This is a genomic window from Pseudomonas sp. GL93, assembly GCF_003408955.1.
Lineage (GTDB): Bacteria > Pseudomonadota > Gammaproteobacteria > Pseudomonadales > Pseudomonadaceae > Aquipseudomonas > Aquipseudomonas paracarnis.
In genome coordinates this window covers 1-48,254 of sequence record NZ_NKRF01000096.1, presented here as the reverse complement: position 1 = coordinate 48,254, position 48,254 = coordinate 1, and the positions used below count along the sequence as shown (strand labels likewise).

The following is a 48,254-nucleotide window of genomic DNA, read 5'->3' as shown; positions in this document are numbered from 1 at the left end:
TTCGTATCAAGGCCGATGATGTGGCCACGGTGCGTAAGGAAAAATGATCATCTAGCAAAACCCTTCAAATGTGGGAGCTGGCTTGCCTGCGATAGCGATTTGTCAGTCACCGCATGGCTGTCTCGACCGCCGCCATCGCAGGCAAGCCAGCTCCCACACCGAATACGTTAGCTGATGACTATCCCCTCCCCCGACAGACTGCTCACACCCACCAGCGTCACCGAGTCCACACCAAAGCTAATGACTGTATCCCCGCCCACCACCTTGACGTGATCGCGGTAATCGGTGCTGCCCGCCACGTCGTTGAACACCAGCTTGTCCGTCGCCTGGTAGCCAATCAGCCGGTCATTGCCAAACTGCCCGCTGAACAAAAACGTGTTATGCCCGCTGCTGTCGCGGATCGTGTCGTTGCCCTTGCCGCCTTCGATAAAGTCCGCGCCTCTGCCGCCTTTGATCAAGTCGTCACCGTCGCTGCCGATGATGAAGGTATTGCCCTTGTGCGCCTCGGCATTGCGGTTGAGGTCTTGCACCCAGGTGGTGGCCCGTGCCGGATCGGACAGGTTAGCGACGATCACCGTCGAGTCGCGGGTCATCTGTTCGTAGAAGCCTGAGTCGAGGATGCGGGTCATGCCGTCGCCGTAGCCGGTGGGCAAGTGCGAGACCCAGGTGGGCAGGTTGAGGATGGAAAATGGCAGCAGGTTCCACAGGGATGAGGCGTAGTGGTCGTTGAAGCTGACGATGTTGTCGGTGCTCGACTCGTGGGGTTTGTCGTGCACGCCCAGGGACGACAGGTTGAATGACGAGCCATCCAGGGCACGGAACACCGGGTCGTTTTCATAGCCGACGTTAAGCACCTTGTCGCCGGCGCTCTGGGTGGGCGACGCGTAGGCCACGTAGTTGGAGTCCTTATAGAACCCCGACCAGCTGTTGTCGCTCAAGTCGGCCATGCTATTGACCGCGAGGCCCCCAAGGCTGTGGCCGCTGACCACCACGTCATTGCCGCCCAGGCCCTGGGCGCTGGCATAGTCCGCCACGTTCTTGAGCAAGCCGCCGAAGGCTTCGCCCGCGTAGTTCTTGGCATAATCCTTGGGCCCGAAGGCGGCGAGCAGGTCGCTGATCACATCGCCGATGGAGTCGGTGATCACGCTTTCCCGAGGCCCCGAAGTGCCGCGAAAACTGATGCCGATTTCCTGCAGCTTGCCCGCGTCATCGTACTTACCCAGCACCTCGGCCTGCGCCGTGCCGTAGCCGAACTTTTCGCCAAAGAAGGTGCCGCGTTCATCGACCTTGCCGCTGTAGCCCAGGGTGCTGGCGCTGATGGGCGTCCAGCCGGCTTTTTGCACCGCGTCGAGGGCGGCTTTTTCCGAGTCGGGGTTCCAAGGGATCCCGGGGATCACCCCTTGGGCATTGCTGCCGCCAATCAGCGCGCTGACCAGGGTGGCAGGCAAGCCCAGGCCGAGGCCATTGTTCTGGTAGCCGACGGCAAAGCCGTTATCCAGGTTGTGGTAGGAATACAGCGTGATCGCCATGGCATCGGCGAACAACGCCTTGGAGTCCTCGGTACCGAGGTTTTTATAGTCAAAGATACCCATTGGTCGTGCCTCTCTGTTGTTGGATTTGTAGAGAAAGCCAAAACACCTGTTATCCGTTACCACCTGTAGGAGCGAGCTTGCTCGCGAAGGTCGTCAACGATGACGCGTTCTACCTGAAGGAACGCGGCGCACTTGAGTTTTTCGCGAGCAAGCTCGCTCCTACAGTGGTTTTTTCAAAACTTTAGAACGCCCAGTCCAGGCTCAAGCCGACGCCGTGCACCTTCTCCTTGCTGGCCAGCAGGCCGTTGTAATCGAAGTTCACCCGCGCATCCTTGCTCAAGGCCAGGCTGACCCGTGCCCCGACCAACGCGGCATCGCGCACCATTGGCGCACTTTCCACCGTGAACGAAGGGCCGCCCGAGGCAAACGCCAGGTGCTGCTCCGAATCGGTGCTGCTCAGGTTGTGCTGCCAGCCCAGGCTGCCGGAGACTTCCAGTTGCTGATGGTCGTTGATATTGAAGGTCTTCAAGGCCCGCATACCCAGGGTGCTGAGCACCAGGTCACGGCTGTCGTCGCCACTTCTCAGCGCGGCGGCGTCGCCCTTCTCTTTGAAGCTGTCAGTTGCCAGGTGCACGTAGGCCAGGTTGGCGAACGGCTCCAGGGTCAGCGGTTGCAGGTTGATGCGGTACGCAGCTTCCGTGAACACCTGGGTGCTGTGGGCATCGACCTTGGCCTTTTGCTTGCCGCTGACGTCGCCGTATTGCAGGTCGCGTTTGACATCGGCGCGGTGCCAGCTGTAGGTCGCGCCACCGCTCAGGCGCCAGGCGCCGATTTCATGCCCGGCATAGGCGCCGAAATGGTAGCTGTCGACCGAGGCGCGGCTGTGGGTGCCGCTGCCCATGTTCAGCGACGTGTCGCTGTAGCCGGCCACCAGGCCAATGCGCGTGGCCTCATCGAGGGCGCCGTCCACACCGGCGAGCATGCCGCCGATAGAGGTGGTGTAGCCCGCCGTGTCGTTGCGGCTGTCGGTCTTGCCCCATGCACCCAACGCCTTGACCCACACGTTGCCACGGCTGTCGATGGCTTGGCTGGAAGCGCCCATTTCGCCATTGCGCAGGCGCCCGCCCACGGCTTCGCGTACGTAGCGGCTGTCATTGACCAGTGCGGTTTCCAGCGCCGGGTAGACTTCCCCACTCAGTTGCTGGAACGCGCCCTGGGCCGAAGCGGCCGTGGGTGCCAGCAGCAGGCTTTCATACACACCATTGCCCGCGCCCAACTGCTCGGCGGCGGCGGCCACGGCGCGCTGGTTCGGCGTGGCGGCCACACTGGCGAAGCTGTTGGTGCGTGCCACATCCAGCTGCACACCGTTGGCGGCGTAGTTCAAGGTCCCGCCGACAAACAGGTAATCAGGCAGCACCGCAGCAAAACTGCCGGTGACGCCGCCTGCCGCTTGCAGGATGTTGTACTGACGGCCGATCAGGCTTTGAGCCTGGGGCGCGCTCAACAAAGTCGGGCTGTTTTCCAGGGCCAGGGTCACGGTGCCGCCGTTGAGGGTGGCCGTGCCACCCGCGACGATGCGATCGCTGCTGGTGGGCGACAGTTCTACCGCATAGGTCGAGCCCGGTTCAAAGTTGACGTTACCCGCCACGTTCAAGGTGCCGATGGAATTACCCGGCGCCACGGTGCCGCCGCTTTTCGCGCTCAGCGAACCAATACGCCCCGAACCACCGACCACGCCGCTCTGGCTGACGGTAACGTCGGAGGTGACCGAACCATTGATTGCCAGCAAGCCCTGGTTGACCAGCGTCGGCCCGCTGTAGGTGTTGGCGCCAGTGAGCACCAAGGTACCGATGCCTTGCTTGGTCAAGCCGCCATGGCCCGAGATGTCGTTGCTCCACACATCCCGCCCGCAGTGCAGGTCATCGCACACACGCTGGGTGGGTTTGCCGGCATCCACCACCGCGCCGACACCCGGCAGGTCCGCAACGAACTGGCCGCTGCCGTAGGCGCCGTCGATACGGAACTCGGCCGGGATATCCTCAGCGGTGATAAACATCCCTGGGCCGTTGACCGCCTTGCCCAGGTTGATCATGCCCCAGCCGTACAACGAGTCGATGCCCGGCGCGCCGAGGTCGGTGGCGGTGGTCTTGAGCACGGTGGAGACCTGGTCGCCGCTCATGTATTGGAAGCGTTCCATCAGCACCGCTGCGGCGCCTGCCACATGAGGTGCGGCCATGGAGGTGCCATTTTTGTTGGCCCAGTCGGTGGTGAGGTTGTCCAGGCTGGTACCGTTGATGATCGAGCTGTAGATCTTGGTGCCGGGTGCCGATACGCAAAAGCTCGCCGCATAGCCACAACGCGAGGAGAACGTACTGATCACGTAAGGATCGGGGCTGGCAGTATTCGGGTTCTGCTGGAGGGCCGCGACGGACAGCCAGTTAGGCGCGATCTCTGGCACAAAATACGCAAGGCCGGAAATCGCATCCGGGTTGTTGAGGTTGTAGTCATTGCCTGCGGCGAAGATGGTCAGCACACCGCTGCGGGCCGCGTCGATGGCGCCTTGGTACGCACCACCGGCAACGGTGCCGAGGATCGGCCGGATGGTATTGAACTGCGCCTGGGCTTCGTTGACGGTGAAATTGGGGAACGCCGGATCGCGGCCGCCCTTGGCGTATTGATCACCGATGCCGATGCCCCAGCTGTTGTTGATGATACGCGCGCCACTGGCGACCAGCCCATCCCAGCCGGCCTTGTACACGGCGCCGTCATTGCCGAGGATGATCCCGTCTTCCGGCCCCGGGTCACCGTTTTCGGCGGTGAGGATTTGGGCGTTGAACGCCACGCCATGCATCGGCCCGCCATCGCGGTTACCGGCCGCAATGCCGCCGACATGGGTGCCGTGGTTACCCAGCTTGCCGTTGGAGTCCTTGGACGGCGTGCCGTCGTAGCGGAACGCGTCGCCCGCCTTCACCGGGATATACGGGTCGGTGTATTGGCGAATGCCCTCGGTGACAATCGTCACCACCTTGTCGGGGCTGGCGAACTCCGGGTGCTGGGCGTACACCGGCTGGTCGAAGATCCCCAGCTTGACGCCCTTGCCGGTATAGCCAGCCGCATAGGCCGTGTCGGCGTGCACGGCGCCCAGGCCCCAGTCGGCCTTGAACTCATTGCTGCGCCAGCTGGCGGCGTCGCCCAGTTTGCCGGTTTCCACATAGGGTGCAGCCTGGGCGGTTCCCAGACTTGCCAGGCAACACAGCAACGCGCCGTATGGCACGCAGCTCAGCGCCTTGAGCGGATAGCCCGGGCCTGTGTGGATGGCGGTAGTTAACCCTGACTTGCGTTTTTTCACGGTGACCTTCCTTAGTTTTCTTATTGCACGTGTGTAAATCACTTTCTCCAGAACACCGCCGCTGATCGTTCCCACGCTCCGCGTGGGAATGCGGCCCCGGACGCTCTGCGTCCCAAAGCGTGACGCGGAGCGTCACAGGAGGCGTTACCACGCGGAGCGTGGGAACGATCAGGTTCGCGGTGTCTTCAGAACTGCCAGTTCAGGCTCAAGCCCACGCCCTGAGTTTTCGCGCGCCCACCCAACTGGCCGTTGTAATCCAGGTTGACCCGTGTCGATGCATTCAGCGCCAGGCTGGCCTGCACGCCCACCAGGGCAGCGTCGCGCAGCAATGGCGCACTGCGTACGGCAAATGAAGGCCCGCCCGCGACAAACGCCAAATGCTCTTCGGACTCCACCGCCGTCAGGCTGTGTTGCCAGCCCAACGAACCGGACAGGTCCAGTTGCTGGTGGTCATTGAGGGCCAGGGTTTTCAGCGCACGCACGCCGAGGGTGCTGAGCACCGCATCACGCCGGTCGCTGCCGCGTTCCAGGGCAGCGGCATCGCCTTTTTCGTGGAAAGACTCGCTGTTCAGATGCACATAGGCCAGGTTGGCGAACGGCTCCAGGGCCACCGCTTGCAGGCGGATGCGGTACGCGGCTTCGGTGAAGACTTGCGCCGTGGTCGCGTCCAGCTTGGTTTTTTGCTTGCCGCTGACGTCACCCCATTGCAGATCGCGCTTCACGTCGCCGCGATGCCAGCTGTAGGCACCGCCGACGCTCAGGCGCCAGTCACCCAGCTCGCGCCCGGCGTACGCGCCAAAGTGATAGCTGTCGATGGACGCCGATGAATGGGTACCACTGCCCATGTTCAAGGAGCTGTCGCTGTAACCGGCGACCACACCCACGCGGGTCTGCTCATCCAGCGCGCCATCTACGCCCGCCAACAGGCCACCGATGGAGGTGGTGGAACCCGCCGTTTCAGTGCGGCTGTCGGTCTTGCCCCAGGCGCCCAGTGCCTTGAACCACAGGTTGCTTTCACCGGTCACTGGCACATGGCGCAGGCGCTCGCCCACGGCATTACGCAGTTGCAGGCTGTCGTTGATCAGCATCGCACCCACAGCCGGGTAGATTTCCCCGGACAGTTGCTGCAAGCCCTGCTGGGCCACGGCGACCGATTGCGACTGCAGCAGGCTTTCATACACCGGGTTGCCAGCGCCCAATTGCTCGGCGGCCGCCGCGACGTTGCGCTGGTTGCGGGTGGCGCCGACGCTGGCGAAGCTGGCGTCGTTGCGCCCGACATTCAGTTGCACGGCGTTGGCGGCGTAGTCGAGGGTGCCACCGAGGAACAGGTAGTTGGGCAGCACTTGCCCGAACTGGCCCTGGATACCGCCCGCTGCTTGAAGAATCGAGTACTGCCGACCAATCAGGCTTTGGGCCTCGCTCTGGCTGAGCAAGGTGGGGCTGTTTTCCAGCGCCAGCGTGACGGTGCCGCCGCCCAGAACTGCCTGGCCGCCGGCAACAATGCGGTCGCTGCTGGTGGGCGTCAGTTCCACGGCATAGGTCGAGCCGGCGCCGAGGTTTACGTCCCCTGCCACTTGCAGGGTGCCCACGGAATTGCCCGGTGCCACACGGCCGCCACTGTTTACCGACAACGCGGCAATACGTCCGGCCCCCCCCAGGGTGCCGCTGTCATTCACCGTCACTGCCGAGGCCAGCGAGCCATTGACGGCCAACAGACCGCCGTTGACGAGGGTCGCGCCGCGATAGGTGCTGTCGCCGCTGAGCACCAGGCTGCCGGCACCGGCCTTGATCAGGCTGCCCTCGTACACGCGGTTAGCAGCAGCCTGGTCGCGAGCGTTGCCGATGGCGTAGTCGGTCTGGTCCTGCTGGCTGGCAGTCGCGCCCACGCCGTTTTGCCAGCCCTTGTCGATCAGGGTTTGCTGCCAGGCGGTGTGCTCGGCACGGTCCTCGGCCTGGCGCTGGACCAGCGCCTGGTCGGAAATGCCGTTGCTCCACACATCGCCCTGCCCGGCGGCCAGGTTCACCTCCATAGGCCCGAGCAATTGCCCCGGGCCATGCATCGCCCGGCCCAGGTCAGGCACACCCCAACCAACGATGGCGTTAGGCGCCTGAGTGATCGAGCCGTCGAGCTGCGTGGCGGTGGTCAGCAGCACCTGCAAGGCTTGCTCGTTGGTCATGTAGGGATAACGTTCCATCACCAGCGCCAACGCGCCGGTGGCATGGGGCGCTGCCATCGAGGTGCCCGACTTGACCCCGTAACCACCGTCAGGAATGGTGCTGTTGATTAGCGCGCCGGGGGTAGAAATACACCAGTACTTGGCGATGCCGCACTTGTTGTATTTCTGGTTATTGGCTTTATCCAGCCCGGACACGGCGAGCCAGTGGCCTTCCAGTTCCGGCTGGAAATACGGCAAGGCCGAGCGCACGCTGGCGTTGGCATAGCCGCTGTTGCCGGCGCTGAACACGTTGATTACACCGGCCTTGGCCACGTCCGCCGCAGCGTCCAGCCAGGTGCCCCGGTTGTAATGCTGGGCGTACGCCGCGTGCATGTTGTCCAGGGTCTGGTAGCTGACGTCCTTGGGCTGGCTGCCCCAGCTGTTGTTGATGGCGCGCACGCCGGAGTCCACCAAAGCGGTGTACACGGTCTTGAAGTATTTGGGGTCTGGCGTCGGGCCGAACAGGAAGCTGTCGTTGGCGTTGGTGTTGCCCACATAGACCTGCGCGTTGTACGCAACGCCATGCATACCCACGCCGTCGCGGGCGGCGCCCATGGTGCCGGTGACGTGGGTGCCGTGGGAATCATTGTTCGGGTTGAGCGCGCCCGTGGTGCTGAAGGCGCTGCCATCGACATAGGTGCCAGTGGCGGTGACCGGGGGGGAACGGTCTTTGGAAGCTTCCGGGTGATTGGTATCGAACCCTGAGTCCAGCGCACCGATTTTCACGCCTTGGCCGCTGATCCCGGCGGCGTAGGCTTCATCGGCCTTCATGCGGCCCAGGCCCCAGTCGCTCTGGTACTCGGCGGAGCGCCAACTGGCGGGGTTACCCGGTTGGCCGGTCTCGGTGTATTGCGCCTGTGCCGCAACGGACAGCAAGAGCAAGGAACCTGCGGTGAAGGGTTTGAAACGTGGTGAATCGGTGATCATGTGCACACTCCCTATTATTGTTATTCCCTACCCTGTGGCGAGGGAGCTTGCTCCCGGTGGAGTGCGAAGCGCTCCCCCAAAAAAAGCCGGCTCCAGCTTCGCTGTCGAGCGGGAGCAAGCTCCCTCGCCACAAAACGCTCGCTCCTACAGTTTTCCATCCGGGCCAAAGGCTTCGTCCACTTTGGCCAAGTCGGTGTCACGCAAGTTGCCCGCGTAGTAGTGCAATTTGGTCCAGGCCATCAAGTAGTCATAACGCGCCTGGGCCAGGTCGCGGCGGGTGCTGTACAACTGCTGTTCGGCGTTCAGCGCGTCGAGGTTGACGCGCTCGCCGCCGAGAATGCTCTGCTTGGTCGACACCACCAGCGCCTCGGCGGATGCGAGCGCTTTCTGATAGGCGCGCAACTTACTCACGCCCGACAGGCACGCACTGAACTGGCGACGCAGTTCGATCAGGGTTTCCCGGGTCTTGCCTTCCAGCTCGTACTCCGCCTGCTCCATCGCGCGGCTGGCCTGGCGGGTGGAGGCCGAGATACCGCCACCGGCATACAGCGGCATGCTCACTTCGACGCCGATGGTGTTGGTGTCGTAGCGCTGGTTATAGGTGTTGCCGCTGTCGGACTCCTGCTTGCGCGAGGTGGCATACGCGGTGATTCTGGGCAAATGCCCGGCACGGTTGCGTTCCACTTCATAGCGCGCTACTTCCAGGGACTGGCGCTGCGAAGCCAGCACGGGGTTGTTGGTCAGCGCCAACTCATGCCAGGTGTCGTAGTTGGCCGGGGTCAGGGTGAACGCGGCAAAGCTCTGGTTCAGCGGTGCCAGGTCGTTGATATTGACGCTTTGCACGCCGATCAACGCGCCCAGCTCCCGGAGCGAGGCGTCCTGCTCATCCAGGGCCTGGATCTCTTCGGCGGTGGCCAACTCGTAGCGCGACTCGGCTTCAAGGATATCGGTGCGCGTGCCCTCGCCTTGCTGGAACAGGTGCCGGTTCTGCTGGAACTGTTGTTCGAACGCCTTCTTCTTGGCCCTGGCGATGTCGATCTGGTCCTGGGCAAACAGCGCCTGGGTGTAATAGCTCAACACCCGCACCAGCAACGCCTGGCTCTTGTCGCGAAAGCTTTCATCGGCGAACAGCGCCTGGGCCACGCCCTTGCGGTAGTTGGCGTAGGCTTCGTAGTCGAACAGCGGCTGTTGCAGGCTGAAGGTGGAGCCGTAGCTGTTGTAGTTGCGGTCGTCGCGGTAACTGCCGCCGCGCCCGTCAGGCAGGTGCGCTTCGGAATTGTTGCGGCCCTTGTTGTAGTTGTAGGACAGCCGCGGCAGCAAGCCGGCGCGGCCAATGGTGCGGTTTTCGAGGCCGGCGTCGCGCTCCTTGATGGCGCCGAGAAACACCGGATCGTTGCGCAGGGCCTGCTCGTAAACATCGAACGGCCCCATAGCGGCCTGGGCACTGCCACACACCAGCAATAGCGAAATGAACACTGGCTTCATGCTCATTCCTCAGTCAACGCGGAGCCGGCGCGGTCCAGCAGCGGCTTGAACAGGTAATTGAGCAAGGAGCGCTCGCCGGTGCGTACGAACATCTCGGCGGGCATACCGGGCTTGATCACCAGGCCGTTGAGTTTTTCCATCGCCGCCTCGCTCACGCTGGTGCGCAGCACGTAGTACGGCGCACCGGTCTTTTCATCGAGCATCTGGTCGGCGGAGATCAGGCTGACTTCGCCCGGCACCCGTGGCGTGCGGCTTTGGTTGAAGGCGGTGAAGAGGATGTCTACAGGCAAGTGTGTGCCGACCTTGTCCACCAAATGCACCGGCAGGTGCCCTTCTACTTCCAGGCGTGTGCCCTGGGGCACGATCTCCAGCAGGGTTTCACCGGCGCGCACCACGGCGCCTTCGGTGTGCACGCTGAGGTTGACCGCGATGCCATCGGCCGGCGCGTTGATCTCGCTGTGTTGCAGGTTGAAGCCGGCGGAGGTCAATTGCTGTTCAAGGGTCAGGCTGCGCAGTTGCGCGTCGGCCAGTTGGCTGCGCACTTCCTTCTGATACTCCTCGCTGTGCTGCTGTAACTTGAGGCGCGATTCGACAATGCCCTGCTCTATCCGGCCGCTTTCACCGGCGTTTTGCGCAAGGTCCTGCTGCACCTGGGATAACTGGCGCTGGTAGTCCATCAGGCGGTTGCGCGGGATGTAGCCGTTGTCGGCCAAGGGTTGCAGGTTGCTCAGTTGCGCGCGCAGGGATTGGGCCTGGGCGGTCAAGTCACTGCGGGCACGGCGCATACCACTTAGCTGAGAGTTGGCGCCCTCGATGCTGGCGCGGATCCCGGCTTGTTCACGGGCAAACGCGTCGCGACGGCTGCTGAACAGTTGGCGCTGGCCTTCCAGCACCAGCATCAAGGCCGGATCGGGGTTGGCGCTCAGCTCAGCAGGAAAGGTAATACCGGGCAGGTTGTCACGCTCGCTCTGCCAGCGCGCCACACTGGCCCAGGCCATGCGGTACTGGGCTTGCAGCGATTGCACATCGGCCTGGTTCTGGGTCTGGTCGAGACGAAACAGCGGCTGGCCTTGCTTGACCAGTTCGCCCTCCTTGACCAGGATGCGGCTGACCACGCCGGGGCTGAAGGTTTGTACCGCCTTACGCTTGCCGGACACCACCACTGTGCCTTGGACCGGTATACCTTGATCCAACGGTGCGAGGCTGGCCCAGAGGAAAAAACCACCGGCACCGACAATGGTCATCACCCAGCCCATTTTTACGAAAAAGCCGGCATCGCGTTCTTTAATTTGAGGTTCAACAGTAAGGCTGCTCATGCGCCTGGATTCCTTCCGGCCTGGTAGTGACGACTGAAGCTGACACCGGGTTTTTCTTTCGGCGCTTCCTGCTGCCCTGCCAAGGCCCGCAGCACTTCCTGGCTGGGCCCGAATGCCTGCAACTGGCCTTCGCCGAGCACCAGCAATTTATCGGCCTGGGCCAATGCCGAGGAACGATGGGTGACCAGCACCACGCTGCTGCCCTGGGCTTTCATTTGCATGATGGCGCTGGCCAATGCGGCTTCGCCGACGGTGTCGAGGTTGGAGTTGGGTTCGTCCAGCACGATCAGGCGCGGCCCGCCGTACAGGGCGCGGGCCAGGGCCACGCGTTGTTTCTGGCCGCCGGACAAGCCACCGCCGTTGTCGCCCAGCACGGTGTCGTAGCCTTGGGGCAGGCGCAGGATCAATTCATGCACACCGGCCTGTTGCGCGGCCTTGACCACCCGCTCCGGGTCGGCCTCGCGAAAGCGCGCGATGTTGTCGGCAATGCTGCCGCTGAACAGCTCGATGTCCTGGGGCAAATAGCCGATATGCGGGCCAAGGTCGTCGCGGTTCCAGCGGTGAATATCCGCGCCGTCCAGGCGCACGGTACCGGCCAGGGTCGGCCACACGCCCACCAGCACACGGGCCAGGGTGGACTTGCCGGAGCCCGACGCACCGAGCACGCCCAGCACTTCACCGGCAGCCAGGTTGAAGCTGACCTGATGCAGGGTCGCCATGCGCCGCCCCGGCGGGCCGGCGCTGACCTGTTCGAAACTGACCTGGCCGTGGGGCGCAGGCAAAGCCATGTGCTCGACCTCTGGCGGGAATTCGCGCAGCAGTTCGTCGAGGCGCTGGTAGGCCAGCTTGGCCGAGCTCCATTGCTTCCACACTGCAATCAATTGGTCGATGGGGCTGAGTACGCGGCCCATCAAGATGGAGCCTGCGATCATCATCCCGGCGGTCATGTCGCCCTTGATCACCAGGTAGGCGCCCAGGCCCAGCACCAGTGATTGCAGGCACAGGCGCAGGGATTTGCTTAAAGAGGTGATGATCGAACCGGTGTCACTGGCCTGGTTCTGCAAGCCCAGGAACTGCGAATGCACGCCAAACCAGCGTTGGCGCAACGCGCCGAGCATGCCCATGGCCTGGATGGTTTCGGCGTTATGCAAATGGCTGGTAGCCAATTGGGTGGACTGCTGCGAATAACCACTGGCCTCGCCCAGTGGCTTTTTGGTCAGGTATTCGTTAAGGCACGCCAGGCCAATCAACAACACTGCGCCGGCCGTGGCCAGCACGCCGAGCCACACATTGAAAAGGAAAATCACGAACAGGTAGATCGGGAACCACGGCGCATCGAAAAACGCAAACAGCGCCGGCCCCGTGATGAATTGGCGCAGAGCGGTCAGGTCGCCCAAGGATTGCCCGGCATGCCCCTGGCCACGCTGCAGGTTGCGTTCGAACGCGGCTTTGTACACGCGCAAGTTAAAACGTCGCTCCAACTGGCTACCAATGCGGATCACGATAAAGCTGCGCACCACTTCCAGCAGGCCGATAAACGCAAAGAAGCCTACGACCATCAGCGTCAACATCACCAGGGTGGTTTCATTCTGGGAGGACAACACACGGTCATACACTTGCAGCATGTAAATCGAGGGCACCAGCATTAATAGGTTAATCAATGCCGTGAAACAGCCAACGCTGATCAAAATACTCTTGTATTCACCCAGCGCCCTGAATAAGGGCGCCACCCCATGGGACTTCGCCATATTAATTGTTTTTCCTTGCAGCGAATTACGCAAAAGGGTCACCCCTACCAAGTAGGGTACGGCCGCCTAACAAATCGAGTTATATGCTTATAACTTTTAATTAAAGTTTTCGTTGCAGCCTTACAACTTCGCCCGCTTTAGTGCGGGCTTGATAGTCGCCTTCTTTCTGGCGATTCAAATGGGTAATCCCAGAGCCTTCAGCGTTAAACAGCCAAATACCATCCGGCGTGGGCGACCACGTCAGCGGCTTGTCGCCCAGCCATTGCTCGGCACAGGCGATATCGCCCTCCAAGGCGTTGGCTTGCTCCACTAACTTGAGCGCGCACACCTGACCCTGCTGCTTCAGCTCCCACTGCCCGGCAAGCTGCGCGGAGGTGGGTAATACAAGACTGCTAGCCATTGCGTGGGCTCCTGCCGACACGAACAACACCTGCACAACACAGGCGATCAAATGGGAAAAACGTGGCATATCCAACTCCAGCCTGGAGCGCGGCACCGAAGCGCCGCGCGCTTTACATCAGGCTACGATGTCACTGGCAGCCGCCTGGCCAACGGTGGTGACGAGGAAATCCGCCACGCCGTGCCCGGAGAAGTCCACGGCCAAGGTGCCCAGGTTGGTACCTGAGGCATAGCTCAGTACAGCATCGCCGGCATGCCCGGTAAATGCGTTGACGAAGGTCACGCCCGCACCCTTGGTGATACCGGACAGGTCGATCTTGTCCGAACCCGAGGTGAAGTCAAAGATCTTGTCCGCAGCCCCTGGCTTGGAGTCGGAACTGGCACCGTACACGAAAGTGTCGCTGCCAGCGCCGCCCCACAGCTGGTCCGCACCGCCGCCGCCGTAGATGAGGTCGTTGCCGGCCCCGCCCTTGATGGTGTTGGCGACTTGGTTACCAATAATCAGGTCGTTGCCCGAACCACCGAATGCGTTCTCGATGGTGACGCCCTTGGCGATGGACACGTTGCCCACCAGGCCGCCCACATCAGAGAACGAGGTGGCAGTGAGGTTGATCTTCTGGTTCTGGGTAAAACCGGAAAAGTCCAGGGTGTCGTTGCCGCCACCGTCCCATACCGAGAACACCAGCTTGTCGGCATTGGAAGTGGCGCTGAGGAAATCACGCCCGGTGTTGGAGTTGAACCCGTAGGTGGTGTCCGTGGCGCGGGTGCTGAGGTTGGCACCGTAGAGCTTCTGGATCGCGGCAATGTCGTCGATCAGCGGGCCGGAAGCGTAAGCCTCGACGCCGCCTTTGCTGAAGTTCTGGTTGGTGTTGCTCTCGCTCCAGTAACTCATGAGGCTATAGCCACGCGTGTCCTGTCCATAGGTTGCGTCGTTATAGGTCGGGTTGCCGTTCCCGGCGTTGTAGTCGCCAGGGTGAGCCAGGCCCAGGGTGTGGCCGATTTCGTGGGTCAGGGTCTGCCGGCCATAGTTGTTCAGGTCCGGGGTCTTGTTCGGCGTGTAGCTGTTGTTTGTCAGGTACCACGAGGTGCCGTCGTAGCCTGCACCGGTACCGGGCAGGTAAGCGAAGGCCGCGGCGCCGTCCTGGCCACTGCTGTAGTTGCCGAACGTCATGTGGCCGTCACCGCCGGAAGCCTTTTCGGTAAAGGTCACGTTGGCGACATCCGACCAGGATTGCATGGCCAGTGCGGCCTGTGCTTTCTGCTGGGCGTTGAACTGGCTGAACCCTGAGATGCCATGTTTGTTCATGGTGCTCTGGGTAGCCGAGGTGAGGAAGGTGTAGGTCAGATCGATCTTGCCGTTGCCATCAAAGTCCCGGTACGCAGCACCATCCCGCAGCAGCTGGGTCGCTGCCTGGTCCACGGTGTAGGACGGTTTGCCATTGACTGTGAGGTTACCGCCACGGTCATACAAATGGCTGAAGCTATCGATTTGCGAGTAAGCAGTGCTGGCTTGCGCGGCAGATACAATAGCTTTGTCTTTTACTTTTGACATAAACGTACTTCCTTGTTTGCAAGTGCATCAGTCTTTGTTCGATAGGAACCTCGCGGGCGAGGATAGTCCTATCACTCACCTCTTTTGAAGGCGTAAGAAAACTGACACAACTTGAAATCTTTCGTCTACATCTATTTCCATCGCACAATTGTGACGCAGGTTCAAGTTGAAGAAGTCGCACGCAGTGTTTATTGGGGGCCGTTGCGTTTGTGTGGCCGAATCGGCGCTCACCACTATTTAAATATTAAATACAAGTAAAGCCACTCTAAGTGAGCGGCCGACTTGATTAATGGATCCAATATATTGTCACGGTGTCATTAGCAACATTAAAGAGCCACTATTCGCACTATTAAAGTGCGCTGTCCCCCATTACCGGGACATACTCCAGCCACACTGTTGCAGGGCTGCCAAGAGGGTTTCGCCAGCCAGGCCCGGCACCTTGACGCCGTCTTGGGTGGTCATGTCTTCACCTGCCAGAATGGCATTGATGATCGCCTCCTCCACCGCCTCTGCCGCCGCGCTGAACAGCGGCGAAATATGATCGTTGTTGACCATCTGCAACCCGGTGCTGAGCGGCAGGTCCTTGCGCCCATAGTCGGCCGGCGGCAAATCACGGTTACCGGTGGCAAAGGCCAGGAACAGGTCGCCGCTGGAATCCTCGGTGCCGCCACCGGTGCGCGCAATGCCGATGGACGCGCGCTGTGCCAGGCGCTGGCATTGGTGGGGCAGCAAGGGAGCGTCAGTGGCGATGATCACCACGATGGAGCCCATGCCGGGAGTGCCACGCTCGGCAAAGGGCGAAGCAATATCCATCAAGTGACGGCCCACCGGGTAGCCATCGACCCGTAGCTCCTGGCGCTTGCCATGGTTGGCCTGCACCAGTACGCCGACGGTCCAGCCGCCCTGCTCCGTTGGCAACTGCCGTGACGCAGTGCCGATGCCGCCCTTGAACTCGTGGCAAATCATGCCGGTGCCACCGCCTACCGCGCCTTCCTGCACCCGGCCGCTTTCAGCCTGGTCCAGGGCCTGGCGCACATGCTCAGGGCGAACATGCTGGCCCCAGATATCGTTGAGCAGGCCGTCATAAGTTTCCATGACCACCGGCATGCACCAATACACCGCCGGGTCCGCCAGACGCTCGCGCTCCAGGGCGATCAGGCTATCGCGCACTACCCCGATACTGTGGGTGTTGGTAATGGCCATCGGCGTGGTCAACAGCCCCGCCTCGCTGATCCATTCAAGCCCCGTGGCGTCGCCATTGCCGTTGAGCACGTGGTAGCCGGCAAAACAGGGTTGATGTCGCGCTTCCCCGGCACGCGGCTGGATCAGCGTGACGCCGGTGCGTACCTGCTTGCCGTCGACATGCGCCTTGAGCGTGGCATGGCCGACGCGAACGCCGGGAACATCGGTGATGGCATTCAATTCGCCGGGCATGCCCAGCCCCAACGTGATGCCCAATTGACGTGCACGCATACCCACTCCTTACAGTTTCTGAAACGCCGGACTCAACCGGCCACTGATGCAATACAAAATCACCGACAGGGCCAGCAAGCCGATGATGATCATGATGTCGCGTACCGAGGCCTCAAGGATCAAGGTGACCAGCAGGTAACCGGCACCGAGCACCGCCAGCAATGCCGGCAGCGGCCATAACGGCATGCGATAGGGATGCTCGCGATCACGCAGCAGCACCCGGCTCATCAGCGCGCTCAGCGCGACCACCAGGTACACCAGCATGATCAGCAGCACGCTGAACGAGGTCAGGTCGGCCAGGTTAGAACTGAAGCTCAACAGCGCCGAGGGTATCGCCAGGAACAGCGTCGCCAGCCACGGCGAGTCCCAGCGCGGGTGAATACGCGTGAACAGCTTGTTGATACTCGGCGTCCACAGCGCATCGCGACCGCTGCTGAACACCACCCGGCCGATCTGGATCACGATGGCGACGATCGCGTTGAACACCGACAGGAAAATCCCGGCACTCACCAGCCGTGACAAGGTTTCATTGCCATGACTGGTCAACAGGTAGCCGATCGGGTCGGGGCTGCTGATCATCTCGCTCAGGGACGGCGCGCCAATCAACAGCGCGGTGATCGGTACCAACTCGATGACCACCACCAACCCCAGGGACCAGAGCACCGCCTTGTGCACGCCCTTGCCGCCGCACTTCATGTCTTCGGCCAGCAACACCGCTGGGCCGTAGCCGTTGAACGAGAACAGGCCGATGCCGACGGCACCGATCACCAACGCCCAGGGCGCCAGGTGCAACACGCCGTTTTCGACGATTTGTGGCTGCAGCAACACACTGGCCGGCTGCACCGGATTACCGAAGCCCATCACCACAATCACCAGCAACGCCGCCACTTCCAACAGCAGGCAGGTGCCGGTGATCCAGGCGTTGAGCTTGATATTGAGGATGCCCAGGGCGTAACTGCATACCACGATCACCAGGGCGACAGTTTGCGCGTCGAATGTCGTGCCCAGAGCGTTATTCAGATAAGTCGCCGCACCGGTCGCCAATACCGGCGGGATGAACAACAACATCACCAGCACTGTCAGGAAGGTGGCATAACCGGCCATGCCACCAAACACCCGCTTGGCGTACACGTACTCGCCACCGGCGCTGTTATGGGCGCGGCCGAGCTCGGCGTAACAAAAGGCAAACATCAATGCGAGCAACGCCGCCATCACGAATGCCAGGAACACGCCACTGCCCGCCTGCTGGATGGCAAATGGGGCGATCACAAAGACGGAACTGGCCGGCGTTACCGCTGAAACGGTAATAGCCACTACATCAAAGACGCTCAGGGTGGGCTTGAGCACGCCATCGGGCGCGGGGGTAGCACTCATATCGTTATCCTCTGTCGTTGTTTTTGGTGTGAGGCAGAAACGAAAAATGATTTTTCCTCGGGATATGCTTCCCGTTGGACAGTGACGACGTTATCGGTTGGCAGGGCTGTCGGCCAATTCCCCTATTGGCGTACTCCCCTTGACGGTGCCCGCCAGAAGCCTAACCCTTGGCCGATCATTTGAGGGTGGGGATGTTGAGATGAACCTGTTCCGGGAAATAGGTATGCACGCGGGGTTGGGCCGCACCCTGTCTCAGATCGGCACCGAGCGGTTCTGGAAGCAATTGGTGCTGTTATTGCACCAATGCCTGCCCTTCGATAATGCCCTGGCGATTTTCTACCCGCTGGATGGTCCGCCCCAGGCCCTGGAAGAGTACGACGCCCAGCCCAGCAGCAAGCCCGCGTCGATGCTGGTGTACCTCAACGGCCTGTACCTGCTTGACCCGTTTTACCAAGCGTGCCGCGAGCATTATGCCAGCGGCGTTTACCGCCTGGAGGAAGTGGCGCCGGACCATTTTCGCCAGAGTGAGTACTTCCTCAATTATTTCCATGACAATGTGCTGGAAGACGAAGTGCAATTGATCCTGCAATTGCCCGGCGCCGGCACCCTGTCGCTGTCACTGGGCATGCAGCGGCGCTTCAGCTTTGAAGAAACCGGGCTGTTGACCACACTGTCGGCGTGGGTGTTGCCGCTCATGCAGCAGCATTGGCAGCAAAGCACCGAGCGAGCACCAGCCATGGACAGCCAGATTCGCGATGCCCTGAGTCATTTCGGCAGCGGTGTGCTGTCGGACCGCGAACTGGAAATCGCCCGGCTGGTGTTGCGTGGGTTCTCCTCCAAGGCCATGGCCGAACGCCTGAAGATCTCGCCGGACACCGTAAAAGTGCACCGCAGGCATTTGTACGCCAAGCTGGACATTTCGTCGCAACCCGAGCTGTTTTCGTTATTCATTCAGTCGTTGGGGCATGACTTGGAGAATCCATAGGCTTAGTCCGAATGAAAGAAATTAATATGCTGCGGCAAAAGATTTACGCCATCAACGCGTATAGAAAAGTTCGGCCCTTCAGGGTTGACCTTGATAGTCAAAGTGCTCACGCCAAACTCATGAGTCAGTTGCACATCCCCCACTTCCACGGGCGGGCCTGGCTGAATATTAATAGCTGAGATGTTGTGGTCTTTTAATACCCCGGCCACATCGATTTCATCCTCCTTGGGGTTGAAATTCAAGATAGTGTCCGGGTCATCGCTAAGGGAGTCGGTGCTTTTTTCATATTTGAATGTGTTTTCACCCTGGCGCCCCACCAGCTGGTCGGCACCGCCACCGCCGATGAGCACCGAGGGCTCGCCACGCCTGGCTTCGAGGCGCTCACGCTGGTCTGTGCCGCGCAAAGTGGGCGGGCTGTTTTCCGGGTGGGTCCACGTGCCGCCAGTGGGAAGGCTTTGTATGGAAGACATATAAGTCACCTGTCAGATAATGAGTGTATGTGAAAGTGTTACGCGTTGCGGATTGAAATCTCTCACGCAGGCAATAACACTTTCCACTCCAAATAATTGACATCACATGTCATAACTATGACGTGATTATTTATCCCACCCAGTACCGATGACTTGTCGGCCTTCCTGGGGGCGCTGTTTTCATGTTAATCAACGCCCCGTACGAATGGTATTCCAAACCCGAGTACGCACCCGGTCGATGTTCAACGGCATGGCTTGCAGCGCAAACAACTTGCCCATCATTTCCGCGCTTGGATACACCTTGGTATCGGCCTTGATCGCCGGGTCTACCAGGCTGTCGGCCGCCGCGTTGCCGTTAGCGTAGTGCACGTAGTTGGTGATACTCGCCATCACGTCCGGGCGCAGCAGGTAGTTCATGAACGCATAGCCGGCTTTCTCATTGGGTGCGTCGACGGGCATGGCGACCATGTCGAACCAGATTGCCGCGCCTTCCTTGGGAATGTTGTAGCCGATATTCACGCCGTTCTTGGCTTCTTTGGCGCGGCTTTCGGCCTGCCGGATGTCGCCGGAGAAACCGACGGCGACACAGATGTCCTCATTGGCCAGGTCGGCGGTGTATTTCGAGGAATGGAAATACGCCACGTAAGGTCGCACTTTCATCAGCAAGGCTTCGGCCTTCTTGTAGTCTTCGGCTTTTTTGCTGTGGTGCGGCAAGCCCAGGTAATTCAGCGCGGCTGGCAGCAGTTCGGGGCCGTTGTCGAGGATGGCGACGCCGCATTTTTGCAGCTTGGCCATGTTTTCCGGCTTGAAGATCAAGTCCCAGGAATCCACCGGGGCGTTGTCGCCGAGTACCGCCTTGACCTTGTCGATGTTGTAGCCGATACCCGTGCTGCCCCACAGGTACGGGAAGCCGTGGGCATTGCCGGGGTCGTTGTTTTCCAGGGCATTGAGCAGCACCGGGTTGAGATTTTTCCAGTTGGGCAACTGGCTCTTGTCGAGCTTTTTCAGGGCGCCGCCCTGGATCTGCCGCGCCATGAAATGGTTGGAGGGGAACACCACGTCGTAGCCCGATTTACCGGTCATCAGCTTGCCGTCGAGGGTTTCGTTGCTGTCGTACACGTCATAGGTGAAACCGATGCCGGAGTCTTTCTGGAAATTCCTGGTGGTGTCCGGCGCGATGTAGTCCGACCAGTTATAGATCTTCACGGTCTCGGCGGCCTGGCTGATAGAGGCCACCCACATCAAGGGCAACAGGGCAATGGCTTTCATGGTTCGATTTCCTGGCGGTTTTAGGCTGTTTTTATGGCAGGCGATCAAGGATCAAAGCGTTACAGAATCAAAACATAGGTCTTGCGCACGGTTTCCTGGATATCCCAGATACCGGTGCTACTGGCTGGCAACATCAGTGCGTCTGGCAGAGGGGTGTTCAGCGTGTCTTTGAATTGGGTGATGCTCATGGTTTTTCCCCTGTGGGTGACGAGTCAGTGCATGAAACCTTCCATAAAACCGGCAAGGCTGGTCGCCAGCTTGCGGCGCCAGGGCGCAGTGTTGGGGTTGGCCAAAACCTGGTCTTCATGGACAAAACTACGGATGATCGCGTTGTACCCCAGCCAGCGGCACGGCTCCGGCTCCCAGGCCTTGAGTGCTTTGAGGCCACCTTCGCGAATTACCCAGGGTTGTTGGGTCAGCAGGGTGTCGCGGCCGAGGATCAAATCGGCCAGGGTGCGGCCGCCGAGGTTGGTGGCGCCCACGCCCTCCCCGCCATAGCCGCCGGACAGTGCGACGCCGGTGCTGTGGTCACAGAGCATGTGTGGTCGAAAACGGCGCGACATGCCGAGGTTGCCGCCCCAGGAATGAGTAATCCTGGCCTTTTTCAGCTGTGGGAAGAGTTCGCCAAACAGGTAGCGACGCAACTCCACTTCGCTGTCGGTCAGGTCGAAGTTGTGCCGCAACTTGCCGGCAAATTGATAGCCACCACGGGCGCCGAAGACCAGACGATTGTCGGCCGTACGCTGGCCGTAGGTGACTTGTCGGCTGCTCTCGCCAAAGGCCTGACCCTGACTGAGCCCGATGTCTGCCCAGGTGCTGGCCGGCAGCGGTTCGGTGGCGACGATCAAACTCTGCACCGGTAACTGGTAGCGGCCCAATAGGGGCAAGGTATTGGCGTAACCCTCGACCGCAGGCACCACCCAGGCGGCGCGCACGCTGGCCTTGGCGGTGCGCAGGCCGCCGGACTGCCAATGGGTCACGGGGCTGTTTTCGTAAATGGTCACGCCCAGGCTCTCAACGGCCCGCGCCAGGCCACGCACCAGCTTTGCCGGGTTGATCGTCGCGACGTGGGGGGCATAGATGCCGCCATAAGGCTTGGCAATGCGGACCTGCTCGGCCAATTGCTGCGGGTTGAGCCAGCGGTAGTCGTCTTCGGTGAGGCCCTGGGCGTACAGCTTGTCCAGATAGCGGCGCAGGCTGCCCTCCTGCTCGGGGTAGCGTGCCGCGCAATACAAGGCGCCGCCTTTGCGGTAGTCGCAGTCAATGCCCTCGCGAGCCAGCACCCGAGCCACTTCATCGGGAATACCGTGCAGCAGGTCAAACGAAGCGCGCCGGTGCTGAGGGGCAAGCTCAGCCAGCAGGCGGTCTTCCCCCAAGAGGTTGCCCATCAACCAGCCACCATTGCGACCGGATGCGCCAAACCCAGCAGTCTGTGCCTCGATGATCGCGATTTTCAGCTCGGGGGCCTGGCGCTTCAGGTAATAGGCGGTCCACAGGCCGGTGTAGCCCGCGCCAATAATCGCCACATTGACGTCCAGGTCGTGCTCCAGCGACGGGCGCGCTACCAGCGGCTCGTCCAACTGGTCCATCCATAAACTGATACTGCGCCATGCTGGCATGCCAGGCTCCCCTACCTCGGTTCGATAGGGTCGATCCTAGAGCGCAGCGTCAGAGGCTGTCTTGCGCGCGTGCACGCACAGAAATTTGTTTGAGGTACGCCTTGGGCGATTGCCCGGTGTGCTGGCGAAAAGCGCTGTAGAAAGCCGAGAGTGAATTGAAACCGGCGGCAAAGGCCAACTCATCGACTTTGACCGGCGCGGTGGCGTGGTCCAGCGCGGCCAGTAAATGCTGGAGTCGCGCCTGGTTGACGTAGCGATAGAAGCTCTGCCCCAGCACTTGGTTCAGCAGGTAGGACATCTGGTTGCGACTGTAGCCACAGGCCTTGGAGACCCGCTGCAGGTCCAGCTCCGGGTCCAGGTACGGCTGTTGACGCTCAAAATATTGTTGCAGGTCATTGGCCATATAACCCAACTGCTGGGGCGACAGGCCCAGGCGGCTGACCGTAGGGCGCAGTGCCTGGGCGGGTTGCTCGTGCACCAGGGACGCATATTCATTCACCCGCCAGATCAACCCGTCGCGCACCGTAATGGCCTCACTGGTACGAAACGACACCAGGCCCTGGCCTCCACGCAACGTGATGCGGTACTGGATAAACGCCGTATCGCCATCGGCGCGGATGCGGTCAGTGTGTTCAATGGCCTCATCTGCCTCACGGGGCATGCTGGCTTGCAAGTACTCGCGCAACTCGGCATAGCCCACCACACGGTTCTGGAAGAAATCGTGGTACTGGATCTCGGGATGGTAGTAAGCCATCACCCCGTCCAGATCGCGATGGCGCCAGCACAGGTGGTGGCGCAGCACCAGCGCGCCGGTAGCGTGGGAACTCTGACACTCATCGTCTGGGGCGATGTCGGGCATATTGGGCTCTACGGCGGGAGAAAATGCTTGAGAGTGCCGAAGTTTACCCGCCCCTTCAATGGTCAAATCGAGCGCCTGACTAATGGCCTTTTGCCTATTCCTCTGTAGGACATGATCCATATCAAAATTAGGCGAAAGAACCGCCGAACGGGATCAAAAAAGTCACCTTGCAGTTGCGAACGAATGCTATTTTTAAGCCCTTAGATGTCATGACCAGCTAAGGTCCTGGCCCCTGCCGCGAGCTAAAGGAAGCGCTCAATGAACAAGGTGGGCAACATGAACAAAGTGACATTTCCCAACGCCTGCCAGCTGATGCGCTGGCATTTTCACCCGATGGGCTTCGAGGGCAGCATGGACGCCCCCGGCAGCATGATCGCCCGCCTGTTCGACCGAGCCAGTGGCGAGACGTTGATCGCTATCGCGGGGATTCCGTGCGCTACGGTGATGAACGCGGCTGATGTGGAGCGCATTATCGAGGCCGTGGAGGATGAATTGGAGAGTTTCGTGCCGCCGTTGTCGTTGCGGGCGTAAGGCGGGGCTAACCGCCCACTCTGACGGTAACCACGATGCGAAGCGAGTCGCTCTTGATCTTGATCTGCTTTTGATCTTGATCTCAGGCGCCCCGTTAAACCACGCTGGCCGAATGCAGGCTTGAATTCGTGGGTAACCCGGCAGGACGCCGGGTTAGCCGCCCCGCGCCATGGATGGCGCGTGGCGGCGGCCCACGGATTCAAGCCTGCGTTCGGGCACACCGAGCCTAGGCGAGGTGCCGAGTGGTGGGGCAAGAGCGTTTTGCTTACTTTGCCGCTTTTGCAAAGTGAGCCGCTGTCAGAGCGGAACCCTAAGCGGCCGTTACCGCAGGAATGGATATGCACTCGGTATAACGGTGTCGACTGTGAGGCCGTCTTCGCGAGCAAGCCCGCTCCCACATTTTTGATCGTGGGGTTTCAGGTAGATAGGTATCGGCTGGTAGGCCGTCATCGCAGGCAAGCCAGCTCCCACATTTTCGATCGTTGGGGTGTCAGGTAGGTAGGCGTCGGCTGGCAGGCCGCCATCGCAGGTCAGCCAGCCCCCTTCGGTGCACGCTGATCATCAAAAAACGCCTTCCTGCCATCCACCCGCTCAGACGCCCTGGGCACATTCACGCCTTGGCCTTCCGGCTTCTCCACATACCAATAGCAATGGCTGACCGCCCGGGTAATCCCCACATAGGCCAGGCGCAACACTTCGTCTCTCTGGGCATTGTCATAAGGCTCGCTGTCGCCCTCCTTACCCAAGCCCGCCATGCGATAGACCTGATTCTTGTACGGCGAGCTGGTGACATGCTGACAGTCACCCAGCAAAACCACCGCATCCGCCTGCAGGCCCTTGGCACTGTGATACGTCAGCTGTTTCAACCTGCGCGCCTGAGGCGCCAAGCTAGAATCCACATTAACCACAGACTGAATTTGCTCCTGAATCAATAACTTATCACTACTTCTTCGATAAAGCATCAGGATCGAATCGCCCCGCTGATAGTGCTCCTGCAACCGCTGCCCCAGTGCCGCGTCGTCACGTTCCAACACCGTGACGGGCACCAGCGCCTTGGGCTCGCCACTGGCCCTGGCCTTCTTGCCCGGGATGGCCGGCGCGCTACGGACGATATGTTCGGCAGCGTCGATGATGTGCTGGTGGCTGCGGTAGTTCTCCCCCAGCATCACGCGGGTGGTGCTGGGCGAAACAAACTCCTTGTTGAACTCCATGAAGTACTTGGGCGAACTGCCGCGCCAGCCATAGATCGATTGCCAGTCATCCCCCACGCACAGCAAGGATGAGCGTTGCGCACCGCGCCCGACGTGCATGGCCGGCCCACGGCTGCGGATTTCCCGCAGGCTGGCGCGGATCCAGGACACGATCTGCGGCGATACGTCCTGGAATTCATCAATCATCAGATGCGACATCGGCCGCAACAACGGATCGCTGAGCAGCTTGAGGTTCTCCGGGGTGTTTTCGCCAAACAGCGAGAACATTCGGTTGTAGGTCATGATCGGCGGCGATTGTTCCAGCAGGTGATCTTCCAGCGCCTTCCAGAAAATGCTCAGGGCCTCGAAGAACAGCCGATCCGGGTCATCCTTGGCAAAACTCATCTGGCCAACCGCCGTGGGCACATCCAAGCCGAGGTTTTCGATAAACCCGGCTGCCATGACAAAACTGTCCAACAGGGGCGCCGAAGCGAGTTCGCCTTTGACCTTGTAATCAAAGCCAGGCCCGGCTGTGGCATCGCCGCCCAGGCTGCTCAAAAGGCGCCTTGAAGAATCGTAATTATCCAGCCATATCAGTGGTTTATTACAGAAAGCTTGAAACAAGGTGCGTTTTACTGCCCATTCTGCGCGCACCGAGAGTTTCGAGTTCGGCCGACTGATCTGCGGGTTTTCACGCCCATCGAACCCCAGCACCACCCAGGCATCCAGCTCCGGGATGTAGCCGTGGCAATGAAATTGCGCGCCGTTGATTTCAAAGGCCTGACGGCTGGGTTCGATGCCTTTGATCGGCCAGGCGCCGGCGCGAAACCATAAGTCTTCAATCACATCACAGAGTTCTTCATCGCGCTTGGCCGCCAATTCAGTCACGGCCATGCGCTTTTGCACGTCCGGATGATCGCGCTCCAGCTCCTTGAGCTGAAGGCCATGGCGGGCCAAGGGTGCAATCAACTCGCGAAAACGCTGATGGCGGCCATACAAGTGGTGATAACAAGCGTTCATCTGCTGCCGCTGGGCGTCACTGATACGCAGGTCGAAGGCGTTGCTGTCGGCATCTTCAAAACCACCGCTGAGGTTCTCAAAGGCCTGCAGCCGCTCAAAACCCGGCAGGCTGCGCACCATCGGCAGGATGCGCGAGTGAAAGGTGCGCACCACGGCCTGGGCTTCTTTGCTGCCAAGGGGTTGGCCCCACAGGCTGAGAATTTCCATGAGTTTGTTGATGAAGTCCTTACGCGACTCGCGAGTGAAGGTCACCACCGTCATCGAACTCAGCTCGAAGCCCAGGTAATGGCTGAGCAGCAGGATACGCAGTACCAAAGACGTCGACTTGCCGGCGCCGGCGCCGGCGATCACTGAGGTCGAGGGGGTATCGCTGAAGATCATCTTCCATTGCGCCGCACTTGGCTGCGCATGGGCTGGCAGCAGGCGCGCGACATCGGCCTTCATGCGTTTCTTCACCTCTGCGGTGAGCGGCAATCGCCAATCGTCGAACAGGCTGTCATCTATGCCTGGCGCACGGTGCTCATCGGGGCGAAAGTCACGAATCAGCAGGACTTGTCGGCCCTCCTCGATGCCATCAGCCTTACCCTCGCGGTAACCGTACTCAACGCCTGCCTCATGCCCACTGCGAAAGCCGTCGGCCTGGCCATGCAACCAGGAAAACCTGTGCTGCGCACGCAAACGGGTGAGGCCATGGCCGAACAGGCGAGCGGCAAGCCGCTTCAACAGCGGCATTTCAGCCAAGGGGCGCAGTTCGGGGGGTAGATCAGGCTGTTGTTGCGACACACGGACTCCTGCGTTGAGCTTGTTTTGACCAAGCCGTCATGGTCGCCGGAAACGCCGCTCAGTTCCAGCCAAATGCTTTGCTGTCATGCAGTTAGGCGATGAAGTGAAAGTGAACACCGGGGTTAACCATCGAATAAATGAATCATAAATAGGCATTTTTTACGCTTTTTCTCGATCATGCGCTGCTGGATGATAGGCCCATCAACAGGAGACGATCATGCTTGAACTTCGACCTTTCAACACACTGGGCGGCGCCCACCATGGCTGGCTTGACGCTCATCACCACTTTTCCTTTGCCGAATACCACGACCCCCAGCGCATGCACTGGGGCAACCTGCGGGTGTGGAACGACGACATCATCGCCCCCGGCAGCGGCTTTCCCCAGCACCCGCACCGCGACATGGAAATCATCACCTATGTGCGCGAAGGGGCCATCAGCCATGCCGACAACCTGGGTAACAAAGGCCGCACCGAAGCCGGCGACGTGCAGGTAATGAGCGCAGGCACCGGCATTGCCCACAGCGAATACAACCTGGAGGCTACGCCAACCAAGATCTTCCAGATATGGATCATCCCCAATGAGGCCGGCTTGCCGCCGTCCTGGGGCGCCAAACCGTTTCCACAAGGCAACCGCGAGGGCTTTGTAACCCTGGCCAGCGGCAAGGCTGGCGACAGTGAAAGCTTGCGGATTCGTGCGGATGCACGCTTGGTGGCGGCGAACCTGAAGGCAGGGGAAAGCGCGGAATACCGGCTGGACAGCGGCCGCCGGGCGTACCTGGTGCCCGCCACGGGCGTGATTGACGTCAATGGTGTGCAGGCACAGGCGCGAGATGGTGTGGCGGTTGAGGATGAACAGGTATTGCGGGTGACAGCGATTGAGGACAGCGAAATCGTGCTGGTGGACCTGGCCTGATCATGTAGGAGCGAGCTTGCTCGCGAAGAACTCACCGGCACCGCGTTCACTCAGGAAGCACGCGTTATCGTTGACGTTTTTCGCGAGCAAGCTCGCTCCTACATACAGTGTCAGTTATTGGCTGATCGCGCCGTCTACCAACACCTGCGCCTCTTCTACCAGTTGCTTGAGGTGGTCTTCACCGATAAAGCTCTCGGCGTAGATTTTGTAGATGTCCTCCGTGCCCGAGGGTCGTGCGGCAAACCAGCCGTTTTCGGTCATGACTTTCAAGCCGCCAATCGCCTGGTTGTTGCCCGGCGCATGGCTGAGGATCTGCTGAATGGTCTCCCCGGCCAATTGCGTGGACGTGACCTGCTCCGGCGACAGTTTGCCCAGCAGGGCTTTTTGCGCTGGAGTGGCTTTGGCATCCACGCGGATGGCGAACGGCTCACCCAGGGCATCGGTCAGGCCGCGGTAGATCTGGCTAGGGTCCTGGCCTTTGCGCGAGGTCATTTCCGCAGCCAGCAAGGCCGGGATCAGACCGTCCTTGTCGGTACTCCACACGCTGCCGTCCTTGCGCAGGAACGAGGCACCGGCGCTTTCTTCGCCGCCAAACCCCAACGAACCTTCAAACAAGCCATCGGCAAACCACTTGAAGCCCACTGGCACTTCGTACAGGCGGCGGCCAATACGCGCCGCGACGCGGTCGATCAGGCCGCTGCTCACCACGGTCTTGCCCACGGCTGCGTCGGCACGCCAGTCCGGACGGTTCTGGAACAGGTAGTCGATGGACACCGCCAGGTAGTTGTTGGGCGCCAGTAAACCTCCGGAAGGCGTGACAATGCCGTGGCGGTCGTGGTCCGGGTCGCAGGCAAAGGCAACGTCGAAACGCTCCTTGAGACCGATCAGGCTTTGCATGGCATAGCTGGAAGATGGGTCCATGCGAATCTGGCCGTCCCAGTCAACGCTCATGAAGCGGAAGGTTGCGTCGACCTCGGTATTCACCACATCCAGGTTCAAGCGGTAATGCTCGGCAATCGCCGACCAGTAGCGCACCCCTGCTCCGCCCAGTGGGTCCACACCCAAGCGCAGGTCGGCGCTGCGGATCGCGTCCATGTCGATCACATTGATCAGGTCGGCCACATAGCTGTTGAGGTAGTCATGGCGATGGGTGGTGTCGGCTTTGAGCGCCTGGGCGTGAGTGATGCGTTTGACCCCGGCCAGCTTGTTGGCGAGCAGTTCGTTGGCCTTGGCTTCGATCCACTTGGTGACATGGGTATCGGCCGGGCCACCGTTAGGCGGGTTGTACTTGTATCCACCACTTTGCGGCGGATTGTGGGACGGTGTAATCACAATGCCGTCCGCCAGGCCGCTGGTACGGCCGCGGTTGTAGCAGATGATGGCGTGGGAAATCGCCGGCGTCGGCGTGTACTCATCGCCCTCGGCCAGCATCACGTGCACGCCGTTGGCCGCCAGTACTTCCAAGGCACTGGCACCGGCCGGCGTCGACAATGCATGGGTATCCAGGCCGACAAACAATGGGCCAGTGATGCCCTGTGCTTCGCGGTACAGGCAGATGGCCTGGCTGATAGCCAGCACATGCCACTCGTTGAAACTCAGTTCGAACGAACTGCCACGGTGCCCGGAGGTACCAAAAGCCACGCGCTGAGTGGAGATCGCTGCATCAGGCTGGCCGGTGTAGTAGGCCGTGACCAGTCGCGGGATATCCACCAGCAACTGGGCTGGCGCCGGTTTGCCCGCAAAAGGACTGATAGTCATGCATAAACCTCGAAAAGAAGGATTCGGAAAAAATGACAGTTTACTGAGACTTGGACTACTGCGCGACGGTATCGATCCGACGGTCTGAAGAGAAATTTCACACACTACATCCTGATCGGCTGTCAGGCCGCTATCGCAGGCAAGCCAGCTCCCACATTGGATAGTTGTAGGAGCGAGCTTGCTCGCGAAAAACTCACCGGCGCCGCGTTTATCCAGGAAGCCTGCGTTATCGTTGACGTTTTTCGCGAGCAAGCTCGCTCCTACTCAGTCTGCGCCTGCTGTAGTGACTGCGCCAACGTATTCAGGGCGATGTCCAGGTTGGGATGGCCGCTGAAGGTATGACTCAAGCGCATATGCTGATGATGTAAACCACTGAGGCTGAACAGCTCGCCGGGGGCAATCACCACCTGCTGGGCGAGCATGCGCTGAAACACCAGGCGCATGTCCACCGGCGCCGTCGACTGCAACCAGAAACTCGCCCCAGCCACGGGCATCCGGTAGTGCACGCGCCCTTGCATACGCGCATCCAAGCGGTGACTCATGGCGTGCGCCTGCTCATGGAGGCGCTGGCGCAACGTCTGCAGGTGCTGGTCGAACCGACCGCTTTCGTACAGCCGGGCAATGGCGCGTTGTCGGATAGCGGACAGTCGAAACGAACGCAGTAAGAATTGGCGCTGCAATTCACTGCTCATCTGCCGTGTCAGCAGGTAACCAAAGGGAGCCTCCGGGCCCAACACCTTTTCGAACGAAGAAAATACGATCAGCCGTTCTGGGTTGACCAGGCTGCGCAAGGCCGGACCGGGCGGCGCAAAGCTCACGTCACCAAAGGTATCGTTCTCCAGCAACCAACAGCCGTGCTGGTCGAGCAGACGCGCTACGTGCAGCCGCTCGGGCTCGGTCATGGCGTTACCCGAGGGCATGCTGACCACGGATGAGAGCAGCACCAGGTGCACCGGCTCATGGCGCAGCAGGTGCTCAAAAGTGGCCAAATCGGGGCGACCGTCGGCGCGCCAGGGCCATTCAATGACCCGCACGCCAGCAGCCTGTAGCAGGCGCAACACCAGGTAATCGCAGGGAGATTCAACCACCACCACGGTGCCTTTAAGGCCCAGGGCATCAATCAAGATGTCTAGTACGCCTTGAAGGTCGGCCCCCACATACACCTCATCCGCTTGCCAGCAACGGGTGGGCGACGAGGTATAGCGTGCGGCCAAGGCCGCGCGCAACTCCCACACACCGCAGGGTTGCGAAGGTTGCAGGTGATGGGGATACCGGCGTACCAGTTGACGCTCCAGCGCCAGCAACGCGCCATCCAGCGACCCCAACAGCGCCGGCTCATCGCCACTGAGCACCACCATCGCCGGGCGCCGGGCGGCCGTGTACAAACGCTCGAGCAAGTCTGTACCCGCCATAAGGGGCGCGTTTGCAGCCACGGGCCAGGCGAAGTAGCCGGACTTGGCCACCGAGTACACTCGCCCTTCCTTTTCCAGCAACGAATAGGCGTACTGAATCGTCGAGATCGACACATTCATGCGCGTCGATAACTGCCGCAGGGAAGGCAGTTTCACCGGCGTTTCCCGGCTGACTTCGTTGATCAGGTTGATCATGTAGCGGTACACCGCCTGATAGGCAAAGTCTGCTTGCCGCTCCCCCCGAAGATTCATCGTTGATCACCGGCTTTCATTGGCCAATACACGCTGCTAACGCCCCGATGCTTGGGCGACGCGCGCCTCGGGCCGCGCGAAAGCTTGTTTGCGCGCCCGCATGCCACGTTCGCCTAACAGCGGGCGCTTGCGATAAAGGTGCTGCAACAGCGGCAGCGGCAACCCACTGGTATCCACCAGCCATTGATGCAGGATGTCCGATGCGGGTTTGCCCTGCAGTGCCTTGTGCAGTTCAGGGAGTGCCACCAGCATGCCGGGATGGCATTGACGCAAGAAACTCTCCAACCGTTCGCCATGCTGAACGAAGGGTGCAAACAACAGGCAGGTCAATTGGCTGTCGTCCAAACCGGAGAACTCCTGGATGTATGCGGTGGACAACAGCTGCCCTTCTCGCCCGGACGCTTCTTTGATCAGCGCGACCGGTACTTGTCTGCGATGCAGGTAGTCACCGGCCTGTCGAACAAATCCTGCGACGCCATGTTCGTAGGAAAGCTCACGCAAGCATTGGGCCTGCACGCCGTGCAAATGCGCCATGAGCAATGGGTTGGGATAGGCGGGATGGCTGAAATGGAACTCGAACGGGTCCCGCTTGTGGGCGAGGAACCCGGTGAGCAGTGGCGCATGGGCGACGTCGGCGTCTTTGAGCAGGTCGGCGATGCCGATATAGGCCAAATGACGATGCCCGCCCCGGCCCGGACTTTCGTTGCCGACATAGTGCTCGCCATAGAGGTCGCGGTAGCAACCCACGCTCCATTCCTCCATGCGTGCAAACCACCCATTGAGCGACGATGGCTTGGCGGGCGCAAATGCAAGGCCGGTCGCCAGCGCACTTTTTTTCAGCCACGCGATGTATTGGCTTTGCTTGCGCGCTGAATCACCGCTGACCAAGGCGTGCACGCCGCCGTTCCAGGTAGCGACCCGCTGATAGAAATCGCCCAGGGCCAGGAGCGTGTCATCGCACAGGGCGGCGCGGATATCGCCGGACGTCAGGTGCCCGATCATCAGCTTGTTACGCTGGCTGATTTCCCGAGCGGCACTGGACGCCGGGCGCTGATGGTTGAACGGCAGCACCTCATGATTTTCCACCATCAACAGCTCGATGCGGGGGTCGTCATGGAAGAACAGCGCTGCGTAACTTTGATTCAGAGAGTCGAGCGTTGCCTGAGTCATACCCGCATGCCGCAATGTTGCCACCCGTATCTGAAAAGTCTTGGGCGAGCGTCCGGCGATGGTCAGTTGCGCCGCACGCAGCAACGCGAGGGTGTAGCTACTCACTTCGCCGCCACCGTGGGCGATCAGTACTTTGTAATTGCCCACTTGTTCCATGCCGCCTGCGGCCACCACGATTCGCTGAACGAGCAATTGAAGTGACGTTCGCTCGGCGCGCGTAAAGTGCCCGATTAAACGTTGCAGAACTTGCTGGTAAACATAGCTCATGGCTTGTTCATGAATAGTGCTCATCGTTCTACTACCTGAGTTGAAATATCAGTTTCAAGCAACTACCAAACAGGATTGCTCGACCTATTACATCTGTAGGCTTGTCATCCATTGCGCAGCACAAGTTGGAGTCAACATTAGCACCTTGCAACAAAAGCGCAGGTGAGAGCATTGAGGGCGCCCATGGCCGCCCCGCTGGTGAATCCAGCGTCTGCGCGGCCTCCAGCGAAATAGCTGTTAGCCTTAGGAATATTCCGACAACGTCCTACACTGTTTTAACTAAGAAATCAGAGAAGCATCCGACGAATATCAATCATCTGCACACCCTGGCTCCGTGCAAATCAATAGCGTATTCGTTTTGCACTTTCCTGGAGAAACAATCCGAGCTTTGTTAGTTCTGAGGGTGCGTAACGCAACTGTCGTGCAATCAATCATGGCTCAATCCTTGAGATGACAATGAAGGCTCAATTATCGGCACTCAAATAATGATTAACAGATACAGAACAGCGTCAAAAAGCAGTTCAGATGACCTGCCAGCACAACTTAAATGACGCCCACACAGGAGCGCCGCACTGGATTTCAGGGCGGCGCGAGGCAATAACGGTATTGTTTACGGGGCGCAGCGCCCCTGCGGCGGCTCAACCCGTTGCGGGTTAAGCCCTGTCAAATGGCGCATTTGCCTCATCAGCTCAGGCGCCGGAGTATTCATTTGCGAATACTCCTACAGCTCAAACAGCTTCAACCTGCAACGCCACCCGTTCGCGACACGGGCATTCATCCATGTATCGGTGTGCTTCGACGAACTGACTGAACGGAAATACCGTGGTTTTCAGTGGGACAAGCACACGGTCGGCTGTCAGCTGGTTGATATCGCGCAACGCGCGCTGCAACGCCACCTGGTCCTGGATAATTCCCAGCTCCGGCTTGCCGGTGAAGTTGCCGATACAGTGCACAAAGAACTGAATGTTCTTCTGGAACGCTGCACAGGCCGGGAATGGCGTCTGGTTGCCACCTTGCAGGCCATACAGCACCAGGCTGCCACGCGGTGCCAGGACGTCACCGAGCAGCGACATCTGCGGGCCACCCAGGCCATCGAACACCACGTCGACGCCACGGTTGTCGGTGAACTTGTTGATCTGCATCAGCAGGTCTTGTTCTTCGGTAACGATGACTTTTTCCGCCCCGAGGGACAGCAGGTATTCGCGCTCAGCGCTGTCTTTGGTGGCGGCAATCACCCGCACACCCAGGGCCTTGCCCAGTTGCACAAACGACGGACCGGAACAGTGGCTGGCATCGGTCACCAAAGCGAACTGGCCGGGCTTGACCCGCGCCAGGTCCATGTAGGCAAAGTATGCAATCAGCAGTGGCGTGTAGTGCACGCTGGCTTCAATCGGACTCAAGACATCCGGATAACGGGTCAGGGCCGAACGGGGCAAGACGATCTGCTCGCCATACACCGGGTAATCATTAGGGCTCTCGGCCGGAAAACTGGCCACCTTATCGCCCACCGCCAAGTCATCCACGCCGTCGCCGAGGGCAACCACAACCCCGGCCATCTCATGGCCCAGGCCAGAAGGCAGGCGTGCATGGGAAGACGCCAGGTTCTGGCGCCACAGAATGTCGTACCAACTGATGCCGATCGCGTCGACACGCACCTGCACTTCGCCCGGTGCGGGCTGCGCGGCCGCATGCTCTTCGCATTTGAGCACCTCGGCCGGACCAAACTTGTGAAAACGGATCGTGCGGGACATCGCAAACCTCGTCAAAGTAACCTCTAATGCCATGAACTTTATCTGGGCTTTGGGGGTAAGACCACCGGTCACCATTAATAGTCGACATGCCTGTCATTGATTCCGCGAAGGAGGAACACACCTCAACTATCGTAGGAAAAATCAATTAGCCGGTGCAGAGTACCAGCCTTTCCCCGTAAGATTCATGCCGGTCATCCTTCTGAATCGAACCTCAGGGGTTGCTACGTGACCGCTCACATCAAGTTTGCTGACTCTTCCAGGACACAAGATGAACCGTAACGACCTGCGTCGTGTCGACCTTAACCTCTTGATCGTATTCGAAACCTTGATGCATGAGCGCAGTGTGACCCGCGCCGCCGAGAAATTGTTCCTCGGCCAGCCGGCCATCAGCGCAGCGTTGTCACGCCTGCGCGGGTTGTTCGATGACCCCCTGTTCGTGCGCACCGGGCGCAGCATGGAACCCTCGGCCCGCGCCGTGGAAATCTTCGCCCTGCTCTCCCCGGCCCTGGACTCGATCTCCACCGCCGTCAGCCGCGCCGCCGAATTCGACCCGGCCACCAGCACCGCAGTGTTTCGCATTGGCCTGTCCGACGACGTGGAATTCGCCCTGCTCCCGCAGCTGCTCAAGCGCCTGCGTTCCGAAGCCCCCGGCATTGTGCTGGTGGTACGCCGCGTCAATTACATCCTGATGCCAAGCCTGCTGGCCTCCGGTGAAATCTCCATCGGCGTCAGCTACACCGCCGACCTGCCCGCCAACGCCAAGCGCAAGGTCCTGCGCCGCAGCCTGCCCAAACTGCTGCGCGCCGACAGCGTGCCCGGCTCGCTGAGCCTGGATGACTTCTGCTCGCGGCCCCACGCCTTGGTGTCATTTGCGGGCGACCTGAGCGGGTTTATTGATGAAGAGCTGGAGAAACTCGACCGCAAACGCCACGTAGTACTGGCCGTGCCGCAGTTCAACGGGCTGGGCACATTGCTGGCGGGCACTGACATTCTGGCCACTGTGCCAGATTATGCGGCGGAAGCGTTGACCTCGGCGGGGGGGGTGCGTGCCGAAGCCCCGCCGTTGCCGGTGCGCTCGTTTGAGCTGCATATGGCGTGGCGGGGGTCGCAGGATAATGATCCGGGGGAGCGGTGGTTGAGGTCGCGGATTCAGATGTTTTTTGGGGATCCGGATAGCCTGTAATGGAATTCCACTAAATCCCATAAAACCGTTTCATAACAATAAGTTATTGGTTACTTCAGTCCATCGACGTCTGTCTAAATCCAACGGTTGCGCCGTCAGTAGGCAAAGGCTGGGTGTTCGTCTCTCCGGTCTATCCGGGACGTCCCATAAACCCGACCTCTATGCTCTAGTCCTTTCAGCGCATCTGGCCGGGGTACAACATTACGGCCCATGGCTTTCGCGCCCTACCGGACCATTGCACACGAGCATTTGGGTATAGATCCTATCGTGCTTGAACTGTCTTTATCCCACCGAATGCCGGGTGCGCTCGTGGCAATGTACGCACGGGCTCAATTGCTCTTGACGGTGTACTTGTTTATTACGGGGTTCAAACACGAAAAGAAGAACGGTGGATACCGGCTATATCCACCACCAGCCCCCACACGTCAGGGCAATGACCGCGCCCACTCCCAGCAGCCACCAGTACAGGGTGCGCTTACGCACTTGCGCACCCGCAGGCAGGCATTCAGGTGGCCCCTCAGGCGACGGTTCAATTGGCACAATCACCACGGGCACTGACGGCGGCAACGCCGGCGTTGGGCTGGTGACCGACGATCGCCCATCCGGCTCGGTACGACGCGCCAAGCGCTGCATCAATCCACCGAGCTGCTGACGTAACGCTTGCAGCATGACCGGAGGCTCATGCCTCTGGCTAACCAACAGCCTTGCCAGCCCCTCCAGCTTTTTGTCCATGTTGGCCAGAGCGGCTAATGCCGAGCGTGGGATTTCCAGGCTGCGCAGTACCCGCTGCCATTGGCCGAACAACCAACCCAATATATCCAGGCGTGCCGACACCTTGGGAGGCCACACACTACCGTCTGCGCGGCACAAGGCATCGATCATCTCTACACCCTGGGCCATGCCTTCCAGCCCCCGCAGGTGACTGCAAGCCAGGGCAAAACAGGCGGTGGTTTGCAGGTCGGCGCCATTTTTTTCGAACAGGGCCAGGCTTAATTGCTCCACCTGGGCCCAGTCCACATCCGGACAGGCCGGATGCGTCAATTTGGCCAGCTCATTACGCAGCAAGGCAAACTCACGCAAGCCACTCGGGTCGCCGCCCACTCGCAGCGGTCTTTCCAATAACGCCGTCATTGCGCTTCCTTCAGGGTTCATGGGTTCGACAGATAGTTCTGCCGCCTCAGGTGGCGTACCAACACCTTGCCTTCGGGTGCCAGGGTGGCAGCAAAAGTTACCTGCTCACCCGCTTTGAGCTGCACGTCGAGAGCGTATTCCAGATGGCCAGGCACGGCTTGCGGCAGCAGCTCGATCTGCACCGCCGCCAAACGAGGCTCGTACTTGAGCAGCGTGTGCACCAGGGTGTTCATCAGCCCGTGCGCCGAAGCGGGCAAGCCTTGCAGGATCTGGCCCATGTCCGGCAAACCGTAATCCGGCAGGTGGCTCAACGAGCCCGCGCGGCTGTTGAGGATGCGTTGCAGGTTGTCCAGCACCGACAGGGTTTGCTGGTCTTCTTCGCGCACGCGATGCAGGTCCAGTTCACCGTCGAAATTCTGCAGGAGTATTTCGTAGAGCGAGGGGTTCAGCTCTCCCATGCGCTATTTCTCCACGGGTGTTTGCAGCGTCAATCGGTTGTTACCCAACTCGATCACCCGCGCCTGGTCCGGGTCCAAGTCTTCGCGGGACAGGGTGAGGCGCCAGGTGTTTTTGACGGTATCCGGGTTGCGAAATAACGCCACCACCGTGACAAACTTCGCGTCCTTATGCATGGGCATGTTCAGTTGCGCGCCCTCTCCGGGCTTCACTACCTGAGCTCGCTGGTCCAGCAGATCGGCACTCAACAGGTTGTCCGCATCGCTCAGCACGCGTTCATAAGTCGCCTTGTTGATCAGCGTGTCGTCACGCAACTGATACACACGCACGAGCGTGGGCACCGACAGGCCGCTCATGTCGGTCACGTCGGTGTTCATCGCCGCCCGGCCTGTGAAGTCCAGATGCAGGGTCGTCACTTGCTTGTAAAAGATCGACTGGGTCGTGGACACGGTGGCGTCCGTCACCTTCTGAGTCAGCCCACAGCCGCCCAGCAGTGCCCCGAGCACCGCCACTGTTACTGCATTAAAAACGGTACGCGACATGCTGTGCCTCTCTGAACTGGGGGTTACCTTGCAGGCCCTGATAGCGGCCCAGATTGATGGTGATGGTGTCGTCGGCGCCGACCTGCCAGGCCGTGCCGCCCAGGCCCAGCACGCCGGTCATGCCCAGCAGCACCGGTGGGCCGCCCAGCACGGGTTTGGGCAAGCTGCGCACCGGCAGCGACAACTGCAACTTCGCGGTGCAGCGCCAGCCCAGGTATACCCGCAATAACACCAGCAGGTCGGTGTACAACTGGCCTCCCGGCAGCCAACCGTGGGCTTCGTCCAGGTCTTCGGTGTACAGCGCCAGGTGCAACTGGCTGTTGGCATCAAAGCCGGCGCTACCCAGCGGCGTGCCCTGGGACAAGCCCACCGGGCGGCTGGAGGACAGACTCGCCGGCTGCGCCAACGGAATCTTGCGCGGCCAGTGCGGTGTCACCCTGGGTTGGGTATTGGGCGCCAACAGCTTGACCAGCGCGGTGATGCCTTCGGCGTTGCGCGTGGGCAGGCGCATCACGCCCAGCAGCGCCAAAAAGCGCGAGATCGGTGTGGCCACCTGTTGCGCCGTCCCGGGAATGCCCAGGCCCACCAGCCCCAGCAGGCACTGCGAAGTGGCGTCGCGGCCACCGCTTTCAAACGCCGCAGGGTAAGAGTACTTGCGCCAGATCCGGTAAAACTGGGTAAAGATCCGGTGATTGAAGATATCCAGAAACGCCTCCAGGGCTTCATGGCCTTCGCGGCGTTGGGCGATGTCATCCAGGAAGCTGGTGGGCATCGGCGAATCAACGCCGTACAGCCCCAGCAGGCGCGTGCGCACCGTGGCCGGGCGCTCGGGATGGTACTCATCGGTTTCGATGGCCCGCAGCTCTCCGGCGGGAAAGCCCATGCCGGGGTCGGGGCGAAAGCGCACCGGGTCATCCGCCGGGTGGGCGGTGCTGCCCAACAAGGGGTGACCGGGCAACGCCTGTTCCAGCAACTGGCAGAACCGGTACAGGTTGGCCTCCGCGACCCGCCCGCCCAGTGCGTCCAGCAGACCGGAGGCTTTCAGCCGGGAATACGCTGACTGTGGTTCTCGTTCCATCGCAGGCACTTTCCAGTAGGTTGCAGGATCAGCGTGAGCTGGTTGAATAAATGAATGTCGGCATACAGGCCAAAGAAGCGGTGGAGCATTTCACCGAACAGGCTGATATCGCCCTCCCCCGAAAACCCGTTGGCATCCAGGGTGACTTCGATGTCTACGCCGCGCAGTAAAAAGCCCTTTTCGAAGCGCTGAACCAGATGGTGGCGAACATCGACAATCGCCTCCAGGCGACGACGGTTCAACTCGCTGCCGGTCCAGTCGTACAGCGCCAGCGTGCCACGCAGCACCTCGGCACTGTCGAGCATCGGCAGGAAGTTGGAGCCCAGGTGGCTGAGTACCCGCCAATGGAAACGATCCCGGTTGGGCGGGTACTGCGGCAGGCTCGGCGCACACAGGTTGCGCACCCGCAGACCGGCCTGGGTCGATTGCACGGCGGTGTCGAGCAAGGTGCTTTGCAATGCTTTGCGCGGCAACAGGCCGTTGGTGCCGGTCAGGCGCAGGGACAGGCTTTCGGTGGTGTTCAAACGGTCCGCGTCGAAGCCCTCGCCCCCCAGGATCAGCCAGGTGTCGTGCAGGCCCTTGGCCGAGCGCTTCAAGCGGGTGTGGAAGTAGCGCTCCGGCGCGTCGTCGCGCAGCATCCCGCCCTTGTGGCGGAAGCTGGTGAACGGCACATAGTCGTGGCGTTCGGCGTTTTTCGACGAGGTGACCCGGTCGACCGAATAGATCTCTGTATGGCCGTCCTGCAAGCGCATCGGCCGCAGCAGGTAGTCAGTCTGCAACGGCGCCAGGGTCAAGGGGTCGGCCTCCAGCGGGAACAGGTTGATCACCGGCACCGCATGCAGGCGAATGTGCTCGTGATTGACGCTGAATTCGTGGGGCCAGGCCTCGCGCAGCACCACGTCCAGTTCGAACCAGGGCGTGCCGGCAGCCAACTCAAGGCGCTCCAGCCCGCACAGGGTCACGAACATGAACTTTTCGCGGAAGGTGAAATATTCCAGTAGCAACTGATAACCACTGAAGGCGCTGTCCCCCTTGGGCCACAGGCGATCCTCATCGGCAAAGCCCTTGGGCGCAAAATGCGCCTGCAGCGCCTGGCGCTCGGTTTGCCCTGGCAGGCGCGCATACACCGCCTGGGTGTTCAAGGTCAGCGCCTGATGCAAGGCGCTGGCCAGTGGCGCGTCGGCATTGAGGTACAGCGGCAGGCGGCTCAGGGCGATCTCGCCCCAGTCGGTCAAGGCGCCGCAGGCAAAGCGCAGGCGCAACACCGAGCGGCCGTCCGGCTCGTAGGCCAGGCGCACCTGCTCCAGCGCCAAAGGTTGCAGGGTCAGCGCCTGGGTGGTGGTGTAGCAGCAGCGCGTCACTTGTGCGCCGATAGGTTGGGACAGCACCTCGAAGCCCTTCGCGATCGGTTCGCTGTGCTTCATTTGCTTGAGGTCTGGCGCCAGCTCGATGATCGACAGCGACGGAATAGTGCGCAAGTAATGCGGCCACAGCAGGCTGACCAGCCCCTCGGTCAGCTCCGGCAAGTCATCGTCGAGCTTTTCGCGCAGGCGCCCCATCAGGAACGCGAAGCCCTCGAACAGGCGCTCTACATAAGGGTCCTGGGCGCCGGGTTTATCCAGGTTGAGTTGCGCCGCCCGGTCGGGAAACGCCTGCGCGAACTCCTTGCCGGCTTCGCGCAGGTAGCGCATCTCGGCGTCAAAGTAACGCAGTGTCAAATTATCCATGCTCACACATACACTCCCGCTCAATAAGGGTTAGCCGCACAGCACGGCGGCGCGTACCGGGTCGATCGTCACCAGCGCCGCCAGCAACGCTTCGGTGCGCCGGGCCAGGCCGGGTTTGTCGGCATCGTTGCGTTGCGCTTTCAAACGCAGCAGCTTGAGCAGACGCGCCTTGACCTCAAAATTCAGTTCCGGCTCCCAGGTCGCCAGGCCATGCTGCTGCGCGGTGACGTCCAGCTCTCCCAGCAAATGCATCGCCAGCTCGCTCTTGCCGTATTGCTCGGCAACCCGTGCCATCAACAGCCGCAACAGCCAGCGTGGGCGCCCGCTCTGCGCGCCCGGACGTGCCGCCAGCCAGGCCAGCGCCGCCTCTACGCCATCACTGTCGGCCTGGGCCACCGCTTCGCTTTCCAGCGAAAGGATGTCGGCGTCGGCCGAGGTCAGCACCGCCCGTGGCGCGGGCAGCCATTGTTGTGGGCGATTGCCGCTGACGTGCTGGGTGATCCAGTCACGGGTGGTCTCGTCGGCGAAGGGTGTGCCGTCGCTCCAGTGCAGCAACTCCAGGCCCGGCAAACGCTCAAGGAACATGCCCAGGTCACGCTTGACGATGTCCGCCCAACTGTCCTGCGGCGCCGGTTGCTTGCTCAGCGCCTGGTAGAGATACCACTGCAAATCCAGCCAGAAATGGTTCACGCCCTCGGCGTACATGCGCTCGATCTGGTCGAGCAGTTCCGACCAGCCCTGTTGCAGGTACAGGCGCTTGAGCTGCGCGCGATAATCGCCACGCGGCGGGGCCAGGCGCGTGGTGCCACTGGCCTCCTCCGGCGGCGCCTGATGCACGGTGTCCCAGCGCAGGCTTTTCATCAGCCGGTGCGCCGCCAGCCACCCCTGGGGTTGCTCGCGCAGATAACCGGCCAGCGACCGGCCTCCGTCCAGCAGGTCGCGCCCGGACTTGATCGCCGTAACACTCGGCGCCGTTGCATGCGCGTTGGTCTCATGGCTGGCGCTGTGTTGCGGCACCAGCGCGTCCACCCCGCCGGACTGCGCCAGCCGCGCCGACAGCGCGTCATACAGCGCCCCCAGCGCCGGGCGCTGATCCGTCGGCCACGCCTGCAGCCCCTGCTCCAGCCAGGCCAGCGCCGCCACCGTGCGCTCGGCCTCACTGCGCACCACCTCCGGGTACAGCGACAGGCTGTCCAACACCTTGCCACTGGCCAGCCACTCCAGGGCCATCTTGCGGGTGTTGGGCCGCGTCGGCAGCACCTCGGCGGCATAGCGCTCCACCAGTGCAGCCAACAACGTCAGACCATCCGCCAACCCGGCCTCACCGTCTTTTTGCAGGCGCGCCCACAGGTAATAGGTGGCCACGCGCAAATCCTTGCAGGTGTGCTCCAGCAGTTTCTGCGCCCACTGCACCACCTGCTCGGCATCGGCGCCGGAGAGCTTGTTGACCTCTTCGCGCATACGCTGGAAGTCGTCGTCGTAACCGGGGTCGTGGCCGGCGGGCGCGTCGCTGCTGATCGGTTGCAACCACGCCTGCCAGGGCCCGGCCTGCTGACGGGCCAGGGCCACGGCGTCACGTTCGCCCAGGCATTGGGTGACCAGGGTGTGCAGGCTCATTCAAGGCCCCCGTTGTGTGCTGTGGCCGTGGTGCTTTCGCTGAGAAAAATCTGCTGCGGCAAGGTGAAGTTGCGCAGCGCCAGCAACGCCAGCGGCCCGGTGCTCATTTCGGTGCGCAGGTTCCAGGTCAGGTCCAGGCCATCCGGGGCCTTGAGTACCATGCGAAAGCGGCTGTCGCCGTCGTCCAGCGGTGTGAGGGTGGCTTTTTCCAGCAGGCGGATCAGGCCCCAGGTGCCCTCGAAATCACCGAACAGGCGCTCGCCGCTCTGTACGCTGGTCCAGCTCAAGCTCGCCCCCGGGTCGTCGCTGAAACCCGGCCAGTTGAAGCGCTGCCACGCCTGGCGCTGGTTGAAGTACTGGTGCTCTTCGCCATTGAGGATGAAGTTGGTCTGCACCACATTGCGCGACGGCCTCCCCTGCAATTCGAAGCTCATGCCCATACCGCCGTCGGTGTACATCACATCAGCCAATTGGCTGAGCTGGTTGATCGCCGCCAGAAATTGCGGGTTGAAGCGCAGCCCCTGGCTATGGCGCGGGTCGGCCACCCAGCGGCTGCCTTCCTTGCGCAGCACGCCGCCCAGTTGGTTCTGCAAAAACTGCTCGATGCGCCCGGAGTCGGCGCGGATCATCTGCCCCAGCATCGGCAGCGAGGCGTCGCTGGTGGTGTTGGCGAACGGATAACGCCCGGCGAACGCCCCCTGCCAGTCGGTGACAATCGCCCGCCGCCATTGGTTGTTGAGCCCTGCCGCCGAAGGTTGCAGCACCCGCTGCCAGGCTTGCGCCAGCGGCTGCACAAACAGCGTCTGGCCGACCACGCCCCACTCCGCGCCGAGGCTGGCGGCGATCAGGCTGCCGTAGGACTGGGTGTCGGTAAGGTCCACACTCTTGCCCTGGAACACCGTCTGCGCCAGGGCCTGGGTCATTTCCCGTGGGTCGGAGGCGCTGCTCACTTGTTGCAGTTTCAGGCGCACCCGCGTCACCCGGGTGAGGAAGGCTTGCAAGCTCAGGCGCTCGCTGTCGGCCTGGCCTTCGGTGTCTTTGCCAAGCAACGTCAGCAACGGCCCGAAGGTGCCGTCCAACGGACTGCGCGGCCCCTGGCTCTGTTGGTCGATCAACGGCACCTTGTCCTGGTCGAGCAAGTCTTTTGCCGACTTCATCAGCGAGTCGGCCAAGGCTTGCGTGCGCGTGCCGGCCTGGCCCTGGTAAGCCAAGGTGTTCATCAGCGCGATCAGTGGCGACTGGCGCACATCGGTCATCAGAGTAAGTTGGTCGATCACATCGCCCATGCCCTCGGCCTTACGCCAGCGCAGGCTGTTGAGAAAATCCAGCCAGGCACTGGCGTAGTCCTGGAAGTAACGCTCGGTGAGTTGCTCCTTGAGCATCTGCGGGGTCAGCTCGCTGGCGATGTCGGTCTGACTGTCGCTGAGCACCCAGTCGATCTCCTCGCGGCGTGCTTCGGCGATCTCATCGATGGCCTGGCGCACCTGGCCTTCCCATGCCTGCCGGGTAAAGACGCCCGGGACGCTGGCGGTGGTGGCAAACAGCGCCGAGGCATCGGTTTCACCGACCATGCTGTGCAAGCTCAAAGCCGGGTATTGATTGGCCGCGACGTCGAGCACCTTGCGGTACAGCGTGGCCTGCGCATTACGCTGGCCCAACTGGCTGAGCAACACCTGACGGGCCTGGGCCACCAACGCCGGGTCGGCCTTGATCGCCCACGCCGGGTGCGCCGCCAACTGCTCGCCATAAAAGCCCCACAGGCCCGGCGACAACCCTTGCCAAAGCCCATTTGTCACGCCGTTGCGCGTCGGCTCGGCGTTGCCCAGGGCCTTGCGCAAAAAGGTCGCGTCAGCCTTTTGCGGCCGGGCCAGCATCAGGTAAGCCTTTAGATTTTCATAAGCTCCTGGCGCCTGCGCGGCGCGCTGTTCGCTACCGGGTGGCAAGGCGATAAACGCCTTGAGCCGGCCTTGCAGGTTGGCCACCACCGGGTCGCGCATCAGGCGATTATTGGCCTGCACGTAATGCGGCCACATCGCTGCCAGCAGGTTCTGGTTCTGCTCCAGGCCGAAGCGCTGATACCACGGCACCCCGTTTTTAGCACGGTAATCCAGACGCGCCAGTTCACGGGTCAGATCGTTGAGCGCGGTCAACTGCGCGTCGCCGCTACCGGGCTGCTGCAATGCCGCCACCGAACGCTCGACCTCGCCAATCTGCACGCGGTTAGTCACGAACGACAACAACAACCCCGCGCCCCACATCAGCGCCAGGCCCAACACCAACGCATACCCGACGCGCACCACACCCCAGCCCAAACGCCGAGCCGTTCGGTTATCGTCGAGCACACCCTGCCACGGGGTGGGCGCGGACCAGTCGTGGGTTTTTGAAGCAGACGTTACCGGCGCCATCGGCAAGCTGAACCACAGCCCCCGCAACGGCACGCCCCGGGCAAAATCCGGCGCCAGCGGCTCCAGCACCTGCCGCCAACGGGCGATCACCTTGACCTGCAAATCCCGCGACAACCGCAGCAGAAAATCATGGGCCAACGTCTCATTCATCTGCCCCAGGCCTGTGCGGCGTAATGGCGTGAGCAACTCGGTCAACTGCTCCTGCAGTTCCTGCGCACTGAAACGCTCGGGCAATACACAGCCCACCGGTTGCACCGCACGGCCGGTTTGCTCCCAGGTGCTGGCGCACACCTGCCACAGGTACAAGGGCAACTGCCAACCTACGTGATGCGCCAAGCGTTTTAACTGACGCACGCCGGTGGCCATCGCGGCGGCGTCGGCGGCTTGGGTGTTGTCCAAGGCCCAGATTACGCCATCCAGGGAGCGCCAGCGGCTCAGGCCGGACCAGTGTGCGGTGAAGGTTTGCTCCAGGGATTCGTGGGCGTTGCCGCCCCATAGTAGGACGGTGCCCTGGCCTTCCAGCCAGTGGCGGGTGGTGAGGTTGGGAGCGATGGCGTTGACGGTGTCGGGGTCGCCGATGAGGAGAAGGAGGCGGACTTTTTGGCGCCAGAGGGGGCCGTAGTGCTCGCGCAAGTGCCGTCTGATCGAGTGAGTACGCTCTTTTAAGGAAGCATCACCGACGCCTTCACGACCCGCCTGTGCAGGCCGAGGAAGATCATCCGCCTGCTGTGCTTCTTGGCGGCTATACGCTGAACGCCCCAAATGATTGCCCAATGAATAATAGGCACCCAGAAGCGCCATCAGTACCAAGGTCGTGACGCCTACAACCCACAAACTGATAGTTTGCTGAGCGCTGCCAGCCTGAAGCCCCAGTGCGTTTGGGTAAAGCCAAACCAATCCAGCCAGTACTGCTCCAATCAGCATAAGTACGCCGGCCACAATCCACATCCCTATTGAACGTCGTAACTGCATTCGAAAATTCCTATTGCGAGAGCGACGGCAGCGGTGTCAACACCGTGCTCCAGAGCCCCGTACCCACACAGTCGCTCCCGCTGAAAATGAACTGCGGCCCAGCGCCGCAATGAATGGACTGCGCCGCCAAGGCCATCGCCAGCCACGGCGACGCTTTGCCCGGGTTCCCCAGCAAGGCGTCCAGGTTGTAAAACCCTTCGTTGGGCTTCGCCGGAAGCGGCACTTCAGCCAACACGGCGGCCAACGTAGCGTCATGCGATGCATCAACCCCTGCTCGCCATGTTTGCTCGATTGATTGCGCAGTCAGAGGCACCCAGTCCAAGGCCTGATGCGCGGCGTAACACAGTGCATCGTTGGACGGTTCGCGCTCCTGCTCCGGGCGATGCAGGTAGGCCATTGGGGGTAATAGGGTTTGGGTCAGACGATTGCCAAACAGTAATCCCACCGCCGCTTCAGCCGTGTTTTCAGGTTGTTGCACGGCAAACCGTAAGGCCACCACCAACAACAACGCCTGATCACCAATGCGGTAATCAAGCCACTGATCCACAGCCTCCAAGCCACCGCGCTCAATAGGCGTTGTCCGTTGGCGGATACCGGATTTATTCCACGCCTGCTGCCACACCTGCTGCCATACGTTTTCCGGCAAGGCACTGTCGACTTCCAGCGAGAGCGCTAACGGCTGATTGTCGGGTAGCTGTTCCAGAATTGGCGCTAAATCGGCAAGCAGTTGCGCCAATATGCGTAGCAGCGTTACCTCAGGCACTTCATGCTTATCAGCGGCGATACGGCTATGCCGTGACACCGTCCCTTGCTTGGACGCTTGAGCCTTTAGCGCCTTGTCCCCGCTCAATGCGAAATCCAACTGCGTCGTTGATAGCGCATCATGCGCTCGCCAAGCCGTGTTCACACTGACCCCCAATACCTGTTGAACACGGCGTCCGCGCCGGACTTTTTCAACCAAATCCTCTTCACGGGCCTTATCCCACCCATCCGCCACCTGTTGCTGGCCGAGATACAGCAAGGCACGCCCAAAACCCAGCAGGCACCACCCCAGCAGCGGCCCGCCCAGGGCAAGCCCCCAAAAGCGTAACGGTTGTTGACGCAACGCTTCTGTGCCGAACAAAAACGTCCCCGCCACACCCAGCAGCAAAAGCAGCAGCGGCACTACCGCTAGCCAAAGCCACCGCCTCGGTCGTACCGGGCGTGGCGCCAGAGCAGGCACCTGATCCAATTTGACCGGCATCGCTAGCTCGCGCTCGCTTCAGGCAATGATGAAATAAGAAGGCAACCGCAAGCACAGCGATGCCCGTGAAACGCGACGGGAAGGCCGTTGTCGCGAAGCGTTGGATGCCCCTCGGCGATTACCGTACGGCCATGGCCAGGGAGAGGGCAGATCACTGGGTCGCCCTGTCGCGCTACGCCAATACCTCTGAAGATCATGACAATGGAGCCCGATTGAACGGTGCCACCGCCGGTTGTTTTGTCGCCGATGCGGATGATGTTTTTCATGTTTAATGGCCCCTCTTGGTGGCAACGCGATACAACTGTTTGATTTAAACATTGACCGCCGTGCCTGAAGCAGAACGTCACTCTCGGCGGATCGCGTCAGAATCGTTTCGTGCACACAAATAAATGCCAGCTCCGCCTTAAAACAGATGCCTCATCCGAGCAGCCCCCACTCCACCGCTTCATCGCGCAAGGTGATCTTTTCGGAGAGCGGCCAAGGGCGTGGGTAAGTGCGCTCGACTTGATGTACTGGCATGGTCTCGCCCTGTTCAAAGTGGCGAATGACTTCCTTCCACCTAATCGCAAGGTCGTTGGGCCAGATGATTTTCCAGTAACCCGTTTCAGGGCAGGTCTCACCGCTGTAGCAGATACGCACAGGGAAATTGGCTTGGCTGAAAGCTGGTGAACCGGGCATTGGTTTGCCGGTGGCGGGGTCGAGCACCATGGCTTTGGCCAGTTGGTTGATCAGTGCCTCGGTGGGCTTGGGCGGTGGGACATTGGCCAAGCGGGCTTCCAGCCATTGCAGCTTGCCGTCCCAGGCGGGGAGTTTGGCCGGGGGTAAGGGGAGGATATCGTTGATTTCGGGGACTTTGGGGTCGGCGTAGGAGTAGTCCGCTAGCAGACTCCAGATTTTTTCATAGCGTTCAGCTCGTTCTAGATCTTCCTGCTGGCTAAGGTAATGTAACGCGTTAGTGGATGGCGGGTTACGAAAGCCCTTGCTTAAAAAGGAAGCCGAAATGCTATTACCGGCAGCTACTCCCAATTGAAATGCTTCAAGCGCTTCTTGATACTGCATCTTGTTTTTAAGATTGACGCCCAGATCAACAGCTGCCTCGCCATGACCTTGTTCGGCTGCGCAGCGACGCATCTGTAGGGCAACGCCCGGCGCCATATCACTTGGCGCCAGTTTTTCGCCTACCGCATATTGGGCTTGAGCACTACCCACATCCGCCGCCTGGCGATAGTAACGCAGCGACATTTCCGGATCCTGCTTCAGGCCAGCAGATCCATGTTGCAAGAAAATCCCAATGAAGTAGTAACCCGTCGCTACTTTTGCCTCGATCAATTGCTGACTCAAGCGCAAATGTTCTTCCCCTCGCAGCTTAAAAAAACCACGCATCGTGCCATTCTGTAAGTTGATATTAGCCTTGTAATGACCATTCTCAGCGGCGATGCGATACAAGCGTTCAATCTCAACATCGACCGTTTTGTCTTGCTTGAGTTGGTTATTTTTCTGCAACCAACGGGCGTACTGGAATAACACGTCGCTTTCAGCGGATGGGGCTGGAATTGTTTCGTGTACACAGGTGAAAGCCAACTTGGCATTAATTTCGTTTAGCTGACTCAAAGGCGCCTCCTTTGTGGGCAAAGTTAAAGCACTGCCAGTACCGCATGCAGCCAGCAACAGGCTCGATAGCAAGAGAGTCAAGCGCATCAGTCGAGGTCCTTCAGGATTTTTTCGCCGTAATAAAATTCGACAAGGGAGGCGCAAGGAACCCCGTTTTTTTTATCAGCTTGAAGATCTTTGTTTTGCCTCATGATTTCATTCCAAGCATCGAACGCCTTCTTCGGATCATCCTGCGCCCCCATCTCCTTCGTATGAAGATTCCATAACCGCCTCCGCAACGCCTGCGTAACCTCCGCCCACTCATGAGCAATATTCAACTCACTGTCCACCATCATGCTGCGGGTGTTGATATTCGCCGAGCCATGAGTGGTGAACACGTCGTTCACAATCATCAACTTGGAATGGATATACACCGGCATCCACTCCTTGCCAGCCGGTGAGTCTGGTGCCACCAGCGAGCACAGGTGCACTTTCAGACCAGGCACTTCCCGTGGGCCAATCGTTGTGTCTTCTACCGCTTTGATTTGCTCATCACGTTGGGCCTGCCACTCCTTGAGTTCCCGTTGCCCAACGTGGTCATTCCGTTCAGGTTGTGGGCGCGCACGGGCATCCTTTTTTATCTGCTCGATGCGCAACAGCTTGGTCACTGCCGGAATCGTTTCGGCGCGC

Annotated in this window: 34 protein-coding genes and 2 pseudogenes; 5 read left to right on the top strand and 31 right to left on the bottom strand. The window is 60.7% G+C overall.

Annotation, left to right across the window (positions count from 1 at the left end; genetic code table 11):
• Positions 1-167: 167 nt before the first annotated feature.
• From CER19_RS22415 to CER19_RS22370, 10 genes are all read right to left on the bottom strand, one after another.
• On the bottom strand, positions 168-1,592 hold the full coding sequence (locus CER19_RS22415) for a lipase (protein ID WP_116668024.1): 1,425 nt from the start codon (positions 1,590-1,592) through the stop codon (positions 168-170).
• 181 nt (positions 1,593-1,773) lie between these two features.
• A complete protein-coding gene (locus tag CER19_RS22410; RefSeq protein ID WP_116668023.1) occupies positions 1,774-4,881 on the bottom strand; it encodes an autotransporter domain-containing protein in 3,108 nt (1,035 codons plus the stop codon).
• Between the two features lie 185 nt (positions 4,882-5,066).
• On the bottom strand, positions 5,067-8,024 hold the full coding sequence (locus tag CER19_RS22405; protein ID WP_116668022.1) for an autotransporter serine protease: 2,958 nt from the start codon (positions 8,022-8,024) through the stop codon (positions 5,067-5,069).
• Positions 8,025-8,168: 144 nt separating this feature from the next.
• The gene (locus tag CER19_RS22400; RefSeq protein WP_003191155.1) at positions 8,169-9,509 is read right to left on the bottom strand and encodes a TolC family outer membrane protein; all 1,341 of its coding nucleotides are present in this window, start codon (positions 9,507-9,509) and stop codon (positions 8,169-8,171) included.
• A 2-nt stretch (positions 9,510-9,511) separates the two neighbouring features.
• Entirely contained in the window at positions 9,512-10,825 is a 1,314-nt protein-coding gene (locus CER19_RS22395; protein WP_116668021.1) for an HlyD family type I secretion periplasmic adaptor subunit, read from the bottom strand.
• Positions 10,822-12,573, bottom strand: a complete 1,752-nt coding sequence (locus CER19_RS22390) for a type I secretion system permease/ATPase (protein WP_116668020.1) — start codon at positions 12,571-12,573, stop codon at positions 10,822-10,824. Before CER19_RS22390 ends, CER19_RS22395 begins: the two co-directional genes overlap by 4 nt.
• A 100-nt stretch (positions 12,574-12,673) precedes the next feature.
• On the bottom strand, positions 12,674-13,042 hold the full coding sequence (locus tag CER19_RS22385; RefSeq protein ID WP_116668019.1) for an AprI/Inh family metalloprotease inhibitor: 369 nt from the start codon (positions 13,040-13,042) through the stop codon (positions 12,674-12,676).
• A gap of 48 nt (positions 13,043-13,090) precedes the next feature.
• On the bottom strand, positions 13,091-14,524 hold the full coding sequence (locus CER19_RS22380; protein ID WP_116668018.1) for a serralysin family metalloprotease: 1,434 nt from the start codon (positions 14,522-14,524) through the stop codon (positions 13,091-13,093).
• 369 nt (positions 14,525-14,893) lie between these two features.
• The gene (locus CER19_RS22375; RefSeq protein ID WP_116668017.1) at positions 14,894-15,997 is read right to left on the bottom strand and encodes a P1 family peptidase; all 1,104 of its coding nucleotides are present in this window, start codon (positions 15,995-15,997) and stop codon (positions 14,894-14,896) included.
• A gap of 9 nt (positions 15,998-16,006) precedes the next feature.
• The gene (locus CER19_RS22370) at positions 16,007-17,371 is read right to left on the bottom strand and encodes an APC family permease (protein ID WP_116668016.1); all 1,365 of its coding nucleotides are present in this window, start codon (positions 17,369-17,371) and stop codon (positions 16,007-16,009) included.
• Positions 17,372-17,570: 199 nt separating this feature from the next.
• Between CER19_RS22370 and CER19_RS22365 the strand changes: the two genes are divergently transcribed.
• Positions 17,571-18,356, top strand: a complete 786-nt coding sequence (locus tag CER19_RS22365; RefSeq protein ID WP_116668015.1) for a helix-turn-helix transcriptional regulator — start codon at positions 17,571-17,573, stop codon at positions 18,354-18,356.
• 2 nt (positions 18,357-18,358) lie between these two features.
• Here CER19_RS22365 and CER19_RS22360 read toward each other — a convergent pair whose 3' ends face one another.
• The 5 genes and pseudogenes from CER19_RS22360 to CER19_RS22340 form a co-directional block, all read right to left on the bottom strand.
• Positions 18,359-18,826 carry a M10 family metallopeptidase C-terminal domain-containing protein gene (locus tag CER19_RS22360; RefSeq protein ID WP_116668014.1) on the bottom strand — a complete coding sequence of 156 codons (468 nt, stop codon included), beginning with the start codon at positions 18,824-18,826 and terminating at the stop codon, positions 18,359-18,361.
• 189 nt (positions 18,827-19,015) lie between these two features.
• Positions 19,016-20,095, bottom strand: a complete 1,080-nt coding sequence (locus CER19_RS22355) for a polyamine ABC transporter substrate-binding protein (protein WP_116668013.1) — start codon at positions 20,093-20,095, stop codon at positions 19,016-19,018.
• Between the two features lie 59 nt (positions 20,096-20,154).
• Positions 20,155-20,241, bottom strand: a pseudogene (locus tag CER19_RS22350) (cupin); the annotation flags it as partial.
• Between the two features lie 66 nt (positions 20,242-20,307).
• Positions 20,308-21,714 (bottom strand): FAD-binding oxidoreductase, encoded by a 1,407-nt coding sequence (locus CER19_RS22345; protein WP_116668012.1) that lies wholly within the window; start codon positions 21,712-21,714, stop codon positions 20,308-20,310.
• 49 nt (positions 21,715-21,763) lie between these two features.
• Positions 21,764-22,573 (bottom strand): AraC family transcriptional regulator, encoded by an 810-nt coding sequence (locus CER19_RS22340; RefSeq protein ID WP_116668011.1) that lies wholly within the window; start codon positions 22,571-22,573, stop codon positions 21,764-21,766.
• A 258-nt stretch (positions 22,574-22,831) separates the two neighbouring features.
• On the opposite strand from CER19_RS22340, the gene CER19_RS22335 reads away from it, so the two are divergent.
• A complete protein-coding gene (locus CER19_RS22335) occupies positions 22,832-23,104 on the top strand; it encodes a DUF1652 domain-containing protein (RefSeq protein WP_003191138.1) in 273 nt (90 codons plus the stop codon).
• A gap of 530 nt (positions 23,105-23,634) precedes the next feature.
• Here CER19_RS22335 and CER19_RS22325 read toward each other — a convergent pair.
• Entirely contained in the window at positions 23,635-26,097 is a 2,463-nt protein-coding gene (locus CER19_RS22325) for a UvrD-helicase domain-containing protein (RefSeq protein WP_116668010.1), read from the bottom strand.
• A gap of 217 nt (positions 26,098-26,314) precedes the next feature.
• Between CER19_RS22325 and CER19_RS22320 the strand changes: the two genes are divergently transcribed.
• On the top strand, positions 26,315-27,010 hold the full coding sequence (locus CER19_RS22320) for a pirin family protein (RefSeq protein ID WP_116668009.1): 696 nt from the start codon (positions 26,315-26,317) through the stop codon (positions 27,008-27,010).
• Positions 27,011-27,124: 114 nt separating this feature from the next.
• On the opposite strand, the gene pgm is transcribed toward CER19_RS22320, so the two are convergent.
• The 4 genes from pgm to CER19_RS22300 all read right to left on the bottom strand — a co-directional run bounded on the left by pgm (position 27,125) and on the right by CER19_RS22300 (position 33,620).
• On the bottom strand, positions 27,125-28,768 hold the full coding sequence (pgm, locus tag CER19_RS22315; RefSeq protein ID WP_116668008.1) for a phosphoglucomutase (alpha-D-glucose-1,6-bisphosphate-dependent): 1,644 nt from the start codon (positions 28,766-28,768) through the stop codon (positions 27,125-27,127).
• A 260-nt stretch (positions 28,769-29,028) separates the two neighbouring features.
• Positions 29,029-30,432, bottom strand: coding sequence for a PLP-dependent aminotransferase family protein (locus tag CER19_RS22310; RefSeq protein WP_116668007.1), 1,404 nt, complete (start codon positions 30,430-30,432; stop codon positions 29,029-29,031).
• 36 nt (positions 30,433-30,468) lie between these two features.
• Entirely contained in the window at positions 30,469-31,893 is a 1,425-nt protein-coding gene (locus tag CER19_RS22305) for a hypothetical protein (protein WP_178088119.1), read from the bottom strand.
• A 704-nt stretch (positions 31,894-32,597) separates the two neighbouring features.
• Complete coding sequence (locus tag CER19_RS22300; protein WP_116668005.1) at positions 32,598-33,620, bottom strand: zinc-dependent alcohol dehydrogenase family protein; 1,023 nt, start codon at positions 33,618-33,620, stop codon at positions 32,598-32,600.
• A gap of 268 nt (positions 33,621-33,888) precedes the next feature.
• On the opposite strand from CER19_RS22300, the gene CER19_RS22295 reads away from it, so the two are divergent.
• Positions 33,889-34,803, top strand: a complete 915-nt coding sequence (locus tag CER19_RS22295; RefSeq protein ID WP_116668004.1) for a LysR family transcriptional regulator — start codon at positions 33,889-33,891, stop codon at positions 34,801-34,803.
• A gap of 101 nt (positions 34,804-34,904) precedes the next feature.
• Positions 34,905-35,142, top strand: a pseudogene (locus CER19_RS29195) (integrase); the annotation flags it as partial.
• Positions 35,143-35,202: 60 nt separating this feature from the next.
• On the opposite strand, the gene CER19_RS22285 reads toward CER19_RS29195, so the two are convergent.
• The 11 genes from CER19_RS22285 to CER19_RS22235 form a co-directional block, all read right to left on the bottom strand.
• Positions 35,203-35,934 (bottom strand): type VI secretion system ImpA family N-terminal domain-containing protein, encoded by a 732-nt coding sequence (locus tag CER19_RS22285; RefSeq protein WP_165861664.1) that lies wholly within the window; start codon positions 35,932-35,934, stop codon positions 35,203-35,205.
• Between the two features lie 17 nt (positions 35,935-35,951).
• Positions 35,952-36,392, bottom strand: coding sequence for a type VI secretion system baseplate subunit TssE (gene tssE / locus CER19_RS22280; RefSeq protein ID WP_078820978.1), 441 nt, complete (start codon positions 36,390-36,392; stop codon positions 35,952-35,954).
• A 3-nt stretch (positions 36,393-36,395) separates the two neighbouring features.
• A complete protein-coding gene (gene tssJ / locus CER19_RS22275) occupies positions 36,396-36,932 on the bottom strand; it encodes a type VI secretion system lipoprotein TssJ (RefSeq protein ID WP_065944078.1) in 537 nt (178 codons plus the stop codon).
• On the bottom strand, positions 36,913-38,010 hold the full coding sequence (gene tssG / locus CER19_RS22270; protein ID WP_116668002.1) for a type VI secretion system baseplate subunit TssG: 1,098 nt from the start codon (positions 38,008-38,010) through the stop codon (positions 36,913-36,915). Before tssG ends, tssJ begins: the two co-directional genes overlap by 20 nt.
• The gene (tssF, locus tag CER19_RS22265) at positions 37,974-39,743 is read right to left on the bottom strand and encodes a type VI secretion system baseplate subunit TssF (RefSeq protein ID WP_116668001.1); all 1,770 of its coding nucleotides are present in this window, start codon (positions 39,741-39,743) and stop codon (positions 37,974-37,976) included. Before tssF ends, tssG begins: the two co-directional genes overlap by 37 nt.
• Positions 39,744-39,767: 24 nt before the next feature.
• Complete coding sequence (gene tssA / locus CER19_RS22260; RefSeq protein ID WP_116668000.1) at positions 39,768-41,354, bottom strand: type VI secretion system protein TssA; 1,587 nt, start codon at positions 41,352-41,354, stop codon at positions 39,768-39,770.
• A complete protein-coding gene (locus CER19_RS22255; protein WP_116667999.1) occupies positions 41,351-44,731 on the bottom strand; it encodes an ImcF-related family protein in 3,381 nt (1,126 codons plus the stop codon). The genes tssA and CER19_RS22255 overlap by 4 nt, the downstream gene beginning before the upstream one ends.
• A gap of 10 nt (positions 44,732-44,741) precedes the next feature.
• On the bottom strand, positions 44,742-45,881 hold the full coding sequence (locus tag CER19_RS22250) for a hypothetical protein (protein ID WP_305955565.1): 1,140 nt from the start codon (positions 45,879-45,881) through the stop codon (positions 44,742-44,744).
• A gap of 95 nt (positions 45,882-45,976) precedes the next feature.
• Positions 45,977-46,240: a PAAR domain-containing protein gene (locus CER19_RS22245; protein WP_116667997.1), complete on the bottom strand. Its 264-nt coding sequence runs from the start codon at positions 46,238-46,240 to the stop codon at positions 45,977-45,979.
• 151 nt (positions 46,241-46,391) lie between these two features.
• Positions 46,392-47,672, bottom strand: a complete 1,281-nt coding sequence (locus CER19_RS22240; protein ID WP_116667996.1) for a DUF6396 domain-containing protein — start codon at positions 47,670-47,672, stop codon at positions 46,392-46,394.
• On the bottom strand, positions 47,672-48,254 hold a 583-nt coding region (locus CER19_RS22235), incomplete at its 5' end, for a phospholipase D-like domain-containing protein (protein ID WP_371921557.1). The genes CER19_RS22235 and CER19_RS22240, both read right to left, overlap by 1 nt.

Coding starts and splice junctions, on each gene's coding strand:
- CER19_RS22355 (WP_116668013.1), bottom strand. CDS start 20,095: ATGAAAGCCATTGCCCTGTTGCCCTTGATGTGGGTGGCCTCTATCAGC.
- CER19_RS22245 (WP_116667997.1), bottom strand. CDS start 46,240: ATGAAAAACATCATCCGCATCGGCGACAAAACAACCGGCGGTGGCACC.
- CER19_RS22390 (WP_116668020.1), bottom strand. CDS start 12,573: ATGGCGAAGTCCCATGGGGTGGCGCCCTTATTCAGGGCGCTGGGTGAA.
- CER19_RS22240 (WP_116667996.1), bottom strand. CDS start 47,672: ATGCGCTTGACTCTCTTGCTATCGAGCCTGTTGCTGGCTGCATGCGGT.
- CER19_RS22285 (WP_165861664.1), bottom strand. CDS start 35,934: ATGACGGCGTTATTGGAAAGACCGCTGCGAGTGGGCGGCGACCCGAGT.
- CER19_RS22340 (WP_116668011.1), bottom strand. CDS start 22,573: ATGCCCGACATCGCCCCAGACGATGAGTGTCAGAGTTCCCACGCTACC.
- CER19_RS22385 (WP_116668019.1), bottom strand. CDS start 13,042: ATGCCACGTTTTTCCCATTTGATCGCCTGTGTTGTGCAGGTGTTGTTC.
- CER19_RS22320 (WP_116668009.1), top strand. CDS start 26,315: ATGCTTGAACTTCGACCTTTCAACACACTGGGCGGCGCCCACCATGGC.
- tssG (WP_116668002.1), bottom strand. CDS start 38,010: ATGGAACGAGAACCACAGTCAGCGTATTCCCGGCTGAAAGCCTCCGGT.
- CER19_RS22335 (WP_003191138.1), top strand. CDS start 22,832: ATGAACAAGGTGGGCAACATGAACAAAGTGACATTTCCCAACGCCTGC.
- CER19_RS22365 (WP_116668015.1), top strand. CDS start 17,571: ATGAACCTGTTCCGGGAAATAGGTATGCACGCGGGGTTGGGCCGCACC.
- pgm (WP_116668008.1), bottom strand. CDS start 28,768: ATGACTATCAGTCCTTTTGCGGGCAAACCGGCGCCAGCCCAGTTGCTG.
- tssE (WP_078820978.1), bottom strand. CDS start 36,392: ATGGGAGAGCTGAACCCCTCGCTCTACGAAATACTCCTGCAGAATTTC.
- CER19_RS22360 (WP_116668014.1), bottom strand. CDS start 18,826: ATGTCTTCCATACAAAGCCTTCCCACTGGCGGCACGTGGACCCACCCG.
- tssA (WP_116668000.1), bottom strand. CDS start 41,354: ATGAGCCTGCACACCCTGGTCACCCAATGCCTGGGCGAACGTGACGCC.
- CER19_RS22345 (WP_116668012.1), bottom strand. CDS start 21,714: ATGCCAGCATGGCGCAGTATCAGTTTATGGATGGACCAGTTGGACGAG.
- CER19_RS22305 (WP_178088119.1), bottom strand. CDS start 31,893: ATGAGCACTATTCATGAACAAGCCATGAGCTATGTTTACCAGCAAGTT.
- CER19_RS22405 (WP_116668022.1), bottom strand. CDS start 8,024: ATGATCACCGATTCACCACGTTTCAAACCCTTCACCGCAGGTTCCTTG.
- tssJ (WP_065944078.1), bottom strand. CDS start 36,932: ATGTCGCGTACCGTTTTTAATGCAGTAACAGTGGCGGTGCTCGGGGCA.
- CER19_RS22300 (WP_116668005.1), bottom strand. CDS start 33,620: ATGTCCCGCACGATCCGTTTTCACAAGTTTGGTCCGGCCGAGGTGCTC.
- CER19_RS22395 (WP_116668021.1), bottom strand. CDS start 10,825: ATGAGCAGCCTTACTGTTGAACCTCAAATTAAAGAACGCGATGCCGGC.
- CER19_RS22380 (WP_116668018.1), bottom strand. CDS start 14,524: ATGTCAAAAGTAAAAGACAAAGCTATTGTATCTGCCGCGCAAGCCAGC.
- CER19_RS22415 (WP_116668024.1), bottom strand. CDS start 1,592: ATGGGTATCTTTGACTATAAAAACCTCGGTACCGAGGACTCCAAGGCG.
- CER19_RS22370 (WP_116668016.1), bottom strand. CDS start 17,371: ATGAGTGCTACCCCCGCGCCCGATGGCGTGCTCAAGCCCACCCTGAGC.
- CER19_RS22400 (WP_003191155.1), bottom strand. CDS start 9,509: ATGAAGCCAGTGTTCATTTCGCTATTGCTGGTGTGTGGCAGTGCCCAG.
- CER19_RS22295 (WP_116668004.1), top strand. CDS start 33,889: ATGAACCGTAACGACCTGCGTCGTGTCGACCTTAACCTCTTGATCGTA.
- CER19_RS22375 (WP_116668017.1), bottom strand. CDS start 15,997: ATGCGTGCACGTCAATTGGGCATCACGTTGGGGCTGGGCATGCCCGGC.
- CER19_RS22310 (WP_116668007.1), bottom strand. CDS start 30,432: ATGAATCTTCGGGGGGAGCGGCAAGCAGACTTTGCCTATCAGGCGGTG.
- CER19_RS22255 (WP_116667999.1), bottom strand. CDS start 44,731: ATGCAGTTACGACGTTCAATAGGGATGTGGATTGTGGCCGGCGTACTT.